The organism is Curtobacterium sp. Leaf183 (assembly GCF_001424385.1).
GTDB lineage: Bacteria > Actinomycetota > Actinomycetes > Actinomycetales > Microbacteriaceae > Curtobacterium.
The window spans coordinates 26,298-80,779 of record NZ_LMPO01000006.1 but is presented as its reverse complement, the minus strand read 5'-3'; the positions used below and the strand labels follow the sequence as shown (position 1 = coordinate 80,779).

Annotated in this window: 59 protein-coding genes, 2 tRNA genes and 2 pseudogenes (1 of these 63 only partly in view); 25 read left to right on the top strand and 38 right to left on the bottom strand. The window is 69.1% G+C overall.

Annotated elements, in window-relative coordinates:
- The 3 genes and pseudogenes from ASG04_RS03915 to ASG04_RS18060 form a co-directional block, all read right to left on the bottom strand.
- A protein-coding gene (locus ASG04_RS03915; protein ID WP_056120667.1) for a rhomboid family intramembrane serine protease crosses the window boundary here: on the bottom strand, positions 1–383 show its 5' portion. 364 nt of this gene lie to the left of the window's left edge; 383 of the gene's 747 nt are visible here — the first part of the coding sequence; its start codon is at positions 381–383; the stop codon falls past the left edge of the window.
- Complete coding sequence (locus ASG04_RS03910) at positions 383–823, bottom strand: hypothetical protein (protein WP_235515427.1); 441 nt, start codon at positions 821–823, stop codon at positions 383–385. Before ASG04_RS03910 ends, ASG04_RS03915 begins: the two co-directional genes overlap by 1 nt.
- Positions 824–1,006 (bottom strand): annotated as a pseudogene (locus tag ASG04_RS18060) (TetR family transcriptional regulator); the annotation flags it as partial.
- Positions 1,007–1,033: 27 nt separating this feature from the next.
- Here ASG04_RS18060 and ASG04_RS18055 point away from each other — a divergent pair.
- Positions 1,034–1,342 (top strand): DUF6069 family protein, encoded by a 309-nt coding sequence (locus ASG04_RS18055; RefSeq protein ID WP_414835818.1) that lies wholly within the window; start codon positions 1,034–1,036, stop codon positions 1,340–1,342.
- Positions 1,343–1,401: 59 nt separating this feature from the next.
- Here the strand turns inward: ASG04_RS18055 and ASG04_RS03905 are convergent, their stop codons facing one another.
- Positions 1,402–2,274, bottom strand: a complete 873-nt coding sequence (locus tag ASG04_RS03905) for a GNAT family N-acetyltransferase (RefSeq protein ID WP_056120849.1) — start codon at positions 2,272–2,274, stop codon at positions 1,402–1,404.
- Between the two features lie 227 nt (positions 2,275–2,501).
- Between ASG04_RS03905 and ASG04_RS03900 the strand changes: the two genes are divergently transcribed.
- Positions 2,502–3,137 carry a hypothetical protein gene (locus ASG04_RS03900; protein WP_156463520.1) on the top strand — a complete coding sequence of 212 codons (636 nt, stop codon included), beginning with the start codon at positions 2,502–2,504 and terminating at the stop codon, positions 3,135–3,137.
- A 138-nt stretch (positions 3,138–3,275) separates the two neighbouring features.
- On the top strand, positions 3,276–3,800 hold the full coding sequence (locus ASG04_RS17290; RefSeq protein ID WP_156463519.1) for a hypothetical protein: 525 nt from the start codon (positions 3,276–3,278) through the stop codon (positions 3,798–3,800).
- 642 nt (positions 3,801–4,442) lie between these two features.
- Here ASG04_RS17290 and ASG04_RS03890 read toward each other — a convergent pair.
- On the bottom strand, positions 4,443–5,096 hold the full coding sequence (locus ASG04_RS03890) for a hypothetical protein (protein WP_056120656.1): 654 nt from the start codon (positions 5,094–5,096) through the stop codon (positions 4,443–4,445).
- 323 nt (positions 5,097–5,419) lie between these two features.
- Between ASG04_RS03890 and ASG04_RS03885 the strand changes: the two genes are divergently transcribed.
- Both ASG04_RS03885 and ASG04_RS03880 read left to right on the top strand, forming a co-directional pair.
- Entirely contained in the window at positions 5,420–6,223 is an 804-nt protein-coding gene (locus ASG04_RS03885) for a hypothetical protein (RefSeq protein WP_156463518.1), read from the top strand.
- A gap of 62 nt (positions 6,224–6,285) precedes the next feature.
- Entirely contained in the window at positions 6,286–6,717 is a 432-nt protein-coding gene (locus tag ASG04_RS03880; protein WP_156463517.1) for a hypothetical protein, read from the top strand.
- A gap of 457 nt (positions 6,718–7,174) precedes the next feature.
- Here ASG04_RS03880 and ASG04_RS17285 read toward each other — a convergent pair whose 3' ends face one another.
- The 7 genes from ASG04_RS17285 to ASG04_RS03850 form a co-directional block, all read right to left on the bottom strand.
- Positions 7,175–7,678, bottom strand: a complete 504-nt coding sequence (locus ASG04_RS17285; protein ID WP_156463516.1) for a hypothetical protein — start codon at positions 7,676–7,678, stop codon at positions 7,175–7,177.
- Positions 7,679–7,811: 133 nt separating this feature from the next.
- On the bottom strand, positions 7,812–8,006 hold the full coding sequence (locus tag ASG04_RS03870) for a hypothetical protein (RefSeq protein WP_056120645.1): 195 nt from the start codon (positions 8,004–8,006) through the stop codon (positions 7,812–7,814).
- Between the two features lie 81 nt (positions 8,007–8,087).
- Positions 8,088–8,237, bottom strand: coding sequence for a hypothetical protein (locus tag ASG04_RS17280; protein ID WP_156463515.1), 150 nt, complete (start codon positions 8,235–8,237; stop codon positions 8,088–8,090).
- 33 nt (positions 8,238–8,270) lie between these two features.
- Positions 8,271–8,876: a DUF305 domain-containing protein gene (locus ASG04_RS03865; protein WP_056120642.1), complete on the bottom strand. Its 606-nt coding sequence runs from the start codon at positions 8,874–8,876 to the stop codon at positions 8,271–8,273.
- Between the two features lie 104 nt (positions 8,877–8,980).
- On the bottom strand, positions 8,981–9,442 hold the full coding sequence (locus ASG04_RS03860; protein WP_056120640.1) for a hypothetical protein: 462 nt from the start codon (positions 9,440–9,442) through the stop codon (positions 8,981–8,983).
- A gap of 95 nt (positions 9,443–9,537) precedes the next feature.
- Positions 9,538–9,852 (bottom strand): metal-sensitive transcriptional regulator, encoded by a 315-nt coding sequence (locus ASG04_RS03855; protein WP_056120637.1) that lies wholly within the window; start codon positions 9,850–9,852, stop codon positions 9,538–9,540.
- A gap of 38 nt (positions 9,853–9,890) precedes the next feature.
- Positions 9,891–10,610 (bottom strand): hypothetical protein, encoded by a 720-nt coding sequence (locus ASG04_RS03850; protein WP_148053887.1) that lies wholly within the window; start codon positions 10,608–10,610, stop codon positions 9,891–9,893.
- Positions 10,611–10,690: 80 nt separating this feature from the next.
- On the opposite strand from ASG04_RS03850, the gene ASG04_RS03845 reads away from it, so the two are divergent.
- Genes ASG04_RS03845 through ASG04_RS03835 form a run of 3 tightly spaced genes read left to right on the top strand, consistent with a single transcriptional unit; the run spans position 10,691 to position 13,627 of the window.
- A complete protein-coding gene (locus ASG04_RS03845; protein WP_056120846.1) occupies positions 10,691–10,918 on the top strand; it encodes a heavy-metal-associated domain-containing protein in 228 nt (75 codons plus the stop codon).
- Positions 10,915–13,116 (top strand): heavy metal translocating P-type ATPase, encoded by a 2,202-nt coding sequence (locus ASG04_RS03840; RefSeq protein WP_056120631.1) that lies wholly within the window; start codon positions 10,915–10,917, stop codon positions 13,114–13,116. The genes ASG04_RS03845 and ASG04_RS03840 overlap by 4 nt, the downstream gene beginning before the upstream one ends.
- Positions 13,117–13,147: 31 nt before the next feature.
- Positions 13,148–13,627: a DUF4396 domain-containing protein gene (locus tag ASG04_RS03835; protein WP_200938397.1), complete on the top strand. Its 480-nt coding sequence runs from the start codon at positions 13,148–13,150 to the stop codon at positions 13,625–13,627.
- Between the two features lie 94 nt (positions 13,628–13,721).
- Here ASG04_RS03835 and ASG04_RS03830 read toward each other — a convergent pair whose 3' ends face one another.
- The 3 genes from ASG04_RS03830 to ASG04_RS03820 form a co-directional block, all read right to left on the bottom strand.
- Positions 13,722–14,360 carry a cation diffusion facilitator family transporter gene (locus ASG04_RS03830; RefSeq protein ID WP_056120626.1) on the bottom strand — a complete coding sequence of 213 codons (639 nt, stop codon included), beginning with the start codon at positions 14,358–14,360 and terminating at the stop codon, positions 13,722–13,724.
- Entirely contained in the window at positions 14,357–14,704 is a 348-nt protein-coding gene (locus tag ASG04_RS03825) for an ArsR/SmtB family transcription factor (protein ID WP_056120623.1), read from the bottom strand. Before ASG04_RS03825 ends, ASG04_RS03830 begins: the two co-directional genes overlap by 4 nt.
- A 131-nt stretch (positions 14,705–14,835) precedes the next feature.
- Positions 14,836–15,591: a cytochrome c biogenesis CcdA family protein gene (locus ASG04_RS03820; protein WP_056120619.1), complete on the bottom strand. Its 756-nt coding sequence runs from the start codon at positions 15,589–15,591 to the stop codon at positions 14,836–14,838.
- On the opposite strand from ASG04_RS03820, the pseudogene ASG04_RS16995 reads away from it, so the two are divergent.
- Positions 15,557–15,727, top strand: a pseudogene (locus ASG04_RS16995) (phosphopyruvate hydratase); the annotation flags it as partial. The gene ASG04_RS03820 and the pseudogene ASG04_RS16995 overlap by 35 nt on opposite strands.
- On the opposite strand, the gene ASG04_RS03815 reads toward ASG04_RS16995, so the two are convergent.
- Positions 15,712–16,638, bottom strand: coding sequence for a LysR substrate-binding domain-containing protein (locus ASG04_RS03815; RefSeq protein WP_056120616.1), 927 nt, complete (start codon positions 16,636–16,638; stop codon positions 15,712–15,714). The pseudogene ASG04_RS16995 and the gene ASG04_RS03815 sit on opposite strands and share 16 nt — an antisense overlap.
- 69 nt (positions 16,639–16,707) lie before the next feature.
- Between ASG04_RS03815 and ASG04_RS03810 the strand changes: the two genes are divergently transcribed.
- Both ASG04_RS03810 and ASG04_RS03805 read left to right on the top strand, forming a co-directional pair.
- Positions 16,708–17,874, top strand: a complete 1,167-nt coding sequence (locus ASG04_RS03810) for a TDT family transporter (protein WP_056120612.1) — start codon at positions 16,708–16,710, stop codon at positions 17,872–17,874.
- Complete coding sequence (locus tag ASG04_RS03805) at positions 17,871–18,443, top strand: uracil-DNA glycosylase family protein (protein ID WP_056120608.1); 573 nt, start codon at positions 17,871–17,873, stop codon at positions 18,441–18,443. The genes ASG04_RS03810 and ASG04_RS03805 overlap by 4 nt, the downstream gene beginning before the upstream one ends.
- An 86-nt stretch (positions 18,444–18,529) precedes the next feature.
- On the opposite strand, the gene ASG04_RS03800 is transcribed toward ASG04_RS03805, so the two are convergent.
- The 5 genes from ASG04_RS03800 to ASG04_RS03780 all read right to left on the bottom strand — a co-directional run bounded on the left by ASG04_RS03800 (position 18,530) and on the right by ASG04_RS03780 (position 24,220).
- Positions 18,530–18,934 carry a GNAT family N-acetyltransferase gene (locus ASG04_RS03800; RefSeq protein WP_056120605.1) on the bottom strand — a complete coding sequence of 135 codons (405 nt, stop codon included), beginning with the start codon at positions 18,932–18,934 and terminating at the stop codon, positions 18,530–18,532.
- A 54-nt stretch (positions 18,935–18,988) separates the two neighbouring features.
- A complete protein-coding gene (locus ASG04_RS03795) occupies positions 18,989–19,828 on the bottom strand; it encodes a class I SAM-dependent methyltransferase (protein WP_056120601.1) in 840 nt (279 codons plus the stop codon).
- Between the two features lie 212 nt (positions 19,829–20,040).
- Complete coding sequence (locus ASG04_RS03790; RefSeq protein ID WP_056120598.1) at positions 20,041–22,083, bottom strand: hypothetical protein; 2,043 nt, start codon at positions 22,081–22,083, stop codon at positions 20,041–20,043.
- 922 nt (positions 22,084–23,005) lie between these two features.
- Positions 23,006–23,080, bottom strand: a tRNA-Arg gene (locus ASG04_RS03785).
- 33 nt (positions 23,081–23,113) lie between these two features.
- Positions 23,114–24,220: an epoxide hydrolase gene (locus ASG04_RS03780; protein ID WP_056120596.1), complete on the bottom strand. Its 1,107-nt coding sequence runs from the start codon at positions 24,218–24,220 to the stop codon at positions 23,114–23,116.
- Positions 24,221–24,301: 81 nt separating this feature from the next.
- Here ASG04_RS03780 and ASG04_RS03775 point away from each other — a divergent pair, with 81 nt between their 5' ends.
- A complete protein-coding gene (locus ASG04_RS03775; RefSeq protein ID WP_056120593.1) occupies positions 24,302–24,703 on the top strand; it encodes an arsenate reductase ArsC in 402 nt (133 codons plus the stop codon).
- A gap of 70 nt (positions 24,704–24,773) precedes the next feature.
- On the opposite strand, the gene ASG04_RS03770 is transcribed toward ASG04_RS03775, so the two are convergent.
- Entirely contained in the window at positions 24,774–25,535 is a 762-nt protein-coding gene (locus ASG04_RS03770; protein WP_056120590.1) for an SDR family NAD(P)-dependent oxidoreductase, read from the bottom strand.
- 129 nt (positions 25,536–25,664) lie between these two features.
- Here ASG04_RS03770 and ASG04_RS03765 point away from each other — a divergent pair, with 129 nt between their 5' ends.
- Positions 25,665–26,996 (top strand): PQQ-dependent sugar dehydrogenase, encoded by a 1,332-nt coding sequence (locus ASG04_RS03765; RefSeq protein WP_200938396.1) that lies wholly within the window; start codon positions 25,665–25,667, stop codon positions 26,994–26,996.
- A gap of 54 nt (positions 26,997–27,050) precedes the next feature.
- Here the strand turns inward: ASG04_RS03765 and ASG04_RS03760 are convergent, their stop codons facing one another.
- The 3 genes from ASG04_RS03760 to ASG04_RS03745 all read right to left on the bottom strand — a co-directional run bounded on the left by ASG04_RS03760 (position 27,051) and on the right by ASG04_RS03745 (position 29,864).
- Positions 27,051–27,545: an HNH endonuclease gene (locus ASG04_RS03760; RefSeq protein ID WP_056120587.1), complete on the bottom strand. Its 495-nt coding sequence runs from the start codon at positions 27,543–27,545 to the stop codon at positions 27,051–27,053.
- A 336-nt stretch (positions 27,546–27,881) separates the two neighbouring features.
- Positions 27,882–28,823 carry a C40 family peptidase gene (locus ASG04_RS03755; protein WP_162241687.1) on the bottom strand — a complete coding sequence of 314 codons (942 nt, stop codon included), beginning with the start codon at positions 28,821–28,823 and terminating at the stop codon, positions 27,882–27,884.
- A gap of 345 nt (positions 28,824–29,168) precedes the next feature.
- Positions 29,169–29,864 carry a metal-dependent transcriptional regulator gene (locus ASG04_RS03745; RefSeq protein ID WP_056120578.1) on the bottom strand — a complete coding sequence of 232 codons (696 nt, stop codon included), beginning with the start codon at positions 29,862–29,864 and terminating at the stop codon, positions 29,169–29,171.
- Between the two features lie 121 nt (positions 29,865–29,985).
- On the opposite strand from ASG04_RS03745, the gene serC reads away from it, so the two are divergent.
- Positions 29,986–31,104, top strand: a complete 1,119-nt coding sequence (gene serC / locus ASG04_RS03740; RefSeq protein ID WP_056120576.1) for a phosphoserine transaminase — start codon at positions 29,986–29,988, stop codon at positions 31,102–31,104.
- Positions 31,105–31,216: 112 nt separating this feature from the next.
- Here serC and ASG04_RS03735 read toward each other — a convergent pair whose 3' ends face one another.
- Positions 31,217–31,831 (bottom strand): DUF3027 domain-containing protein, encoded by a 615-nt coding sequence (locus tag ASG04_RS03735; RefSeq protein WP_156463513.1) that lies wholly within the window; start codon positions 31,829–31,831, stop codon positions 31,217–31,219.
- A complete protein-coding gene (locus ASG04_RS03730; RefSeq protein ID WP_056120570.1) occupies positions 31,828–32,205 on the bottom strand; it encodes a cold-shock protein in 378 nt (125 codons plus the stop codon). The genes ASG04_RS03735 and ASG04_RS03730 overlap by 4 nt, the downstream gene beginning before the upstream one ends.
- A 50-nt stretch (positions 32,206–32,255) precedes the next feature.
- On the opposite strand from ASG04_RS03730, the gene ASG04_RS03725 reads away from it, so the two are divergent.
- The 5 genes from ASG04_RS03725 (at position 32,256) to ASG04_RS03705 (ending at position 38,767) form a co-directional block, all read left to right on the top strand.
- Complete coding sequence (locus tag ASG04_RS03725) at positions 32,256–32,558, top strand: hypothetical protein (protein WP_056120567.1); 303 nt, start codon at positions 32,256–32,258, stop codon at positions 32,556–32,558.
- 28 nt (positions 32,559–32,586) lie between these two features.
- Positions 32,587–34,416: a helicase-associated domain-containing protein gene (locus tag ASG04_RS03720; RefSeq protein ID WP_056120561.1), complete on the top strand. Its 1,830-nt coding sequence runs from the start codon at positions 32,587–32,589 to the stop codon at positions 34,414–34,416.
- Positions 34,417–34,446: 30 nt separating this feature from the next.
- Complete coding sequence (locus ASG04_RS03715) at positions 34,447–36,162, top strand: DNA repair helicase XPB (RefSeq protein WP_056120557.1); 1,716 nt, start codon at positions 34,447–34,449, stop codon at positions 36,160–36,162.
- 22 nt (positions 36,163–36,184) lie between these two features.
- Entirely contained in the window at positions 36,185–36,880 is a 696-nt protein-coding gene (locus tag ASG04_RS03710; protein ID WP_056120555.1) for a response regulator transcription factor, read from the top strand.
- A gap of 165 nt (positions 36,881–37,045) precedes the next feature.
- The gene (locus tag ASG04_RS03705) at positions 37,046–38,767 is read left to right on the top strand and encodes a sensor histidine kinase (protein WP_056120550.1); all 1,722 of its coding nucleotides are present in this window, start codon (positions 37,046–37,048) and stop codon (positions 38,765–38,767) included.
- Between the two features lie 188 nt (positions 38,768–38,955).
- Here the strand turns inward: ASG04_RS03705 and ASG04_RS03700 are convergent, their stop codons facing one another.
- The 7 genes from ASG04_RS03700 to ASG04_RS03670 all read right to left on the bottom strand — a co-directional run bounded on the left by ASG04_RS03700 (position 38,956) and on the right by ASG04_RS03670 (position 45,269).
- Complete coding sequence (locus ASG04_RS03700) at positions 38,956–39,855, bottom strand: hypothetical protein (protein ID WP_056120547.1); 900 nt, start codon at positions 39,853–39,855, stop codon at positions 38,956–38,958.
- Between the two features lie 311 nt (positions 39,856–40,166).
- Entirely contained in the window at positions 40,167–41,789 is a 1,623-nt protein-coding gene (gene groL / locus ASG04_RS03695; protein WP_056120544.1) for a chaperonin GroEL, read from the bottom strand.
- 329 nt (positions 41,790–42,118) lie between these two features.
- Positions 42,119–42,322 (bottom strand): cold-shock protein, encoded by a 204-nt coding sequence (locus ASG04_RS03690; protein ID WP_056120541.1) that lies wholly within the window; start codon positions 42,320–42,322, stop codon positions 42,119–42,121.
- Positions 42,323–42,581: 259 nt separating this feature from the next.
- The gene (locus tag ASG04_RS03685) at positions 42,582–43,148 is read right to left on the bottom strand and encodes a LytR C-terminal domain-containing protein (RefSeq protein WP_082517796.1); all 567 of its coding nucleotides are present in this window, start codon (positions 43,146–43,148) and stop codon (positions 42,582–42,584) included.
- A complete protein-coding gene (locus ASG04_RS16990; RefSeq protein WP_235515425.1) occupies positions 43,145–43,603 on the bottom strand; it encodes a DUF3263 domain-containing protein in 459 nt (152 codons plus the stop codon). Before ASG04_RS16990 ends, ASG04_RS03685 begins: the two co-directional genes overlap by 4 nt.
- Before the next feature lie 107 nt (positions 43,604–43,710).
- Positions 43,711–44,796: a DUF2332 family protein gene (locus tag ASG04_RS03675; protein WP_056120535.1), complete on the bottom strand. Its 1,086-nt coding sequence runs from the start codon at positions 44,794–44,796 to the stop codon at positions 43,711–43,713.
- Positions 44,793–45,269, bottom strand: coding sequence for a GNAT family N-acetyltransferase (locus ASG04_RS03670; protein ID WP_056120532.1), 477 nt, complete (start codon positions 45,267–45,269; stop codon positions 44,793–44,795). The genes ASG04_RS03675 and ASG04_RS03670 overlap by 4 nt, the downstream gene beginning before the upstream one ends.
- Before the next feature lie 55 nt (positions 45,270–45,324).
- Here ASG04_RS03670 and msrB point away from each other — a divergent pair, with 55 nt between their 5' ends.
- Positions 45,325–45,735: a peptide-methionine (R)-S-oxide reductase MsrB gene (gene msrB, locus ASG04_RS03665; protein WP_056120529.1), complete on the top strand. Its 411-nt coding sequence runs from the start codon at positions 45,325–45,327 to the stop codon at positions 45,733–45,735.
- Between the two features lie 42 nt (positions 45,736–45,777).
- Positions 45,778–45,853 (top strand) — tRNA-Thr (locus ASG04_RS03660).
- Positions 45,854–46,032: 179 nt separating this feature from the next.
- Here ASG04_RS03660 and ASG04_RS03655 read toward each other — a convergent pair.
- Together ASG04_RS03655 and ASG04_RS03650 are read right to left on the bottom strand one after the other, a co-directional pair.
- The gene (locus ASG04_RS03655) at positions 46,033–47,064 is read right to left on the bottom strand and encodes an aldo/keto reductase (protein WP_056120527.1); all 1,032 of its coding nucleotides are present in this window, start codon (positions 47,062–47,064) and stop codon (positions 46,033–46,035) included.
- A 54-nt stretch (positions 47,065–47,118) separates the two neighbouring features.
- Complete coding sequence (locus ASG04_RS03650) at positions 47,119–47,904, bottom strand: alpha/beta fold hydrolase (RefSeq protein ID WP_056120524.1); 786 nt, start codon at positions 47,902–47,904, stop codon at positions 47,119–47,121.
- A gap of 33 nt (positions 47,905–47,937) precedes the next feature.
- On the opposite strand from ASG04_RS03650, the gene ASG04_RS03645 reads away from it, so the two are divergent.
- Positions 47,938–48,630 (top strand): NAD(P)H-hydrate epimerase, encoded by a 693-nt coding sequence (locus ASG04_RS03645; protein WP_056120522.1) that lies wholly within the window; start codon positions 47,938–47,940, stop codon positions 48,628–48,630.
- Between the two features lie 23 nt (positions 48,631–48,653).
- Here ASG04_RS03645 and ASG04_RS03640 read toward each other — a convergent pair whose 3' ends face one another.
- Positions 48,654–49,595, bottom strand: a complete 942-nt coding sequence (locus ASG04_RS03640; protein WP_082517793.1) for a 2-deoxy-5-keto-D-gluconate 6-phosphate aldolase domain-containing protein — start codon at positions 49,593–49,595, stop codon at positions 48,654–48,656.
- Between the two features lie 58 nt (positions 49,596–49,653).
- On the opposite strand from ASG04_RS03640, the gene ASG04_RS03635 reads away from it, so the two are divergent.
- Complete coding sequence (locus tag ASG04_RS03635) at positions 49,654–50,547, top strand: neutral zinc metallopeptidase (RefSeq protein ID WP_056120516.1); 894 nt, start codon at positions 49,654–49,656, stop codon at positions 50,545–50,547.
- 41 nt (positions 50,548–50,588) lie between these two features.
- Here the strand turns inward: ASG04_RS03635 and ASG04_RS03630 are convergent, their stop codons facing one another.
- Positions 50,589–51,533, bottom strand: a complete 945-nt coding sequence (locus ASG04_RS03630; RefSeq protein ID WP_056120513.1) for a DsbA family protein — start codon at positions 51,531–51,533, stop codon at positions 50,589–50,591.
- 278 nt (positions 51,534–51,811) lie between these two features.
- On the opposite strand from ASG04_RS03630, the gene ASG04_RS03625 reads away from it, so the two are divergent.
- Together ASG04_RS03625 and ASG04_RS03620 are read left to right on the top strand one after the other, a co-directional pair.
- On the top strand, positions 51,812–52,912 hold the full coding sequence (locus ASG04_RS03625) for an ABC transporter ATP-binding protein (protein ID WP_056120510.1): 1,101 nt from the start codon (positions 51,812–51,814) through the stop codon (positions 52,910–52,912).
- Between the two features lie 139 nt (positions 52,913–53,051).
- Entirely contained in the window at positions 53,052–54,365 is a 1,314-nt protein-coding gene (locus ASG04_RS03620) for a DUF4032 domain-containing protein (protein WP_056120507.1), read from the top strand.
- Positions 54,366–54,482 lie beyond the last annotated feature (117 nt).

Below are 54,482 nucleotides of genomic sequence, written 5' to 3'. Positions count from 1 at the left end.
ATCAGGCCCGCGACACAGTCCGAGGCACCACCATCGCGTTGCTCGGGGAGGAGCAGCGCGAGGACGAGCCCACTCCCGACGCCTGCGACCAGGTACGTCACGAGCCACACCCGTTCCGACCGCCGCTGCTCGAGTGCTGATCCCACCACAGCGATCCCCAGCAGGTTGAACGCGAACTGCCCCCAGCCGTCGGGCTGGACGAGGATCGAGGTGACGAGCCGCCACCACTGTCCGGCGCGCACGAGCTCCCCGTCGCGGATCATGACCGCGGTGAGGGGTGGGTGGACGACCGCGGCGACGCTCACGGCTGCTGTCACGATGGTGACGACGAGGGTGGTGCGTGGCGACTGCGCCGCGAGCCGCTGCCGAACGGACGGCGCCATCAGGACGATTCCCGCGCAACACGGTCGTGATCCGTGGTGCCGAGTCCGGAGTCGAAGAACGCGACCAGGCCGTCACCGAGATCCGACAGGTCCGCGTCGGGCGCCCGGTGCAGTCGGAGGAAGACTCCCTCGACCGTGCGCTGCAGGACATCTGCCGCGATGACCGGGTCGACGCCGCTGAACTCGCCCTCCTCGACGCCGGCTGCGATCAACGAAGCGATGGTCTGCTGCGTCGCATCGACATCGCTGCCGTCGGCCGGGAGGCTCCCGGCGAACAGCAGTGCCGCGAGCGAGATCACCTCCGGCCGGTGGGTGTCGGCGAAGGCGACGTTCGCGCGCAGGTAAGCATGCACAGCGTCGCGTGGCGACGTTGCTCGCCGCATCGCAGCTGTGACCGCAACCGCGAGGTCATCGACGATCGTCGCGGCGACTGCGCGCATCAACGCGTCGCGGTCGTCGAAGTGGTACGAGATGAGGCGGGTGCTGCTGAGACCTCCGCGATCGGCGATCTCCGCGAACGAGCAGCGTGCGTACCCGACGTCGGCGATCACCGCGATGGTGGCGCGGATGATCTGCGATCGGCGTCTGAGCGCGGCGGCGCTGGGCGATGAGGCTGGTGTCATCCGAGGTCCTCCTACCGGCCAAGCAACGTGACGTGCCACTGCTCCACGAGCATCTTATTACTCAGGCAAGTAAATACAAGTGCGGCGGGCGCGTGCCGGGCAAGCCGCGCGGTGGTGGCCCGGTGGGCCTCCGGGTGGGAACGGGCCCGCCTGATGGTTGCGGCCGGGATCGGGGCTGTGTCGCTGATCGGGCCTCTCACACTCGCTCGAAACGGCTCCGCGCCGACACTCCTGCTGCTGCACGTCGCTGTGGCCGCGATCCTCTGCGCTGGACTCGCGGGCAGGTCACTCGGGCGAACGGGCCAACGCGGCGGGTCCGTCGAGAGACCGGAATGAGGACCCGCCGAGGGACCTGTCGGCCGGGGTGGTCAGGGGTCGGCGTGGGTCTGTCCGGATCAGTGCGTCCGGACGAGGTCGAGCCGTTCGGGCAGCGGGGCGAACCCGGCCGAACGGTACGTCGCCACCGCACTGCGAAGCGAACTCGGGGTGCACACCCAAGCGATCGACGCTCCACGCCGCTGCAACTCGGCGGCCGCAGCGATGCAGATCGCTCTGCCGTTTCCGCGACCACGATGATCGGCGTCCACTCCCATCGGTTCGATGAGCCCGGGACGCCCGACACCTGCCGGCCAGATCGTCACCCCCGCGACCGCCGCGCCGGAGCCATCCCGTCCGAGGATGCACGCACCGTTCTGGAACGCAGGCCCTCCACTCATCGTCTTCCACAGGTCGTCCGTGAAGCTCTGATTACTCCAAGCCGATCGGTGCACGGCAGTGAACTCAGCGACACGTTCACCGGCCACCACTTCGAACCGGAGACCCAGACCTGTCAGATCGACCGGCTCAGCGAGGTCCCGAGCCAGCGGTGCCCACGCCTCGCCTCCTTGCCATCCCGACGATGCCAGCAGCCGGTAGAGGGTGGTTCCCGTGGGGACCTCGACGGACAGGTGCCCGTTCGGGAACCTCATCCCGTCAGCGGACCCGAGATCGTCGAGCACACGACGAGCGATCTGTGCGTCGGACCATCGCTCGGGCGCGACGGTCATCCGGAACACCGTAGGGCCATCGAAGAACCCGATCGCGGCGATGGTGTCCTCGTCCAGCCACATCCGCACTGCCGTGGCGACTGCGGGTGCGCCGTGCCGCCATGCCCAACCCAGATCGCCGGGATGCAGCTGCACGACAGCGCTGTCGCGCTGCCACGAGGCCAGCGTCGCGATGATGCTCTCGAACGCGCCGACATCGGGAACAACGAGACTGATGCCCATGTCCGACAGTTCATCACCGGCGTACCGACTCCGCCACCGCAAGTCCGGCCCGATGGACTCGACACCACCCCGCCGAGTGACGGAGCACCGCTTGAGGTCGCCCACGTCTCAAGAGCCGGTCATCGAACCTGCCCGAAGGCTCCTCACGCTGGCGCGATCACCGTCTCATTCGCCGATCGGCCACCGGATGATTCGCCCTCCGCTGTCGCAGTGCTCACTGTGACGGTGTGAGCATTCCACTGCGCCGCGGGTTCTGGCATCGTCGAGCCGTGCGCCCGTCGACGATCCTCCTCGCCGCCATCACCGTCGTCTTCGGCGCCGCGACGATCGTCCTCGCGGTCTTGATCGGCACCGACGAGGGTCGGGCCCTGTCCACCGAGCTCCGTCTCGGCATGCTCATCACGTTCGGGTTCGGTGTCGCCTGCGTCACCACCGAGGTCAACCACCGCCGGCGGGCGCGCTTACGGCAGAAGGCAGAGACCCATCCCGGTACCGTGTTCGTCACCGCGCACGCGACAGAATCGACGGCCACCGACCTCACGGCCTGGAACCCCAGACTGCGCGTCTGGTTCCCGTGCGACCTCGGCTTCGACCGGACGGGCATCACGCACTGGTCGACGCGCAACGACGGGCACGGGACCCCGATCGCCCTCCGTTCAGAGGTGCTTGGCTTCGACGTGTTCAGGGAGCCCACGCCGCGCGGCGTCGCATATCGATGGGGGATCGTGGTCCGCCTCGCACCCAGGACGTCGGTTCCCGGAGCGGTCCGCATGTGGGTGGCCGACGACCAGCCGGCACAAGACGAGTACGCGATGCGCCGGACGATCAGCCGGATCGAGTCCGCGCTCGGCATGGACCACTGACCAAGCCCGTGCGGTACCGGCGACTCCGAGCCTCGGGGTCTACCGCCAGCGGCGATCGGCCCGTCCGAAAGCGGATCCTCTACCGGGCGGTGTACCCGATTGGAGCGACCGCCACGCTCGCCCTATAGCTTCCTTGGCGTGAGCATCTCCGACTTCGACGTCGAGCCCAGAACCGGGTCGCGGTTTGGAGTGGTCGTGCTCGGAATCGCGAGCGCAATCGCCGGAGTTCTCGCGATCATCGGGTGGCCGTTGCCTGTCATCTCGTCGACACATGGCCGAGGTCAGCATGCTTGGGCACGGAACATCCGTGGAGTCCAAGATTGGTTCGCGCACGATGGATGGCGGATGTCTGGCGCATCGTGGATCTACGGGGCTTTCGCGGTCGTCGCCGCGGCCGCCGTGGTTGTTCTGCTTCATCCTGCTTGGAGCGGCCGCCGCGCCTTGCTCATCGTCGTCGTGCCGGCCGGAGCGTTACTCGTGCTGGGCCCTGCATTGCAATGGGCTCTTGGGCTGCCTTGGTCAAACTACGGAAGCGGGTCGGCCGGCGGCACGGCGATTGGCATCGTTGCGACCGTTGTGTGCGGCGCCGTGCTCATGGCCTTCCGTCGGGCAGCGAGGCGAAGGGCCGGACGCGACAAAGATCAGGGGACGCTCGCTCACTGACTCGGTGAGCCAGCGGGCGGCCTCCCACGGAGAAGGGCGAACTGTCGCCCCGACACGTCTCGTAAGCCGATCGGCTAGCGGTCGCGTGTACGACGCTCGGCTCGGGCTCGACGTCGCTCGTCACGCAGTGCTCGCCATTCGGCATCCTGCTGATCCTGTAGCGGANGACGACAACGACCAGGACCACCGGCACGAGAAACTGCAACAACAACATCGCTACCCCCAACCAGTGATCTCCTCACTCTAAGCGCACGGGGAGTCCAGCAAGGCGAAAGATGATGCCGCCGTCCGGTGGGCGCTCGGCGACCGGACAGCGCTCAGGTCGATGGAGCGGCGTCGGGGCCGAGCGCGGTCACTGTCCCGATGAATCGAGCCGGTTCCTCGTCATCAGTGAAGGTCACGGGAGTGAACTCGGAAACCGGAATCAGCCCACTCGCTCCTTCATCTGTCCTGAACCACACCGCGGGAACGGGTTCGCGGCCCTCCTCTGCTGCCAGCATCGCAGCGGCTGCGAGCTGCGGCCAGTGCGCCTCCTGCTCCGCGGAGACTCCCATCGCTACCGTCTGAATCGTCAACACACGCACTCGTTCATAGTGCGCCGGAACATGCTCGAGCGCGTCCCGCTTGCCGATCCGTCAGCGGTCAAGCTCGGCCAAGAGCTCCAGTGAGCAGGTCTGCTGATGCAACCAACGCCACAACGACAATCACCGTGGTCAGCAACCATGCGAACCCAGCGAAGTACTCGAGAACAGAGCGCCCGACAGAAGATGCACTGTGGGTATCGGTCAGGTGATCGAGTGTGCCGGCGAAACCCGTGCGGATGGGGTCCACCAACACCAGTGGGCGGAACCGGCGATCGAGCAGGATCGCGCCGTGAACCGTGCCCAGACCCGACCAGAGCCTGAAGCGAAGGACCCGCGCACCCTGCACGCGAAGCCGGCGTCGCCCGAGCACAGTGAGCGCCACTATCTGGTCTCCCTCTCTCCAGCTCGCTGCCGGTGACGCAGCCATTCCGAACAGCCACTGCCAGAGGATCCCGACCACGAGGACGAGGACGAGAGCGACATTCGGGAGCCAGTTGATTGGGAACCCGTCGACGTCAAAGCCATCTTTGACCCACTGGTCCCGCGTCAGCCCGGTGCCGACGAGCCCGGTCGCGGTGAGTACCAGGAGCCCTCTGCCTGTCCAGATAGCTGAACGGAGCCACGGGGTGGTGACGAACTGATGAGAGGACCCCGGTACGTCGACCGGCGACTCTGCGCGGTGGCGGGGCTCCGCGTTGTCCAGCTGATCCATCGTGGACGATTGTTCCCGATTACCCGCTCCGGGACCACTCTGACGGCTCATCGGACTTCCGATAGCCGATCAACCATCGACGCTTGCTCCCAATCCCGAAGCCAGGCTGAGGTGCCGCTCTCGCCGGGAACGCATCGAAGAGCGGAGAGCTCTTAGGCGTTCCGCAAGCCGGTCGTTCAACGGGCGCCGCAGCTCGTCGCCTGGGTGTTCGTGTTTCGAACGCTCGACCGCCGCGGCTACTGACCCATCCCCGTCGGCGGCACATGGCTGTCCCGCTGGCCGATCGTCTTTCGGACGGCGCACCGGCCCTCCAAGATGAACTGGTGAGCGCAGCGGAAACACATGACAGCGGCCAGCGCGACCGGCAGGAGGCACCCGAGCACGAGGAGCTGGGCCGACGCTCTCTACCCCTGAGCTTTGCCCGCTACGAGTCTCTGGTGGCGCGATCCGAGGCCCTGTCTGTTCGGCAGGGATCGTCCCTTGCCGGCGACCGTGCCGCCACCCCCTACAGCTCGGTACCCGACCAGGTGCGCGCAAGCACCGGGGTGGCCCTCGATCATCTTCACGCCTTCAAGCTCATCGTTGTGGACGGCGAGGCAGTCCTGCCGTTCGCGATGTACACGCTCGTGCGGAGCGCCTACGAGGCCTCAGGAACCGCCCTGTGGCTCCTGCACCCCGCCTCGCGTAACGAGCGCGTGCTGCGGTCACTGAAACTCGCTCGCGAGAACCGCCGACTCGTGCACGTCGTCATGGAAAAGTCGGACCGTGAGGATCCCGGCTGGGACAGGGCGATTGCCGCGCTCGAGCGCGATCGGGACGGCCGTGCGGCCCTGGTCGGAGCTGACCTTCGCTATGTCGCGAAGGTCAGCTCCCGGCTTGAAGAGATCGCGCCGCTCGTTCCGGATCTGTTCCTCACGCCGCTAGCTCTCTGGCAAACATCGAGCGGCATGGCGCATGCCAATAACTCGATGATGGTGCTGATGCTCGACCGACAGCAGATTGGCGAAGCCGAACACGGGGGAGCTGACTACAAAATCACCACGAGTTTGCTCGCCGTCGCCGGCTACTTCGACGCCGCGCTGGACATGATCGAAACGCTGATGGATCTGTGGGCCCAGCGGAACTGAACCAGTGATCTCAATAGGCGACCGGCGTCCGGGCGATGCCGATCGGCGGCAGAGTGGTCCTCGTGAACGCTCGCGCCTTCGGGATCTGTGGCCTGGTCATCGCGGCTGTGCTCGCACTGACGAGCTGTAGCCAACGGGGTGCGGATGACGGGTACCTGACTCTCACGGCAGGTGAGGCGACCCTGCCTGCTTGTACGACCGCAGCGCCGGTCCTGGTTGAGACGCTGAACACGGAGCAGCTGCCGAGCTGTGACCCGATCGGGCAGACCCTCGTCTTCCCGGACGGCGAGCAGATTCAACTGCCTGAGCAACAGGGCGGCGGCGGCTCGTCGAACTCCGAATCCGACTACCGGTACGCCTACCAGAGTGTCGGCAACTGGGGACTCGTCGCTGCCCGCGCGAAGACAGATTGCTCGGCCGTGCAGGAGTGGGGCAATCCGGAAGCTCTTCGGCGCGTGCACGAGGCGTTCGGCAAGAAATGGGTCTGTCACTAACCCCGTCCGAATGACGATCGGCTATCGGGATAGAGCCTCATGTGACTGCTGGCCCGAACCAGAGCAGCACCGGACCCAGGGCGAGCAGGACCGAGCTGAGGGCAGCGACTGTCTCGCTATGTATGGCGCCGGCTCCCTTCCGGGACCGCGTCGCCAGCGCCAAGGCGGTCCATGCGCCGCCCCACGGTCCCACGGCCAGTAAGAAGACGATCGGGTAGAGGAAGAGACTGCCTTCGCCGCCGGTCAGGAGCACGGGAACCCACATCACTACCCAGAGGATCACGAAGCCCGTCGCGGAGCAGATCAGCAGCACCAGCGCTGCGATGGACCGCCCAGTGTTAGGCGGCTCGGGCTGAACAGGCGACCACACAGCGTGATGCTATCCAGACCGTCGCAGCCGTATCCACTGCCGGACACCGGCCATGTCCGCAGAAGGATCCGCTAGCGGACGCTGCTTTCAGCTTGATCCCGAAGCAGGGTCGGCATAGGCCGCGGCGTACCAGCTCACGCTCGAGTCCCCTGAGGTCGGCCCGATGGTGATCCAAGCGCTCGACGTCACGACGTACAGGTCTTCGTCGTGACCACATTGGATCGAGCGTGATGCAAGTCGCTTCCCGTTCTCCGCACCGCTGACCATGCGATTGCTCCACACGGCCATCGGCACCGTTCCCTGCCCTTGACACGCAAAGGACACACGAACGTGCGCGGGTGTTCCGCCGTCTGCGACGCCGAGAGAGAGCCGACTCGATGAATCGTTCGTGCCTGCACCACTGCCGAGTTCGCCGGGCTGTTCGGCCCATCGGTCCTGGACGCTCCCCATCCAAGCAGAGGAGGTCTTCTCGTCGCGGACCGCGTTCACGTGGCTGGAACAGGCTGCAAGCGACATCGCGGTCACGAGCGTCAGCCCGGCGAGCCCGATTAGCCGACGGTGGCCGTGGTGGTCGGCAGGCGAAGTGATCATGCTGGACAGAGTCTCGTGCACATGGCTCCGTCCTGCACCCTCCCGTTCTGGCGTCATCGGTGCCAGGGGTAGACGGGAGCCGCTGGAAATGAGGCAACAATGGCCAACTTCGAAGCGTCCGCCAATCGATCCTCTACCGGCCGCGCTTCGCCTTCCGAAGCGCGAAGCGCCACAACCAGGCGCCAGCGCCGAGCCAGAAGAGGCCGAGCACGGTGTTCAAGATCACCAAGAGCACGTCGAGGTCGGGCCGAGTGAGGCGAATGATCGACGTCGCTACGAACGCCAGGCCGAAGGCGAGCGCGATCGAACCCAGAACCTTTGCGCTCAAGACGTCTATTCCGCCAACCTAACTCGCGCCGGCGTCCGTAGAGCGATCCCCCGGTGGGACGGGGTTCAACACAGACGAGGATCAACCTCGTGGACGCCGCACGATCCCCAGGACGACGCAGGCAAGGCCAGCGACGAGCGCGACGACCAGCACCACGAAACTCACCCCATGAATCGTCGGATTGATGATCCACACAAGCAGCGCGAACGCGATCACGACGACACCGGTCACGGTGAGACTCCGAGCAGACATGTGGCGAGTCAATCAGGACATCGACGCGAGCATGTCCTTCATCTGGTTGATCTGCTCGGTCTGGCTCGACACGATCGACTTCGCCATCGCGACCGCGTCGGTGTTCTTGCCCTTGTCGACTTCGGTCCCCGCCATGTCGACGGCGCTGGTGTGGTGTTCGACCATCTGCTGCAGGAACAGCTTCCCGGCGTCCGCCGGGGAGGCGCTGTCGAGGGCGTCCATGTCGGAGTCGGACATCATTCCCGACATCGAGGAGTGGTCCATCCCCGACATGCTGGAGGCTTCGGTGGGCTCACCCCACTGCTTCAGCCAGCTGGTCAGGGACGTGATCTCCGGCCCCTGTTCCGCCTTGATCTGCTTGGCGAGGGTGACAACGTCAGCGTCCACGTCGGAGCCCTTGGCGAGGAGCATGTCGCTCATCTCAACGGCCTGCTTGTGGTGCGGCAGCATCTGCTGCGCGAACATGACGTCCTGGTCGTTGTGTGCCGACGCCGCCGACGAGGACGACGAGGAGGAGCTGTCCGAGGAGCCGGCGTTGTTGGTGGAGCAGCCGGCGAGGGTGAGGCCGATGGTGAGGGCGGCGGCGGCCGCGAGGGTGCGCGTGATGGTGGTGTTCATGGATCCGTTCCCGTGAATGCGTCAGGTGTTCCGGGCAGGCGAATACCTGCCCGTGTTCTGGGCATGCGGGAGCTTCCGAAGGGAGCGCTCCCGCCGGGGATGGATCAGATACGGATGATCTGCAGCGCCGTCAGTGATGGCGGCTTGGGTGCCGCGACGCGGCGTGCGACACGGTCCCCGAGGGCGAGGAGGCGTGCGAGGACGTAGAGGACCCCGCCGTTCCGGGTGCGCAGCAGCGCCCACGCGAACAGGGCGATCGTCAGCGCGCAGGCCATCCCCATCAGTGAACACATCAGCGCGCACAGGCCGCCGTCGCAGCCGGCGTCACTGAGTACGCTCACCACCGCGCCAGCTGGGGTGGCAGCGTGCGCATCGTGCCCGGCCGTCTCGCTGTGAGCGTGTTCGGCCGTCATGCTCGACGTGGCGGTCATGGCGTGATCGCCGGTGGTGGCGTGGCCGAGCATGCTGTGCATCAGGACCGTGAATCCGACCAGCAGCAGCAACGCCAGCACCGCCGTGGCCTGCAGCAGCAGGCGGCGGCGCGTGGTGTTCGCGGTGGTGAGCATGCGGATCCGTACTGATGGCTGGTCGGGGTGCGGGTTCTATGGTGCAGGACGAGCGCTGAGAGGACAACCGCCCCGTCTGGTGGGCGGGAAGCTGGTTAGGCGCGCACGAGGCGGGCGATCGCGTCGGAGGCTTCCTTGAGCTTCACGGCGGCCGCGTCGCCGCCTTCGGCGACGGCGTCGGTGACGCAGTGCGCGAGGTGGTCATCCAGCAGGCCGAGCGCGACGGATTGCAGCGCCTTCGTCATCGCGGACACCTGGGTGAGGATGTCGATGCAGTACTGCTCCTCATCGACCATCCGCTGCAGGCCGCGGGCTTGCCCCTCGATGCGGCGCAACCGTTTGAGGTAGTCGTCCTTCGCGGTGATGTACCCGTGGTGGTGCTCTGCAGCAGGTGCGGTGGTGTCGGTCATGGACGCTCCTCGGGGGTCACCGTTTACGGTAGCGGCGCTCATGCCGCCGTCGACCAATCGAACGGGGCCGGCGCGATCGGGGTGCCGACGCCGCGGGTGATGACGATGGCGATGTCCTGCTGGTCCTGCAGTTCCAGATCCGGCAGTGGCGTGGTGGTGCGGGTGCCGTTGACGAACACGGCGACGTGCCGGTCGTTCTTCCCGTCGACGTACCCGCCGACCTGCCCGTCGCGCAAGGTCACGTTCCACTCGGTGAAGAGCTGTCCGAGGGTGAACGGCTGCACCTTCGCGGATTCGACATGCACGATGCCGGAGGTGTCGTGGGTGTGCAGTGCGGACATGCCGCCCCGCTGCACGTCGACGCCGATGTTCGCCGGCACCGCCACCGGCTCCCCGTCCACCGATACGGACAGATGCTGATGGGTGTGCAGCGCCGCACCTTCCATCCCCGCCACCTCAAGTCCCGCAGCCTTCGCCCGCGCCGGCGCATCCGCGGGGGCCGGCCACGGCGGTGCCGCCGTCACCCCGGACGCCGTCGGCGCCGAGTCGTCGCCACGGGTGAGGGCGGTGACCGTGATCGTGGTGACCGCGGCGAGGACGACGACCACGGCGGCGCCCAGTAGCCACCACCGGCGTGTACGGCTGCGCTGCTGCTCCGCTCTGCGGTCAGCGGCTTTCTGCCGCGCCTGCTCGCGCCGATCAGTCTTTGTCGCCATCACGTCCTCTTTCCGGGTGCCGGTCGAGCGGATCGGGAACACATCCGCTCATCCGGCGTTACACTCCCTACGGTACCCCCCTAGGGTACATGATGAACGTGAACGACGAAGGGATCACCACGATGAGCGAGCAGCTGACGAACACGTACGGCATCACGGGCATGACGTGCGGGCACTGCGTGATGAGCGTCAACGAGGAACTCGCCGCCGTGCCGGGCGTCACGGACGTGACAATCGACCTCAACGTTGGCGGTGTCTCCACCGCTCGAGTGACCAGCACCCGCGACCTGCCGCAGGAGGAAGTCTCCGCCGCTGTGGAGGAGGCCGGCTACACGTTGGTCGCATCATGACCACCACCAGCACCCCGCCGGTTGAGCTGACGATCGAGGGGATGACCTGCGCGTCGTGCGCGAACCGGATCGAGCGGAAGCTGAACAAGCTGCCCGGCGTGACCGCGAGCGTGAACTACGCCACCGAAAGCGCCTCCGTCACGCTCCCCGCGGACCTCGCTGTCGACGACGCGATCCGGACCGTTGAAGCTGCCGGGTACGGCGCGCACCTGCCCGAACCGGCCGGTGCGGACACCGACGAACTCGCGCCGCTGCGGCGACGCCTGATCGTGTCCACGGTGCTCGCCGTCCCGGTGGTGGCGCTGTCGATGATCCCGGTCCTGCAGTTCTCAGGATGGCAGTGGGCCGTCCTAGTGCTGGCACTGCCGGTCGCCGTGTGGGGTGCGTGGCCGTTCCACCGTGCCGCCGCGATCAACGCCCGGCACGGGGCCGCGACGATGGACACCCTCGTCAGCGTCGGCGTCGCCGCCGCGACCGTGTGGTCCGTCTGGGCGCTGGCGTTCGGCGGCGCCGGGCACATCGGGATGCGGATGGCGTTCTCCTGGTTCCCGCACCCCGGCGCGGCTCCGGAACCGTACTTCGAAGTCGCCGCCGCGGTGACGGTGTTCCTCCTCGCCGGCCGGTACTTCGAGGCCCGCGCGAAGGACCGCTCCGGCGCCGCCCTGCAGGCGCTCCTCGCCCTGGGTGCACCCACTGCCCGGGTGCTCCGAGACGGTGCCGAAACCGAGGTGCCGACCGCAGCACTGCAGGTCTGGGACCGGTTCGTGGTCCGTCCCGGTGAACGCATCGCCACCGACGGAACCATCACCGATGGCACGAGCGCAATCGACACCAGCGTGATGACCGGCGAAGCAGTCCCCGTCGAGGTCGGCCCCGGCGACACCGTCACCGGCGCGACCGTGAACGTCGGCGGCCGACTCATCGTCGAAGCCACCCGCGTCGGCCAGGACACGGAGCTTGCCCGCATCGGCCGGCTCGTCGTGTCCGCGCAGACCGGCAAGGCCGAGGTGCAGCGCCTCGCCGACCGGGTCTCCGCCGTGTTCGTCCCGATCGTCATGGGCCTGGCGGTGCTGACCCTCATCGGGTGGCTGCTGCTCACCGGCGACGTGCAAGCCGCGTTCACCGCCGCCGTCGCGACCCTGGTGATCGCCTGCCCCTGCGCCCTCGGGCTGGCAACACCCACCGCGCTGCTCGTCGGCACCGGACGTGGCTCCCAGCTCGGGATTCTCATCCGCGGACCCCAAGTCCTCGAGGCCACCCGCCGGATCGACACCGTCGTACTCGACAAGACCGGCACCGTCACCACCGGCAAGATGAGCGTCCACCAGGTGACCGCCGTCGCCGAGGAAACCGACACCCGAGTGCTCGCCCTCGCCGCCGCCGCGGAAGCAGGATCAGAACACCCGATCGCCCGCGCCATCACCGCAGCCGCCACCGACCACCCCACCGCGGACACGTTCCAGTCCACCGCCGGGCTCGGCGTCCAAGCCGTCGTCAACGGCACCCTCGTGCTCGTCGGCCGCCCCGCGTGGTTGACCGACCAGTGGGCCATCACCATCCCGGAAGCGGTCACGGACGCGGTCCGGACCGCGGAACAGGGCGGCGCGACCGCGGTCGTTGTCGCATGGGACGGCGCAGCCCGCGGCGTCATCAGCGTCGCGGACACCATCGCGCCGACCAGCCCAGACGCGATCCGACGCCTCCACGACATGGGGCTGCGCACGATCATGCTCACCGGCGACGCTGAAGACGTCGCCCGAACGGTCGCCGCCGAGGTCGGCATCGACAACGTCGAAGCCGAGGTGCGCCCCGAAGACAAGTACCGGACCGTCACCCGGCTGCAGCAGCAAGGCCGGTCCGTGGCGATGATCGGCGACGGCGTCAACGACGCCGCCGCTCTCGCCGCCGCGGACCTCGGGATCGCGATGGGTAGCGGCACCGACGCGGCCATGGAAGCCGCCGACATCACCCTCATCCGAGCGGACCTGAGCGCCGCCGCGGACGCGATCGCGCTCGCCCGCCGCACCCTCGGCACGATCAAGGTGAACCTGTTCTGGGCCTTCGCCTACAACGTCGCCGCCATCCCGCTCGCGATGGCCGGCCTGCTGAACCCGATGATCGCCGGCGCCGCCATGGCCCTGTCCTCGGTCTTCGTCGTCAGCAACAGCCTCCGCCTCCGCACCTTCCATACCCGATAGGAGCGACATGGACACCCATGAACACCACAGCATGACCAACCATGACAACCACCAGAACCATGGCGGCGGTCACGGGACGACGACGTGGACGATGGCCGCGCAAGCGACCCTGCACTGCCTCACCGGCTGCGCGATCGGTGAAGTTCTTGGCATGGTCATCGGCACCGCGACCGGCCTGCACAACACCGGCACGATCATCCTGTCGATCGTGCTGGCGTTCATCTTCGGCTACGCCCTCACCATGCGCGGCGTCGTCCGGTCCGGGCTGAGCTTCTCCGCCGCGTTCAAGGTCGCCCTTGCCGCCGACACGGTGTCGATCGCCGTGATGGAGATCATCGACAACACGGTCATCGTCGCGGTTCCCGGCGCCATGGACGCGCAGCTGAACGACTGGCTGTTCTGGGGCTCCCTCGCGGTCTCCCTGGTGATCGCGTTCATCGTGACCACCCCGGTGAACCGGTGGATGATCAGCCGCGGCCTCGGCCACGCCGTCGTCCACGGCCACCACTGATCGAAGCGACTGGACGTCGCGCCCGCCAAATTAGAGCAGCTTCGCTTGGTGTCGGCTTTTGAGCGGCGTTCTGTGTCGCTATGAGGCGGTCGTTTCAGTCGTCATCATCGTCTTCCACGAGTTCGCCTTCCCACGCTTCGCGTCCTTCGTGGATGGCGAAGAGAGCGATGACGAATCCTGCGACGGGGTCGAGCCAGGCTGCGCCGGTGAGGGTGTAGAGGAGGAGTCCGATGAGGGTCGCGACGCTGAGGAGGACACAGATTCGAGTTTCTGCAGCGTCGGCGAGGATGAGCGGGTCGCCGAGCTTCTTACCGACTCGGGTCTTGAGCGCGGCGAGGACTGGCATGACGATGATCGAGAGGACCAGCAGCACGATGCTGACCGGGGAGGTCTCCGGTGCTTCGTGGGTGATCAGACTGCGGATGCCATCGATCACGACGTAGGCGGCGAGGAGGAAGAACGTCACAGCGACGAACTTCAACGTGCGGCGCTCCTTACCCTCGTCCGCTTCGCCGTGACGGAGCCTGGCGGCGAGGCGGATGCCCACCAGCACGGCGACGATCGATTCGATTCCGGAGTCGATACCGAACCCGATGACGGACACGAGCCCTGCGGCGATCCCAGCCGTGATGGCAACGATTCCTTCGAGGACGTTGTACGCGACGGTGAACTGCGCGAGGCGGAGCCCTCGTCGGGTGAGCTGCTCCGTTTCGGTTTCGGTGAGCGTGCTCATTCGCCAGCCCTCGCGTCCGAGCCATAGGTGCCGCAGAGATCGACTTGGTAGCCGGTGGCCTGCAGCAGTGTCTCCGCGGACTCGAGGAGGTCCATCAACTCCGGACGGGAGAGGCTGTAGAACACTTGCCGGCCCTGCGCCCGCCCCTCCACGAGAGCGCAGTCGCGGAGGCATGCGACGTGCTCGGAGAGGGTCGATTGAGCAAGACCGAGCTCCGTGACGAGGTCGCTCACTCGAGCTTCCCCTTGGCGGAGTCGGCGCAGGATGCGCAGACGGGTCGGGTCTGCGAGAGAGTGGAACAGCGATACCGCGGCAAGATCGCCCCGCGCTTCTACGATCGGCATATGCCGATGATATCGGCGTAGCGCGGTTCGTGCGTTCAAGGTGGGCTACCGGTTCTGGGGCGGTGCTTGCTCGATCGTGCTCATAGGGATGCCACCGACGACCATGCGTTGTAGCGGGCTGCACGTGGGCGTTAGAGGAGCGTGACGTACTGGCCGATGTGTGCGCCGACCGTGTACATCAGCGATGACCACAGTCCGGTGACCATGAGGACACCGATGAGGATCAGCGTGCCACCACCGATCAGGTTCACGGTCCGTAGGTGCCGTTTGACGCGGCTGATCGCGGTGGTGGCCCAGGTCGTTCCAAGGGCGAGGAGGAGGAAGGGGATGCCGAGTCCGAGGCAGTAGGCGATGCCGAGCAGGACGCCGTTCCAGGTGCTCGCGGCTTGCAGGCTCAGCAGGTTGATCGCGGTGAGGGTCGGGCCAAGGCAGGGGGTCCATCCGAGCCCGAACACGATCCCGAGCAGGGGTGCGCCGGCGATGCCGGTGGCCGGTTTCCATCGTGGTTTGAGGGTGCGCTGCAGGATCCCGAAGCGGCCGATGAACACGAGTCCCATGATGATGACGAAGCCGCCGAGGATCTGCGTGAGCAGGTCGCGCCAGCGGATCAGCCAGAAGCCGGCGGCGCCGAATGCGGCGGCGTAGGCGACGAAGATGACGGTGAAGCCGAGGATGAACAGGAGCACGCCCAGGGTGAGCGTGCTGCGGCGGCGTTGCTCTGCGACACCGCCGATGAAGCCGAGGTACCCGGGGACGAGTGGGAGGACGCATGGTGAGAGGAAAGACACCAGCCCGGCCAGGAGTGCGACCGGCACGGCGATCAGGAGCTGTCCGCTGAGGATCGCTTCCGCGACGCACCGGTCCGGCGAGACCACCGACACGTTCATCGCGGACCTCGTCGTCGGCACCGGAACCGGACAGATCAAGTCCGGCGCACCCGCCCGCGGAGAACGCGTCGCGAAGTACAACCGGCTCACCGAGATCGCGGAGAACAATCCGGAGCTGCCCTACGGGCTGCGCTGACCCCGACCGGCCACCTCGTGGGCGACGCGCAGGAAAGCAGAACCAGCTGGCTGGGGCTCTCCCGACCAGATCGCCCGCAACGGCCGGGCAAGTGGCGGCCCAGCGAGCGGGACCCGCACCAGCGACCCGTCGTTGATGTCGGCGGCGACCGTGCGAAGGCTCATCACCGCCGGTGCAATTCCAGCCTGCGCGTTCGCCCGGATGATGCTCGTGGTCTCCAGCACCGCGGCCGGAACCGACATGCTCAAACCGGCCTCCCTGAGCCATGCGGCGAGGGTCGCGCGAGTCCCGGAACCCTCTTCCCGCAGGAGCAGAGCCGTCGCCGCCAGGACCTCCGCAGTGATCCCGGTCGACCGAGCCCAGGGATGGCCCGGCGCAACGACGACCGCGAGCTCATCGTCCGCGATCACCTGCGCGGACACACCTGCCGCCGTCACCGGGGTCTCCGTGAACCCGAGGTTCGCGCCACCCGACTGCACGAGGTCCGTCACCGCGGCGGAGTTGCCCGCGATCAGACGCACCCGCACGTCGGGTTCGCGGCGGCGAAATTCGAGCAGCCAGCCCGGCAGCAGCAGCTCCGCGATCGTCTGTGACGCTGCGACGACGAGCAAACCCGTGGGAGCCCGCAGCGCAGCCACTCCTGCCTCGAGGTGGCGAGACGCGTCGAGGACCGGTCCGGCCAGCCCGACGACGAGCCGGCCGGTCTCGGTCAGCACCGACCCCGTGGTCGAGCGGTGCACCAACAAGTGACCGACCATGCGCTCGGCGACCCGGATCCGAGCAGACACTGCCTGTTGCGTGACGCCGAGCGCTCCAGCGGCAGCAGAGAGGGAGCCGGCCTCGGCGACGCGTGCGAGCACGTCGAGTGTGTCGAGGTCGAGCGTTCGGTCCGTGAGTCGCCGTATTGCCACAACTCACGATTGTGCCCCGCCAAGAAGTTCCCGGTACCGCCAGGGGCAGGATTCGCGCAGGCTTGGCCCATGACAACGCTCCGCACCGACCCTGCACCCGCGAACGGCAACCAGCTGCCCCAACGGCCGCAGACGGCGTTGTTCCGTGACCTGGAGCGGCCAGGCCTGATCGTGTCGAATCTCACACCGAACTGGTTCGCGTCGATCATGGGCACGGGGATCGTCGCTGTCGCAGCTGCGTCACTGCCGCTGCAGTTCCCCGGGCTGCGCCTCGCGGCGACGGTCGTGTGGGCGATCGCCGCGGTGCTCCTCGTCGCCCTCACGATCGCGACGGTGCTGCACTGGATGCGCTACCGGAGCACTGCAGCCGGGCACCAGCTCAACCCGGTGATCTCCCACTTCTACGGGGCACCGCCGATGGCGTTCCTCACCGTTGGTGCCGGAACGATCCTGCTCGGCAAGGACTGGATCGGCCTGCCCGCTGCCGTCACCGTCGACTGGGTCCTGTGGACCATCGGCACCATCGGAGGACTGCTCACGGCAGTGCTCGTGCCGTACCTGGCGTTCACCCGCCACGAGAACAAGCCCGACTCCGCGTTCGGCGGTTGGTTGATGCCGATCGTCCCGCCGATGGTGTCTGCCTCCACCGGTGCGCTCCTCCTGCCCTACGCCCCCGCCGGGCAGGCGCGGGAGACGCTGCTGTGGTCCTGCTACGGCTTCTTCGGCCTCAGCCTCATCACGTCGCTGGTCGTGATCACGCTGATCTGGAACCGTCTCGCGCAGCACAAGGTCGGTGCCGCGGGCATGGTCCCGACTCTGTGGATCGTCCTCGGGCCGGTCGGACAGTCGATCACCGCGGTGAACCTCCTCGCATCGAACGCCCCCACCGTTGTCGATGCGAGTACCGCGCATGCCCTGCTGGTCGTGGCGCTGGTGTACGGGTTCGCGATGCTCGGCTTCGCGCTGCTGTGGACCGTCATCGCCCTCGCGATCACCATCCGCACCGCCCGCGAACACTTGCCGTTCAGCCTGACCTGGTGGTCCTTCACGTTCCCCGTCGGGACCTGCGTCACCGGCCTGAACGGGCTCGCCCTGCACTCAGGACTGACCGTCGTCGCCGTCCTCGCAGTTGTCTACTACGTCGGCCTCGTCGTCGCGTGGATCACCGTTGCCGTCCGCACCTTCCACGGATCCGTCATCCGTGGCACCCTCCTGGCACCGCCACAGCCGGCGTGAGCACCGCCGAGGAGCTCGCGGACGTTCGATCGCTGAACGCTCTCGCCGAGACATGGCGCACCGCACCGGACGGCTCGCGACGGTTCGTCCCGAGCTTCGACCCACGATCCGGCGGTACATCCAGCCGCGTCCTGGTCCTGATGCAGTCGCCCGGCCCCCAGACCATCGCCGCAGCGCACGCAGCGATCTGCAGCGAGGACAACCCGGGCCCGACCGCGGCCGCGTTCCGCGCAGCCCGCATCGAGTCCGGACTCGCACGCAACGAGTACCTCCGCTGGAATCTCATCCCATGGGAAGTCCCCGGCCGCGTGCGGCTCGCGGACATCGACGAGGGGCGGCATGCCCTCGCCGCACTGCTCGCGGCCCTCCCCGCGCTCACTGCGATCGTCACGTACGGGGCCGTCGCCCTCGACGGCATCATGCGACACCTCACCCTGGACGAGCACCCCCGACTCCTTCCGGTCATCGCAACACCACATCCGTCTCCCGCCAACGGCCGCCACCGCTCGGAACAACACCTCCGTTCCGTGCAAGCACTCCAGCTCGCCGCGCTGGCACGACCGCTGTGACGGATACGAACGATCAGCTGTTGCCCGGCCGGTTGTTGGACGAAGGATCTGAGCCTCGAAAGTCCAAGGGCTATCGAGACGCGGGATCAGCGCAGACGCACGAGGCCGGCGTGGGTGGGTCGGAAGCCGCAGGCCCCCTCGTAGAAGGGCACCATGTCCTCGCCGTAGTCGACGAACAACCACTCGCAGCCGGCGGATCGGACCGCGTCGACGGCGTAGCGGACCACCGCTGTTCCAAGGCCCCGATGTTGGTAGGTCGGATGCGTCTTCGCGTCGATGAGAAACGCATGGTCTGCACCATCCCAGGCGACGTTGACGAAGCCGACCAGCTCACCACCGGGGGCTCTGCCCGCGACCCAGCCCAGGGAGTGCGGACTTATCCGGTCCCACCAGCCGGGTTCGGGTGACCCTCCATGAGCCGCGGTGAGGCCTGCTAGCTCGTCGTCACTGATTATCGAACGCCAGGTGAGCGTCACGTCGTTGTGCTGCATCGTCCCAAGCTCCCACGAGGAGGCTGAGTTCGCCAGGCACCGCTGGACGATCGGCTAACGAGACGGGTGGTGATGCTTCCGCGCAGCGATAGAGAACATCATTGGCACGCGTTCGTTGCCGTCAGCAAGCGCGTAACCAGCCGGCGTCTTGACGAGATTCGGAATGGGCTCCCATGGCATGGCGGTGTATTCGTGGAAGGCTTCGATTTGAAGCCCCGCAGCCAAAATCGAGGTGAAGATTTCGTCCAGGGAGTGGGGCCACTCGTACGTGGTTCGGTTCGTAAGAAGGGTGTCGCTCGCGTACGTGGTCCCGGAGTCGAATCGTTGGGCTTCGCCCGCTCCGAAGTACGGCTCGGTGACGACGAGGGCGGTGTCTTGTCGGTCGTATTGGAGGGTCATGACCATGGGGTGTGCTTCGTAGAGGAAGAACAGCCCGCCCGGTTTCAGGAGCCGTTCGACGGCGCGCGCCCACGTGGTGAGGTCCGGGAGCCACGCGAGGACGCCGACGGTTGTGTAGACAACATCGAATTGCCGGCCGAGCTGATCGGGGGCGTCTTCGTTGGATGTCTGGACGAAGGACGCATCGACGCCGGCCCGAGCAGCAAGCGAGGTGGCTGCTGCGATCGCGTCACCGGAGAAGTCGGTGCCGACGACTCGTGCCCCAAGCCTGGCGAGGCTGATCGAGTCAACCCCGATGTGGCATTGAAGGTGCACGACGTCGAGCCCGGTGAGAGACCCATCGGGGAGGTGGGGAGCCATGACCGTGGCTTCGAACATGACCCGGTTGGCGGAGGGGTCGTCGGCGAACTCAGCCGCCTTGTAGGCGACGAGGTGATCTGAAACTCGTTCGTCCCAGTTCGCCCGGTTGGTCTCGATCTGGTCATGAGTGGACACGGCAACCCCCTAGTGAATGAGCAAAGCCGACCAGCTTCCCAGAACGCTCCGCAGGCCGCAACACGTGCAAGGGGAAGGAACGGGAGGCCCATCCCAGTAGGCGATCCGCTATCGGGCAGCAGTACGTCGGTCGCGCGTACGTCCTGCTAGGTCGAACCACACTGGGCTCGCACTCGCGTCGAAGCGGCGCGCCGAATGTGAGCTCGAGGTGCTCAGGTCTGGGTGTTCGTCAGGTGCCGGCCGATGTAGCCGATATAGACCTTCCCGGTCCCTGCAACGTCGTCGTAGTAGTACAAGCGCGGTGCGAAGGTGTCGCGCCAAGTCGGCTTGAAATGCGCTTCCATGAGGACCGTGCCGCCCTCACGAACGGTTGTGGGGACGGAGAACACGCGCTCTGCCGACCACCTCGTGTTATTGAGCACGGTCTGGCTTTCCTTTGCGGCGTGCTGTCCGGGCGGGCACTTGGTGCCAGCGACGGCATCTGCACCGAGATACATGTGCAGACCCCCGTTGAAGCCGTTGAGCCGGGCTTCGGCGTAGTCATGGAGGACGCGGACGTGCAACCAGAACGCGGTGGCGTAAACCCCGGATGGGTAGCGGCGGTCGATCTCGATCGCCCCGTCGTCGTCGCCGGTAAAGACAACCCGAGCCGTCACGTGGTGTTCATCGTCGCCCGCAGTGAGCCGACGAACCAGTTCCTCGACGGTGCTTGGCGCAGCCCAGTCTTCGGTGTCCGGCTCGACGTAGGCATCGCCAGGTTGCCGGCTTGCAGCGAGACGGCGGCGCAACACCGTGTTATCTCGATCGGCGTTTTGGCGCGCCTCGAGCGCGACGGCCCACTCGAGTTCCATGTCCTCGCGTTCGCGGCGTAGCCGCACCACTTCCGCTTGCAAGTTCTCAACGGAGCCCGCTGCTTCCGCTAGCTGGTCGGTTGCGACCTGCACTTCAGCGACTTTGGCCTCAATGAACGTATCAAGGTCGTCCAGCTCCTTCGGCAGCGCGGGATCGCGTCCTAGCCAACGGCGAAGCATCGCCGTGATGCGTTCACGCCATGGCGACGAGGCTGCGGGTGCCTCGGGAGCACTCTGAGCTACATCACTCGCCGATTCGGTCGCAACTGGCTGCTGCGCCGGGAGCGGGGTGACTGCTCGAGCCTTGGCAACGATTGCCTGCACCCGAGCCGCGCGCTCGATGCCGGTCTCGCTGCGTCGCAACAGCTCGATCATGCGCTGCACGTCCGCAGGCAGCTGGGCCTCGACGAAGCGGCGGCGAGCGTCTTCTCCATGGCGACGTTGCAGCGGCTCTGCAACCCGGCCTCGCTGCAACGAACGGGTCAGAGTGGGCAGTGCCAACCATCGGTGGCGAATGGCGTCACTGGGACTGTCGAATTCAACGTCAGGAAGGAACGTGCGAATCTGGCCGGGGTGGAAGCGGTGGCTTACCGGCAGCGCTTCGGCGAATGCTTCGGCGGCATCGTGATACACGACGTACGCCGCTGTAACGCCCACGCTTTGCCGGGTGAGGCTCCCGACGACTTTCCGCCATGCGTCATCAAGATCACGTGCGGGCGAGAGCGCGACGACAACTGATGCCGTGCGATTCGGGTCGGCAATCGCAGCAAGCAGATCCTCGATCTGAGCGGAGCGAACAACATTTGGTGTTCCGGTAAGTTGCACGGACCCGTCGCTGGCGTCGTACGTGTCCAGCAGCGTGCGCACGATCTTCGGTGGCGCCACCTTCGCTAGTGCTGCCTCCCGGTCGGCCCCGGAGAGGTCGACCTCGACGACGATGGTCTGCTCGCCGCCGCGCTTCGACACGAGGGTGCCCGCGTACACGGACACGATCCACCGGCCAGACGGGTTCGCTTCGATGATCCTGTACAACCTGCGGGGCGTCTGCTCGTCGTGATCGGCGTGCACGACAAGCAGCTCGAGACCTCGGCCGATGGCGTAGTGCCCGGGGCCGTCCCAGTCGACACGGGCCTGCTGGGCAGGTCGCTTGCCGACCTTGCCCTTCAGCCAGGTGCGTACCTGCTCCTCCGCCGCCGCGACCGCGCTCTGACCCCTCGTTAGGCGCAGTACGGCCCTGTACCCAATCGCCATCCGCCACCCTCCCTCTTGGCACAGCGCGTAGAAGAAGCTGCACGTCTGCTCAAGTTTAGAAGTTGGCCCCGACATAGCCGCGCACCAGACCTGAGTGTCGCGCTCCGCGGCCGAGCAGGCCTTGCGACTCAGCTCTTCGCCGACATCCGTCATCTCACGCCCGAGCAGGCGAGCGACGTCTACTAGACCGCCAGAGCCAAGTCACCGCTAGGCGTGAATGGACGCTGAACGCAGCGTCCCTTCGGCGGTTCGCCATTGAGCCACGAGATGCCGGCGGGGGCTTCGGACTCCTACGGCCCTGCTCCGCAGTTAACCCTGTCTCACATAGGTGGTACGCGGGCTATCTCAGTTCACGCGCGCTATACGGACGCCTCCCGGCGCACGAGGGCTGAGCCTGGCACTAGTCGACGTGGCTGTCCGCGCTGCCAAACAACCTGTCCAACTCCGTATTTCAGGACACGTTGTGTGGCAGTTGGACAGGTTGGTTGGCGGACGACAACGGCGGGAGGGGACAACCCTCCGCGGTCCACGAGAACATGCCCCAAGATGCCACCGTGATGGTCTCAGCTAGTTCGGTAACGACCACCTGTCGCGAGATTCTCGCACTACCGACAACGCCCTTGCGGCGGCCAGGGGTCAAGATCGCGGCTGTTGGCACCGGACATCGTCAGTGAGGACCGGGACGACCTGTTGCTCTAGGACGTGGTGCTGATCAGTGGACACAAAAGTCTGGAATCGGACACTTTCGCTTGGAACCCACAACAACAACGGGGCTTGTCGAGAAGCCCGACAGACCTCGAGAACATGCCGTGGAACGCCACCGTGATGGTGTCCGTCCACATCGACGCACTACAGCAGCGCCACGCCAGCGAATCCTCCGCACCGTCGCTCGAGAAGCCGCCGCCGACCGAACGCCAACGGAGCGCGAGGCGACGAGCACCGGACGCTCTACAGGACGCGGCCAGGGCTGTCCGCCCGCCAGCTGTCTTGCAACAGCGCAGGTCATCTCCCTGACGGAACGCGTGAACTACTGACAAAAACCCTTGTCGCTCGACACGACGTGGCGACCGGGTACTGGTGCCCCTGGAGGGACTCGAACCCCCAACCCTTTCCTTAGGACGGAACTGCTCTTCCATTGAGCTACAGAGGCCGGCCCGCCCACTCTAGCGAACGTGCCGCACGGTCACTCCCGGAACGGCTCGAGGAACGCGACCAGCTCGGCAACGTACGACTCCGGCTGCTCGACGGGAGCGAAGTGCCCTCCCCGCGCGGGCTCGGACAGGTACACCAGGTTCGTGGTCCGCTCGAGCCACTCCCGCGGCGCCGTCACCAGGTCGCCCGGGTACAGCGAGAACCCCGACGGCGCCTCGACCCGACGTGCAGATTGCTCGGGCGGGATCGCCGCGTTCGCGTGGTACATCCGCATCGCGGAGCCGATCGAGCCCGTCGCCCAGTACTCGGTCACGAGCGCGAGCACGTCGTCTCGCGTGTACACCGACCAGAGGTCCCCGTCGCAGTCGCTCCACGACCGCAGCTTCTCGACGATCCACGCGGCCAGCCCGGCCGGTGAGTCGGTCAACCCGACCGCGGCGGTCTGCGGCTTCGTTCGGTGCATCATCGCGTACGCGCCTTCGGTGTCGCGCCACGCGGTGGTCGCGGCCACGAAGTCCCGCTCCGGCGGGGAGAGCGTCGACACGTCGATGCCGGGCCACGGCAGCCCGCCGTCGATGCGGTGCACGGCGACCACGCGGTCGGGGTGGTCGAGCGCCAGGTACCGGGCGACGTGCGTGCCGATGTCCCCGCCGGCGACGGCGAACCGCTCATGGCCGAGCGAGGTCATCAGCGTCGCCCACAGGCCCGCGACCTGACGGGCGTCGAGCACCTGCGGCGGCACGTCGGAGAACCCGTACCCGGGCATGTCCGGCACGACGACGTCGAACCCGGCGGCGGTCAACAGCGGAAGCACCTTGCGGTAGCGCCACGTCGAGTCGGGCCAGCCGTGCGCGAGCAGCAGCGGCAGCGCCGCACGGTCGGACGCCGTCGAGGGGGCGACGAGCACGTTCACACCGATGCCATCGACCTCCACCCGGCGACTCGGCAGCGCGGCCAGGGCGTCGCGGTGGGCGTCGAAGTCGAACCCGTCGGCCCAGTACGCCACCAGGTCACGCAGTTCGTCCACGTCGACGCCGAGTGACCACCCGGTGCCCTGGGGAGCGTCTGGCCACCGGGTCGCCCGCAGCCGCGCCCGGAGGTCGGTGATGGTGTCGTCGTCGATCCACATCGCGGTCATGGCCCGACGCTACGGGCCGCAGCCGACATCCGCGATCGGTACCCTCGACGCTGCACCCACCCCCACTGGAGGAACCCGCCGATGCCCGACAAGCCCGCCGTCCTGTTCGTCTGCGTCCACAACGCCGGCCGCTCCCAGATGGCCGCCGCGTACCTGCGGCACCTGGCCGGGGACCGCGTCGACGTGTTCTCCGCCGGCTCCGAGCCCGCGGAGCACGTGAACCCCGTCGCCGTGCAGGCGATGGCCGAGGAGGGCATCGACATCACGGGCGAGCAGCCGAAGGTCCTGACGACCGACTCCGTGCGCCACGCCGACGTCGTCGTCACGATGGGCTGCGGCGACGCCTGTCCCGTCTTCCCCGGCAAGCGCTACGAGGACTGGGACCTCGCCGACCCCGCGGGGCAGCCGCTCGACGCGGTCCGCCCGATCCGCGACGACGTCCGCCGCCGGGTCGCGGCGCTGGTCGCCGAGCTCACCGCCTGACCCAGCCCGGCCCGGCACCGGACGGGAGGCCCGTGGCGGCCCCGCCACGAGCCTCCCGTCCGACGCGTCGTCAGACGGCGGTGTACCCACCGTCCGCCACCAGCACGGACCCGGTGATGAACGACGCCGCGTCGCTGGCCAGGAACACCACGCTGGGCGCGATCTCCTCGGGCAGGGCGAAGCGCTGCTGCGGGGTGTCCTCGACCCAGTAGCGCTGGAACTCAGGACGGTCGACCGGTGCCATCTCGGTCTTCACGTACCCCGGCGCGAGCGCGTTCACCCGGATGCCGTACGGCGCCCACTCCACCGCGAGCGACTTCGTCAGGTGGTGCACCGCCGCCTTCGACGCGTTGTAGGCGGGCTGCCACTGCGGACGGTTCACGATGATCCCGGACATGCTGCCGATGTTGACGATCGACCCGGACCCGGCGTCGCGCATGTGGGCACCGACCGCGATCGTCGCCTTCCACAGCGCCCGGACGTTCAGCGCGAACACGTCGTCCCACGCCTGGTCCGTGACGGCGAAGGCCTCGTCGTGCACGCAGGTGCCGGCGTTGTTGACCAGGACGTCGATCCGCCCGAACGCTGCCAAGGCCTCGTCGGTCATGCGGGTGACCTGGTCGTCGTCGGTGATGTCCGCGGTGATGGTGACGAACTCGTGGCCGGCCTCGGCCGCCTCCATGGCGACCCGTGCGTTCCGTTCTGCGGAACGACCGACGATCGCGACGCGGGCGCCGGCCTCGGCGAGCCCGAAGGCGAACGCCTTGCCGAGCCCCTGGTTGCCGCCGGTGACGACGGCGCTCCGGCCGTCGAGGCTGAACGGGGATGTCATGCGGTGCCCTCCGTCGGGTGCGGATGACGTCAGCGTCATCCTGTTCCCGACCCTACGCAGCGTCCGCCGTGCTGCGGGGGTGGACACTCGGAGACGGACACGCTCGGGAGTCCACCGGAAGGACACGCCATGTCGACCACCCACCGCCTGACCGGGGTCGCGGCCGCAGTGCTGCTGGTCGCCACCGTCAGCGCCTGCACCGCCACCGACGCGCGCACCGAGGACACCCCGACGGGCGCCGCCAGCAACGCGGCGGTCACCGGCAGCCCGTCGGACGGTCTGCGCGCGTTCCGCCTCACCGTCGCGGACGGGGCCGATGCCGGTGCCGCATCAGGACGCTCGCTGCGCGTCCCCGCGGGCTGGCGGGCCCAGGTGTGGGCCGATGCCGACGGTGCGCGCATGGCGGCGTGGCTGCCCGACGGCAGCATGCTCCTGACCACCGGAGACCGCGGGGAGCTCCTCCGACTCACGCCCCGCAGCGGCGACCGCGCTCCGTCGGTGCAGCGCCTGGCGTCGGGCCTCGACGATCCCCAGGGCGTGGCCGTCACGCAGCAGGACGGTGCGACCGTCGTCGTGCTCGGCGAGGACTCGCGCATCGTGACGTGGCACTGGCGGAACCGCGAACTCACCGATCGCCGGGTGCTGGTCGACGACCTGCCGACCGGTGGCCACGGCGGCAAGTTCGTCGCGGTGCGGAACGGCATCGTCACCTACGACATCGGCTCGGGCACGAACGACAGCGGCGCCGACCGGCAGGCGAACCCCGACCGCGCCGTGATCCGGCAGGTCGGGCTGGACGGCAGCGACGACATGCTCCTGGCCACCGGGGTCCGCAACGGCGAAGGCCTCGCCCACGCCCCGGACGGCACGCTCTTCACCGCGGTGAACCAGGCCGACCAGCAGCCGTACCCGTTCCACGACGGCACGGGCAGGTACGGCCAGCGGGTCCAGGCGTACGTCAACGAGCACCCGAACGACCAGGTCACCCGGATCACCCGCGGCGCCGAGCTCGGGTGGCCGTACTGCGTCCCCGACTCCCGCGGCAAGACCGACCTGCTCGACCTGGGGTACGTGCGGCAACCGGCGAACAACCCCGACGGCGGCGCGCTCGACTGCGGCACGGTGACCACGACCATGGTCGGGCTGCCGGCACACAGTGCGCCGATCGGCTTCGTCTTCACGCGGGGCAGTGCGCTGCCGGAGGCGTACGCCGACGGCGCGCTCATCACGACGCACGGGTCGTGGAACCGGCAGCCGCCGCGGCCACCGTCGGTGTCCTACAGCGCCTGGGACGACGACAGCGGGACGCTCGGCCAGCCGCACACGATCGTGGAGGGCTTCCAGACGGCATCCGGCTCGCGCTGGGGACGGTCCGTCGATGCCGTTCCCGGACCGGACGGCGCCCTGTACGTGACGGACGACACGGCCGGTCTGGTCTACCGGCTCACGCCCAGCAGGTGAGACGGGACGGACGGGAGGCCCGTGGCGGCGCCGCCACGGGCCTCCCGTTCGTCACTACGCGGCGACCAGGTACTCGTCCCACTCCGCCTGGGGGCGCTCCACGCCCCGGACCACCCAGCTCGAGCCGTGCGGTGCCTTCGGGCGGAACCGGAGCTGCCACCCCATCTCGCGCGGTGTGCGGTCGCCCTTCTCGTTGTTGCAGGCGAGGCAGCAGGCGACGAGGTTCTCCCACGAGTCGGCTCCGCCGCGCGACTTGGGCTGCACGTGGTCGATGGTCGTGGCATGCCGGTCGCAGTACGCACACCGGTTCGCGTCACGACGCAGGACCCCACGTCGCGACACGGGCACCAGGCGGGAGTGCGGGATGCGCACGTACCTGGTGAGGATGATGACCGACGGGCGGTCGTAGGTGGACGTCGATCCCGTGACGGGGTGGTCGAGGTCAGCGGCGACGATGGCGGCCTTCTGGTTCATGACCAGCACGAGGGCCCGCCGGAACGAGATGACCGCGAGGGGCTCGTAACCGGCGTTGAGGACGAGAGTGCGCATGGGTTCCCTTCCGACGAGCCTGGACGGCTTCCAGGCGGTGCGGGCACCGGACCGGTCGGGACGAACGGGTGAGGACGGACTGCCCCCGGAACGAAGAAGAGCACCACCCTGGCGGGTAGTGCTCTCGGTCACACCGGGACGTGCGGGTGCACGCAGGTCGTCGTCGACCGTATGTCCACGTACGCGCGCCGACCCATGGTGCGGGTCGTGTGTGACGTGGACATCAGGTCTCCTGTTCGGGCCGTGACGGGCCGATGGGGCCAGATTAACCCAGGAACCGGCCCAGCACGAGGGGTGCTGAGCCGGTTCGGAGAGTGTTCAGGTTCTGGTCGGACGTCAGATGCCCATCCGGACGATGTGGTAGTCGCTCGTCCAGATCTTGCGGATCGACACGGCGCCGCCGGGCTTCGGGGCGTCCATGATCATGCCGTTGCCCATGTAGAAGCCGTCGTGCGCCTCGTTGTTGAAGATGACGACGTCGCCGGGCTGGGCCTGGGACTCGGGGATGGTCGTGCCGGCCTGGTCCTGCAGCGGGACCGAGTGCGCGAGGTTGATGCCGTACTGGGCGTACACGAACATCACGTAGCCCGAGCAGTCGAAGCCGGCCGGGGTGGCGCCACCGAAGACGTACGGGGTACCGATGTACTGCTTGGCGGTCGCGACGACGGCGGGCAGCGAGAACGGCGTGCCCGCTGCGGGAGCGGCCGCGGTGGACGCTGCGGTCGTGGTGTTCGTCGTCGACGAGGCCAGGTAGTCGCTCTTGGTCGGGCCCGTGTAGGCCGCGTACTGCTTGGCAGCAGCCGCACGGGCCGCCGCGACGTCAGCCGCGTGCTTCTCGGCGTCGAGCGTGGACTGCGCGGTCGCGGAGTACCCGTCGCGGCCCGTGTCGGCGAGGGCCGCGGCGTCGGAGACGGACAGCTGCTGGCTCTCGGTGGTGCGCGCGGCCTGCTGGGCGGTCGCGGTGTCGGAGGCACCGGACGGCTGCGTGGCGGCGAACGCTGCGGGGACGGCCATCGTGCCGAACATGCCCGCGGCGACGGTCAGGACGATCGGTGCCATGAAGCGACGCTTGCGCGAGACCGACGAGGGCTTCGTCATCGCGGTGCGCGGAGCGGGTTCGGCCCTGCGGACGGCGTGGGTGCCGGTCGCGCGCATCGCCGCGGTGGCGGAGGACCGGCGGGGCGTCCGGCCTTCTGCCTCGCGGCTCGCCCGCCGGGTGAGCGGGGCGTCGGTCGGGGTGGCGGCGTTCTCGGTGTTCGTCGGGTTCACGGGCGTCACGTCCGCGGGCGTACCGGTCTGCGTCAAGAGGGAGGTCTCCGGCGTCTCGTCGTCACGCGCCACCGGCCACCGACTGCGTGACCTCTGACGTGCGCGACCCCATCCGTTCGTCATCGTCTCCGATCGAGGCAGGAGACGGGTGCGAGACGTCCTGCCACGGGTTCCCGGGTCGTTGTCAGCCCGGGGACTCGTCGAGTGTACGGGCGGACCGTTACCTTGTCGAGACGAAAACGCCGTTTGGTAACGGAACGGTAAAGAAGCCCTGGTCAGGGGGGTCCTTCGGATTTGCAGCGGGGCCTGCGTCAACCGCTCGACGTCGTCCCCCGGCGGCGTACCCCGGTCGGGCTACGCGGCGTCGATGTAGACGTGCTGCGCGACCTCGGAGGGGAGCTCGATGCCCGCGTCCTCGCCGTCGACGCGCACCGCGACGTACGCCCCGGCACGCTGCACACTGGCGAGCCGGCCGGGCATGACGCCCGCTGACCGCAGCTGGTGCAGGAGCTCCGGCTCGAACTGGACGGGCTCACCCAGGCGACGGATGACACCCGTCGCGACGGCGTCGGTGCCCTCGGTCGCGGCGACGATGTTGCGGACGCCGTCGAGGAAACCGCCGGCGTCGGGCCCGCCGATCTCGGCCAGGCCGGGGATCGGGTTGCCGTACGGGGACTCGGTCGGGTTGCCGAGCATCTCGAGCAGGCGGATCTCGACCTGCTCGCTCATCACGTGCTCCCAGCGACAGGCCTCGTCGTGGACGAACGCCCAGTCCAGGCCGATCACGTCGGAGAGCAGTCGCTCGGCGAGACGGTGCTTGCGCATCACGTGCGTGGCGCGCGAGCGCCCCTCGACGGTGAGCTCGAGGTGCCGGTCACCCGACACGACGACCAGGCCGTCGCGTTCCATGCGGGCGATCGTCTGCGAGACGGTCGGACCGGAGTGCCCCAGGCGCTCGGAGATGCGCGCGCGCAGCGGGACGATCCCCTCTTCCTCGAGGTCGAGGATCGTCCGCAGGTACATCTCGGTTGTGTCGACGAGATCGGTCACGGTCCGCCCTCTCCTGTCCGGCTCCAGCGCGACCCACCCTACTTGTTCGCGGCGACAAGGCGGCATCGTGACGCGTCCGTCCGGGGTCGGGTGGGATACCAGCGATCGGTAGGATCGGTCCATGGCAGACATCGTCATCCCCGCTGAATTCCTCCCGACCGACGGACGCTTCGGGTGCGGCCCGTCCAAGATCCGTGGTGCGCAGCTCGAGTCCCTCGTGACCCGTGGGGCGACGATCCTCGGCACCTCCCACCGCCAGGCGCCCGTGAAGGACCTGGTCGGCTCCGTGCGCTCCGGTCTCGCCGAGCTCTTCCAGCTGCCCGACGGCTACGAAGTGGTCCTCGGCAACGGCGGCTCGACCGCGTTCTGGGACGCCGCGGCCTTCGGGCTGATCGAGCGCCGCGCCGAGAACCTGTCCTTCGGCGAGTTCGGGTCGAAGTTCGCCAAGGCCGCCGCCGCCCCGTGGCTCGAGGCACCGCACGTCGTGCAGGCACCGGGCGGGTCGCGCTCCGAGCTCGAGATCGTCGAGGGCGTCGACGTCTACGCCTACCCGCACAACGAGACCTCGACCGGCGTGATGGCACCGGTCGTCCGTGCCGAGGGCGACCCCGGTGCGCTCACGGTCGTCGACGCCACCAGCGCCGCCGGCGGTGCGGCGTTCGACGTCAGCGCCACGGACGTCTACTACTTCGCACCGCAGAAGAACTTCGCCTCGGACGGTGGGCTCTGGCTGGCGCTGTTCTCCCCCGCGGCGATCGAGCGCGTCGAGCGCATCGCCGCCTCGGGCCGCTACATCCCCGAGTTCCTGTCGCTCAAGAACGCCGTCGACAACTCCCGTCTGAACCAGACGCTGAACACACCGGCACTCTCGACCCTCCTGCTGCTCGACGACCAGGTGTCCTGGATCAACGGCTCGGGCGGACTCGCGTGGGCGGACGTCCGCACCAAGACCTCGTCCTCGACGCTCTACGACTGGGCCGAGTCGGTCGACTGGGCGACGCCGTTCGTCACCGACCCGCAGCACCGGTCGCAGGTCGTGGCGACGATCGACCTCGACGACGCGATCGATGCCGCCGCCGTGGCCGCGACGCTCCGTCAGAACGGCATCGTCGACACGGAGCCGTACCGGAAGCTCGGGCGGAACCAGCTGCGGGTGGCGACCTTCACGGCGATCGACCCCGACGACGTGCAGCAGCTCGTGCGGGCGATCACCTACGTCGTCGGCCAGCTCGGCGCCTGACGCCGGCGCGGGTCAGCGCACGCCACAGCACCACGGAACGGACACGGCACCGCGGAGATCCGCGGTGCCGTGTCCGTTCGTCGGTGCAGTGCGACGGTGTCAGTGCTGCTCGTCAGTGCTGCTCGTCGTCGGCGGGCTCGCGGACGTCGGCGAGCTGGTCGACGTCGACGCCCTCGATCTCATCGTCGTCCGACTCGGCGAGGTCCCCCTCGTCGGCGTCCGTGAAGTCGTCGTCCTCGTCGAACTCGTCGTCCGACTCGTCGTCGTCGTCGTCCGACTCGTCGTCATCGTCGTCGTCGTCCGACTCGTCGTCATCGTCGTCGTCGTCCGACTCGTCGTCGTCGGACTCGTCGTAGTCAGCGTCGTCGTCGTCCTCGTCGTCCTCGGACCCGTCCTCGGACTCGTCGTGCGCCTCGTCGTCCTGCGCCGCGCGGTACTCGGCCAGCCGCTCCGACCACGGCACCCACTCCGGGGCGAGCAGCGCACCGTCGCCGGGCATGAGCTCGACCTCGAGCACCGTGGGCTCGTCGCCCTCGACACGGGCGATGCTGACGGTCCAGCGCCAGCCGGGGTAGCCGGGCATGCGGTTCGCGAAGAGGACCGAGACCACCCCGTCGCCCTCGTCCGTGGTGCCCGCGGGTGCGCCGACGGTGGACTCCGGGGTCACCTCGAGCAGCGCGGTGCGGGCCAGTTCGGTCAGGTCGGTGTGCTCGGTCGTCATGGTCATGCGTCCAATTGGTCTGCGACGTGCCGCAGGATCGCGGCGATGCGTGTGCCGTTCTTCGGGTAGCGGCCGTGGCGGAGGTCCCCGCTGATCCGGTCGAGCTCCTTCACGAGGTCCTCGACGATCACGGCCATGTCGTCCGCCGAACGCCGCGACATCTTCGCCAGCGACGGCTTCGGGTCGAGCAGCCGGACCGACAGCGCCTGGGAGCCCTTGTTGCCCTGCACGACGCCGTACTCGAGTCGCGCACCGGCCTTGACGGTGGTCGTGCCCTCTGGCAGCGAGGACGCGTGCAGGAACACCTGGTCACCATCGTCGCCGGTGATGAACCCGAACCCCTTCTGGTCGTCGTAGAACTTGACCTTGCCGGTGGGCATGCGTGGACTCCTCGATGTGTGTGCGGCCGTGGTGCGGATATCCTGGGCAGATGGCCAAGCCGACCCGATCCCCCGGGGACACGCGGAACTCCGCGCAACCCCCGGCGACGTCCAATCGTACCGAACGCGTCATCGCGTTCATGGTCGGTGGGATCGTCCTCTTCACGATCATCTGCTTCATCGTGATGATCGTCGGGTGGCTGACCATCGGCACGATCCCCGGCACCGGCATCTGGCCGGTCGCCCTCAGCGTGATCTACGTCGGACCGCCCATCGCGATGGTGCTGATCCTGGCACTGCTCGCGACCGTCTGGACGCGCAAGGCCCGCGAACACAAGAACGAGGCACGCTGACGTCCGCTCCGGACGCGGGCGAAGGACGATGACGACCACCGCCGACCTGGCCGCCCGACTGCGGGCGATGCCGGACGACGACCTCGAGCGGCTGATCGTCGCGCGCGGTCTGCCCACCGCCGTGCTCGGTGAGACCGGGCCCCAGAGCATCACCGACTTCTTCGACCTCGCCGAGGCATTCCGCGCCGAGGCCGCGGTCGACGCAGCGGTCGAGCGACTCCCCCGCCGCACCCTGCTGGCGCTCCGGGACGGCTCGACGGGTGACGACCTGGCTCCCGCCGTCGCCCTCGGCCTGGCAGACGACGACGGCCGGGTCGACGACGCGGTCGCCGCACGCGTGGCCGCCCACCCCGACCTCGCAGCCCTGCATGGGGCCACGCCGCCGGTTCCGGATCGACCCGCCAGCGGCGAGTCGGCCGTGCCGGTGGGGGGAGGCTCGCAGCACGACCGCCCCGACCGTCCCGTCACCGACACGGTCGGCCCGGACGCCGCACGCGCCACGGGCGCCGAGCACGCGTTCACGACGATGACCGTGCTCGCCGAGCTCCTGCGGGCGGTCGAGGACGGCGGCGTGCGCGAACTGGTCAAGGGCGGCATCGGGTCCCCGCTCGCCCGACAGCTCGCCGAGCGGTCCGGCGCCGACGCCGAGGTCGTCCCCGGACGCCTCGCGCTGCTCGCGCACATCCGCTTCACGGTCCCGGACGACCACACCTGGGCACTCACCGACACCGGCCGAGCGTGGCTGACGACCTCGTGGCCGGAGCGGTGGACCGACCTCGTCACGCGCTGGCACGACATGCTCGACCCCGCGGTGCACGACGTCCTCGCACTCGCGGGCACGGACTGGCGCGACCTGGTCGCCCTCGGCCGCTGGGCCTACCCCGCCGGCGCGCGCTGGCTGGACGCGACCCTGCTCGACGTCGCCGGCACCGCGAACGCGCTCGGACTGACCGTCGAGGGCATCGTCACCGACTCCGGCTCGACCCTGCTCGGCGACGACGCGTCCGCCGCTGCCCGGGTCGCCGCCGACGACCTGCCGCAGACGGTCGAGGGCGTGTACCTGCAGCACGACCTGACGGTCATCGCACCCGGACCGCTCGCCCCCGCGGCCGACGCCGAGCTCCGCAGCGTCGCCGACCTCGAGGCCCCGGGGCTCGCCGCACGGTACCGCGTGTCGGACGACTCCCTGCGGCGGGCCCTGCGCGCCGGCAGGTCCCGCGACGACGTGCTCGGCCTGTTCGAACGCATCGGACTGACCGGCGTCCCGCAGCCCCTGGCCTACCTGGTCGACGAGGTCGCCGCCCGTGACGGCAGCATCGTGGTCGACCGAGCGGGGGACGGGCTCGGTGCCGTCGTGCGCGGCACCCCCGACCAGCTCGACCTGATCGGGGTGGACGCCGAGCTCCGCCAGATGGCGTGGGAGCGGCCCGACCTGACGACACTGGTGACCCGCTACCCGGCGCACGTCGTCCACGCGGCGCTGGAGGACCAGCGCTACCCGGCCGTGCTGCAACCCGGCGCCCGCCCCGAGACGCACCACGGGCCTCCCGGTCGTCGCCGTGCCGCGACCCGGTCGCCGGAAGCCGCCGCGCGCGCCGTCGTCGGACGGCTCCGTCTCACGACGGAACGGGGCGACGCCGAGCCGGAGCAGGAGTGGCTCGGACGGCAGATCGACCTGGCCGTCCGGGGTCGCACACCCATCCGCGTCGTCGTCCGGATGCCGGACGGCACCGAGCGGCCGTTCTCGATCGTGCCCACGTCCGTCGCCGCCGGACGCATCCGCGGCAAGGACACGGCGGCCGACGTGGAGCGCACCCTGCCCCTGTCGCTCGTCGTGTCCGTCGACAGCGAAGCCTGACCCAGGCGCACCCGGCTAGGCTGGCAGGTCATGAACGGACCGCTGATCGTCCAGAGCGACCGCACGGTGTTGCTCGAGGTCGCACACCCCGACGCCGAGGACGCACGCCACGAGCTCGCGGTGTTCGCCGAGCTCGAACGCGCCCCCGAACACGTGCACACCTACCGGGTCACGCGCCTGGGGTTGTGGAACGCGCGCGCCGCGGGCCACGACGCCGAGAGCATGATCGCCACCCTCGAGCGCTTCGCGAAGTTCCCGGTGCCGCAGAGCGTCACCGTCGACATCCGCGACACCGTCAGCCGGTACGGCCGGCTCGTCATCCGCCGCGAGGAGCGCGAGGACGCGCCGGTCATCGCGAACTCGCCGGGCGAGGAACTCGAGCGCCAGCCGAGGCTGCTGCTGACGGCGACCGACCCGACCGTCCTCGCCGAGGTCACCCGGTCCAAGCGCATCAAGCCACTGCTCGGCGACAAGCGGTCCGACACCGCGATCGAGCTGCAGCAGTGGGCACGCGGGCAGGTCAAGCAAGAGCTGGTGAAGCTCGGCTGGCCCGCCGAGGACCTGGCCGGGTACACCCCCGGACAGCCGCACGCGATCGACCTCGACACCACCGAGTGGGACCTGCGCCAGTACCAGCAGGACGCGGTCCAGAGCTTCTTCGCGCAGGGGTCCGGCGTCGTCGTGCTGCCGTGTGGCGCGGGCAAGACGCTCGTCGGCGCGGGGGCGATGGCCACCGTCAAGGCGACCACGCTCATCCTCGTCACGAACACCGTCTCCGCGCGACAGTGGCGATCCGAGCTACTCAAGCGGACGTCGCTCACCGAGGACGAGATCGGCGAGTACTCCGGCAGCGTGAAGGAGATCCGGCCCGTCACGATCGCGACCTACCAGATCCTCACCGCGCGCCGGAAGGGCGAGTACACCCACCTGTCGCTCCTCGACGCGCTCGACTGGGGCCTCGTGGTCTACGACGAGGTCCACCTGCTGCCGGCACCTGTCTTCAAGCTGACCGCCGATCTGCAGGCTCGTCGTCGCCTGGGACTCACCGCGACCCTCGTTCGCGAGGACGGCCGCGAGGGCGACGTGTTCTCGCTCATCGGTCCGAAGCGGTACGACGCCCCGTGGAAGGAGATCGAGGCCCAGGGCTACATCTCCCCCGCCGAGTGCTACGAGGTCCGCATCGACCTGCCGCACGAGGACCGGCTGGAGTACGCGGCGTCGAGCGACGACGAGCGCTACCGGCTCGCGGCGACGACGCCGGCCAAGACCCCGGTCGTCCGGGCCCTGATCGAGAAGCACCGCGGCGAGCAGATCCTGGTGATCGGGCAGTACATCGACCAGCTCGACGCACTCGCTGCCTCCCTCGACGCGGCCGAGATCACCGGGTCGACGCCCGTCGACGAGCGCGAGCGGCTGTACCAGGCGTTCCGCGACGGCGAGATCGACGTCCTTGTCGTCTCCAAGGTCGCGAACTTCTCCGTCGACCTGCCCGACGCCACGGTCGCCGTCCAGGTGTCCGGGTCGTTCGGGTCGCGGCAGGAAGAGGCGCAGCGGCTCGGTCGGCTGCTGCGGCCGAACAAGGACGGCCTCCCCGCGTCGTTCTACACGCTCGTGACCCGCGACACCGTGGACCAGGACTTCGCCCAGAACCGGCAGCGGTTCCTGGCTGAGCAGGGCTACTCGTACACGATCCTCGATGCCGACCAGATCCAGGGCGTACCCCAGACGCTCTCAGGGAACGCTTAGGGAACAGTCAGAGGATAGGGCCATGACCGATGGACCCAAGATCCTCATCGTCGATGACGAGCCGAACATCCGCGACCTCCTGACGACCTCGCTGCGGTTCGCCGGGTTCGCCGTCCGCGCAGTGGGGAACGGCGCCCAGGCCATCTCCGCCGTGCTCGAGGAAGAACCCGACCTCATCATCCTCGACGTCATGCTCCCCGACATGAACGGGTTCGGTGTCACCAAGCGCCTGCGCTCGTCCGGGTACACCTCGCCGATCCTCTTCCTCACCGCGAAGGACGACACCGAGGACAAGATCACCGGCCTCACGGTGGGTGGCGACGACTACGTGACCAAGCCGTTCTCGCTCGACGAGATCGTCGCCCGCATCAAGGCGATCCTCCGTCGCACGATGAACGACGAAGAAGACGCGATCATCCGCGCCGGCGAGCTCACCATGGACCAGGACACGCACGAGGTCACGATCGGCGACGCGCAGATCGAGCTCTCGCCCACCGAGTTCAAGCTGCTGCGCTACCTCATGCTGAACCCCAACCGCGTGCTGTCGAAGGCGCAGATCCTCGACCACGTGTGGGAGTACGACTTCAACGGCGACGCCGGCATCGTCGAGTCCTACATCTCGTACCTGCGTCGCAAGCTCGACCAGTACTCCACCGAGCCGATCATCCAGACCAAGCGGGGTTTCGGGTACATGCTCAAGGCGTCCAAGGCCTCCTAGCCCAGGTTCGGGCGGGCTCGTCGCCCGGTCGTCCTCACGGCGCTCGTCCGGTTCTGCCGGGCGGGCGCCGTTCTCACGGCGCTCGTCCGGTTCCATCAGGCGGGCGCCGTTCTCACGGCGCTCGTCCGGTTTCACCGGTCGGGCGCCGTCTACCGTTGGGGCAGCATGCACGCGAGAATGAACCGCTGGTGGGACGGGATCTCCCTGCGCACCAAGATCACCGGGATCACGGTGCTCCTGGTGGCGCTCGGGCTGCTCGTCGCCGGCCTGGGCACGATGACCGTCCTGTCCACCTACCTGGTCTCCCGGCTCGACAACCAGGTCACGACGACGACCTCGCAGCTCGAGGGGCAGAACATCAGCGACGGTGAGCAGTACTGCAAGCTCACGATGGTGCTCGAGAAGAGCTCGTACGTCGCCGCCTACGACAGCGACGGCAAGCAGATCTGCGACACCCAGTCGACCTCGCAGCCGGACATCGCGACCGTCGACTTCCCGGCCGCGACCAAGGCGAACACCCCGTTCACGCTCTACGACAAGCAGCACAACCACGAGTGGCGAGCGCAGGTCATCCCCGCCAACTTGCAGAACCTGTCGACGGGCGCGACCGAGACCGGCTACGTGCTCGTCGCCGTGTCGAGCGCGGACACCGACCAGACGATCGCTCGGTTCACGGTGATCTTCCTGGGGTTCGGCGTCTCGGTGATCCTGCTCGGCGCGATGCTGACCCGGCTGCTCGTGACCGCGACGTTCGACCCCCTGCGCGACGTCGAGGACACCGCCGCCCGGTTCGCTGCCGGCGACTTCAACCAGCGCCTCGACGCCGACACCCCGAACACCGAGGTCGGCCGCCTGAACCGGTCGCTCAACGCCATGCTGGAGCGCATCGACAGCGCCTTCGAGGACCGCGAACGCACAATCGCCCAGATGCGCCGCTTCGTCGGCGATGCCTCGCACGAACTCCGGACGCCGCTGGTGTCGCTCCGCGGGTACGCCGAGCTCTACCGGATGGGTGCGCTCCGCAAGGACGAGGACGTCGCCCAGGCGATGGAGCGCATCGAGAAAGAGGCGCAGCGCATGGGTCTGCTCGTGCAGGACCTGCTGCAGCTCGCCCGCATCGACGAGTCCAAGCCGCTCGAGCTCGGGCCGGTCGACCTCGTCGCCATCGCCCGCGACTCAGCGCTCGACACCATGGCGTCGAACCCCGACCGCGAGATCCAGGTCCTGGTCGAGGACTCGGTCACGGGCGAGAACGTGCCCCAGGCCGTGCGGGCGCCGTCGTCGTTCGGACCGGGTGCCGTCACCCCGACCTCGGCCGACTCCGCCCCCACGTCCCCGTCGGCGAACACAACGGGGCCGATCGCGTTCTCGCGCCAGACGCTGGCGCGGCTGCGTGCCCGGCGCAACCGAGCGATGGAGATCGAGGGGCCGGTCGGCACCGAGACCACTCCCCTGCCCACGGTCGTGCTGCCGAAGCGTCCGCCGATCGTCCTGGCCGAGGAGAACAAGATCCGCCAGGTCGTGACCAACCTGATGGGCAACGCCATGCGCTTCACCGCGTACGACGACCCCATCGAGATCGGCATCGGCGTCGACGACGACCGTGGGATGGCGCACATCGACGTCATCGACCACGGCGAGGGGATCCCGCCGCAGCTGCGCGAGAAGATCTTCCAGCGCTTCTGGCGGGCCGACACCTCGCGCGCTCGGGACACCGGCGGCTCGGGCCTGGGGCTCGCGATCGTGTCCGGGATCGTCGCGGCGCACGGCGGGTCCGTCGAGGTCATCGACACCCCGGGCGGTGGCGCCACCTTCCGCATCTGGCTCCCCCTGCTCCCCCGCGACTGGGCGCCGACCCCCACTCCCGAGGCGCCCCCCGCGTCTTGACGCCGCGGCGCGCGTGCAAGGTCCCCGAGGTGCCTGCTGCCCTCAAGGTTCCGTAATTCCGGCATCTCGAGCCCGCGGACAGGATCTTCGCGGAACCTCGTGACGGGCCCAGCGGCGAGTCGTGGAACCTTCCGGCACGTTCACTGCGCGGAGGGAAGTACGCGGTCACGCGCGGCGCTGCCCGCACCTCAACGACGATGCCGGTACCCATCGACGCGACGCTGCTCGAACGCCTGCCGCAGGCGCTCGAACAGCACTGCGGGGCGCACGGCATCCGGGGCCGTCGCATGGATCAGGATCCAGTCGTTGACACTGAACCCGTTCGAGCGTCGCTGATCACGACGGAATGTCTCGCGGCCGAGGTGGTACTCGCCGTCGTACTCGAGCGCGATCCGCAGGTCCGGCCAGGCCAGGTCGACGCGCCCCAAGAACTGTCCTGCGGCATCGTGGACATCGACGTTGGTCTCCGGCTCGGGGAACCCTGCATCGACCACCGCCAGTCGCATCCGTGTCTCCATCGGCGACTCGGCGCCGGTGCGGACGAGGTCGAGCGCTCGTCGCGCATGCGTCGCCTGTCGACCTCGCGCTGGGATCGCCGCCGCGAGGTCGTCGATCGTCGCGAGCCCGCTTGCTCCGACCATGTGGTCACCGAGGACGACGAGTTCCACCAGGTCGAGGACCGCGGCGCACTCGTACCAGCACCGCGCAGGACCGCTGACCGTGAAGCCGCGATGCTGCCGCACGTCGATCGTGACGGAGCGGACTCGGTGCGGCGTGACCTGTGGTCGACGCATCACCGGGGCTTCCCCGATCGAGGTCACGTGGACGAGGTCGTCGTCGAATCGAGCCGGCAGTGGCGCGCCCCAGAGTCGAGCCGCCGTCGTGTGGCTGAGGAATTGGTCCGATCGCATCACGACGGCCACTGCCTCGACCAGGTCGATGCGCTGGCCAGCCGGGACTCGCACCCCGTGCAGCGGCGCCACGAGGTCCTTCCGCGTCAGACGCGCACGTGACGCACCGAGCGCCAAGGCGTCATCGACGCGGAACGCGCCGGTGGCGATCTTCCCGAGAGGTGCCCGTCCCGTCATTCACCGACGGTCCCGCCTGGAGGCCCTGGTGTCGGCCACTCGGGGACGTTCTGTGGAGAACGACGGAGGTCGGGCCTCCTGTGTGGGAGTCGGCAAGCCGTTCTCGACGCCTCCAGCGAACCCGCGTGGTGGCGGAACTTGCCGCTCACGTTGCACGCGGTGCCGACATCCACCGGTCGCGGCACTCGAGATGCCGTAATTGTGGAACCTGGGGGGGCAGGCGGGGTGGGGGGTGGCGGCGGGACGGCCCCCGCGCGCGGAAGGGCCCCCGCACGCGCAGCGTGCGAGGGCCCTTCCGTGTCAGGACTGGATCAGAAGTCCATGCCACCCGTCGGGTCGCCAGCGGGAGCGGCACCAGCGCGCTCGGGCTTGTCGGCGACGACGACCTCGGTCGTGAGGAACAGACCCGCGATCGACGCAGCGTTCTGCAGCGCCGAGCGCGTGACCTTGGCGGGGTCGATGATGCCCGCGGCGATCAGGTCGACGTACTCACCGGTCGCGGCGTTGAGGCCCCAGCCCGCTTCGAGCTCGCGGACCTTGGCGGCGACGACACCGGGCTCGAGACCGGCGTTGAGCGCGATCTGCTTGAGCGGCGCGTCGATCGCGACGCGGACGATGTTCGCGCCCGTCGCCTCGTCACCCTCGAGCGTGAGCCCGTCGAGCGCGACCTTGCCGGCCTGGATGAGGGCGACGCCACCGCCGGCGACGATGCCCTCTTCCACAGCGGCCTTGGCGTTGCGGACGGCGTCCTCGATGCGGTGCTTGCGCTCCTTGAGCTCGACCTCGGTCGCGGCACCCGCCTTGATGACGGCGACGCCACCGGCGAGCTTGGCGAGGCGCTCCTGGAGCTTCTCGCGGTCGTAGTCGGAGTCGGTCGCCTCGATCTCGGAACGGATCTGACGGACGCGGCCCGCGATCTGCTCGCTGTCGCCGGCACCCTCGACGATGGTGGTCTCGTCCTTGGTGATGACGACCTTGCGCGCCTTGCCCAGCAGGTCGAGCGTGGCGTTCTCGAGCTTGAGACCGACCTCTTCGGAGATGACCTGGCCACCGGTCAGGATCGCGATGTCCTGCAGCATGGCCTTGCGACGGTCGCCGAAGCCCGGGGCCTTGACGGCGACGGACTTGAAGATGCCGCGGATCTTGTTCACGACGAGCGTGGCCAGGGCCTCGCCGTCGACGTCCTCAGCGATGATGAGGAGCTGCTTGCCCGCCTGGATCACCTTGTCGACGACCGGCAGCAGGTCCTTGATGTTCGAGATCTTCGAGTTGACGATCAGGATGTAGGCGTCCTCGAAGACGGCTTCCTGACGCTCGGGGTCCGTCACGAAGTACTGCGACAGGTAGCCCTTGTCGAAGCGCATGCCCTCGGTGAGCTCGAGCTCGGTGCCGAAGGTGTTGGACTCCTCGACGGTGACGACGCCTTCCTTGCCGACCTTGTCGATCGCCTCGGCGATGAGCGCACCGATGGTCGGGTCCGCGGCCGAGATCGACGCGGTGGCGGCGATCTGGTCCTTGGTCTCGATCTCCTTGGCGTTCGCGAGCAGCTGGTCCGAGACGGCCGCGACGGCCTTCTCGATGCCGCGCTTCAGCGAGACGGGGTCCGAACCGGCGGCGACGTTGCGGAGGCCTTCGCGGACGAGGGCCTGGGCGAGCACGGTCGCGGTGGTCGTGCCGTCACCGGCGACGTCGTCGGTCTTCTTGGCGACCTCCTTGACGAGCTCGGCACCGATCTTCTCGTACGGGTCGTCGAGCTCGATCTCCTTGGCGATGGAGACACCGTCGTTCGTGATCGTGGGGGCGCCCCACTTCTTCTCGAGGACGACGTTGCGGCCGCGCGGGCCGAGCGTCACCTTCACGGCGTCGGCCAGCTGGTTCAGGCCGCGCTCGAGGCCACGACGGGCCTCTTCGTCGAAAGCAATGATCTTTGCCATGTGAGTTTCTCGTCCCTCCCGGACAACGTGGGGGTCTTCCGGCACTCAGCGTGACCGAGCGCCTGCGCACACGGCGTCAGCCGGTGCACCTGGCACTCAGTACGACCGAGTGCCAAGCCCGATTCTGGCACTCGACCCCTGAGAGTGCAACACGCGGAACGAGCCCGACCGCCAGGACACATGGACCGAGCCCGACCGCGACGACACCCGCGACGCCGCGGCCCGGCACACGCGACGCCCCGCCCGCCAGGACACACGCGCCGCCCCTGCCCGACACGGACGAACGCGCCGCCCCCGAGGGGACGACGCGTTCGCGAGTGGTTCGGCGACTACGCCGGACGCACCGACTCGGCCTGCGGGCCCTTGGACCCGGTTCCGACGTCGAACGTCACCGCCTGGCCCTCTTCGAGGACCTTGTAGCCGTTCATGTCGATGGCCGAGTAGTGGACGAAGACGTCCTGGCCACCTCCATCGACGGTGATGAAGCCGAAACCCTTCTCGGCGTTGAACCACTTCACGGTTCCGTTGGCCATGATCTGTTGCTCCCTGCGGTACTGCTGTAGCGAACGACGGAGCCGTCGGGTGACGCCGTCGGGTCCCGGCCCGGGTGTTCCTGGCGTGCGCACCGAGGTCCGACGACATTCCGATCACGGGTTGACCACTTGTGACTCTAATCAGGAACGACGATCCGGCAAGGGGTGTGACGGACATTTCCCACAGTGACCCCCGGAACTCAACGTGCCGGAAACACAGTTGTTACAAACAGATGCGCGGAATGTCCGAGAACGCCGATCAACCGCTGTAGTCGGCGCCCAGGACGACGCTCACGTCAGCGTTCGGGAATGCAGTCGACTGTTCCACGGCGGTGGTGCCGATCGACTTCGCGATGCCTTCCGCCAGGGCCTTCTGGGACTCCTGCTGGTAGTACACGACGGTCGACGCGGTGCCGGTCGTCCCGGCGTTGCCGCTCGAGGTCACGGTCCACCCGGCGGTCGTCAGCGTCGCCGTGCCCTTCGCGGCGAGCCCGGCGGTCGTCGTGCCGTTGAGGACGACGAGCGTCGTGCTGCCCTGGTCGGACGGCCCGGCAGCTGCGGGCTCGGACGGGGAGGCCGACTCGGAGGGCGCCGCCGATGCCGACGACGACGCCGACGGGGACGACGACGCGTCGGGCCCGGAGAACGAGTAGCTGCCGTTGAGCAAGGCGAGCACGAGCACGCCGATCCCGACCAGGACCCCTGTGGCCAGCGCCGCCCAGGCGAACGCAATCCATCCGCGACCGCGGCGGTGCATGCCGCGGTGCGCCCCGACGCGCGGACCGTCGGTCACGTCGTCGAAACGGTCATGGGGGAATCTCGTCATCGTTCCTCTTCGGTTCGGTGGGGTCCCGGCGAGGTCGCCCCCGCACCCGGCGCGACGAAGCGGCCGGCGCCCGGCGCGACTGAGCGCTCGGCGCCCGGCACGACAGAGCGCTCGGCGTCCGGCGCGACGAAACGGCCAGCACCCGGCGCGACAGAGCGCTCGGCGCCCGGCGCGACAGAGCGCTCAGCGTCCGGCGCGACGAAGCTCCGGGCGGCCCGCGCACCCATGCGGGACCGGCGCAGCCGCTGCAGGCGGCCGACCAGCTGTGGGTCGTACGCGAGCGCCGCGGGCGAGTCGATCACCCGGTTGAGCACCTGGTAGTACCGCGCCGGCGACATGTCGAACTCGACACGGATCTCCGCCTCTTTCGTCCGGTCGTGCCGTGCCCGCTCGTGCTCGAACGCGAGCACGTGCTTGGCGAGCTCGCTGAGCTCGTCCGCGGGGATGGTGGTCACGACGGGTCCGATCGCGTTCGGGGAACAGGTCTCGCACATCGTAGGGGTCCGGTGGATGCCGACCCTGGCATGGCCCTGGACTGTCGCGGAATCGCCCTCGCGGGCTCTCAGACCCGGCGGAGCCACCGGACGACGGTGCCGAACGCGTCCGACACGGCGACGGCCCGCCCGTCGAGCGAGAGCGTCGCGAAGTCGTCGGGGTCGGCGGGGTCGACGTCGTCGGGCAGCGTGCTCGCGACACCGGTCAGGATGCCGGTGCGCTCGAGCGCGATCCACCGGAGTCCACGCTCGCGGATCCGGTCGACGACCTGCTGCCGGGCGGCACCCGGCACGTAGACGAGCGTGCCGGTGGTCAGGACGACGGGCTCGCAGCCGGCCGGCAGCGCGTCGACTGCGCGGTCCAGGTCGTCCGGCACACGGCCGGTGATCCGGACGGGAGGCACGGTGCGCGTCGCCGAGATCGCCGCGCGCATCAGGGCGATCCGGTCCAGGGCCTCCGGCGGGACCGCCTGCGACAGCCGGTCGAGTGCGTCGGGCGCCGCCGGGTCGATGGGGTGCGGGTCGAGGGCGACCCGCGCCGCGACGCGGATCGACCTCGATGCCGGCGCGGGCAGCACTCCCGAGGCGTCGGCGACCAGGTGGACGGACGGATCCTCCGCGGGCGCGGTGTGCATCCGTACCGTGCGGTGTCGCACCCCTTGACGGACGTCGCGCCCCCGCGCACCGGGGCGCGACGTCGCGACGGGGGTGCGATCCGGATCGGTGTCCGGAGCGTCACCCGCTGCGACGCGGTAGTCGAGCGTCACCCGGTCCGGGATCGAGCACAGCCCCGCGGACGCCCCGACGTCCACGAGTCCGAGCGGCCGGTCGACCGACTCGGCGAGCGCCGCGACCAGCGGGACGACGGGACCGAGCCGCCGCGGGTCGTTGGCCTGCACCGTCGCGGTGGTGAGGGCCGTGACCAGGGCGGGGCGGGCCTCCTGTCCGAGTGCGCGGAGCGCGCCCGGGTCCGACGGGTCCGCGCCCAGGCTGCGCGCGACCGCGAAGAGCAGTTCGGGCTGACGCTGGGTCGCCGGGACCCGGTCGAGCAGCGCGACGAGGTCGTCGTCGAGCGACCGAGCCCAGGCAGCGTAGGACGGGGACACGGTGGCGATGCGGTCGGCGTAGGCCGCGTAGCGCTCCCGCGTGCTCACGCGCTCGCCGCGCGGTACATCCCGACGTGCCGGATGCCGGCCTCGACGTAGGGCTCGTCGAACCGGACGAAGCCGTGTCGCTCGTACAGTGCGGCGACGTACTCCTGGGCGTGCAGGACGATCGGTTCGTGCCCGTGCTCCCCGAGCACCGCGTCGACCAGGCGACTGGCGATGCCGATGCCGCGGTGCTCCGGGTGTGTGGCCACCCGCCCGACCACCCAGGCCGGTGGGGCGCTGTCGGCGGGGTGCCGCTCGTCGGTCGACGGCCGGATCAGTCGCAGGTACCCGACCGCTTCGGTGTCGGTTCCGAACCACCAGTGCTCGGTGTCCTCCGCGCGGTCGCGGCCGTCGAAGTCCTCGTCCGTGACGCGTTGTTCGAGCGCGAACACCCGATTCCGCAGCCGGACGATGCCGTACAGTTCGTCCGTCGTCAGGCGGGGCCATCGAGTGCGGTGCACGGAATGCTCGGACATCCGGGCGAGTTTACTGAAGTGGTCGAAGAACCCCGACCGGAAGCAGGAGGAACCCATGGCATACAACGTCGAAAAGAGCGACGCCGAGTGGCGCGAGGAACTCTCCCCCGAGCAGTACGCCGTCCTCCGGCAGGCCGGCACCGAGCGGCCCTGGACCGGTGAGCTGCTGGACGAGGAACGTGCCGGCATCTACACCTGTGCGGCGTGCGGCGCAGAGCTGTTCAAGAGCGGCACGAAGTTCGACTCCGGCTGCGGCTGGCCGTCGTTCTACGAGTCGGTCGACCCCCAGGCCGTCACGCTCATCGAGGACAAGTCGATGGGCATGGTCCGCACCGAGGTCCGCTGCGCGAACTGCGGGTCGCACCTGGGGCACGTGTTCCCCGATGGCTTCGGCACCCCCACCGGCGACCGCTACTGCATGAACTCGCTGTCGCTGAACTTCTCCGAGAAGTCCGCGGCCGAATAGCACGCGAGCCAGGGCCCGCGCATCGGTAGGATGAGCGGGTCAGCCAGCATGGCGCAATTGGTAGCGCACCGTACTTGTAATACGGGGGTTGCGGGTTCAAGTCCCGCTGCTGGCCCCAGCAGAGCGAGAGCCCCGAGCGACAGTGTCGTTCGGGGCTCTCGGCGCAGGTGGAACACGGATCAGGAGTGTTCCTGGCGCTCAGCACGGTAACCAGCCGGCCGTACCGGAAGGATGACACCGTGCGGAGGGGCTCGTCCAGGCCTCCTGAGCGACCTCGCGGCTTCCCGCAACGAATGTTCAGCGACCGCCCTGGATCCTGCGCTCCCGCTGCGCGACACCGGCGGTGCCGTAGGGGTAGTCGTCGATCCGCGGAGCGCTGGCGTCGGTGAGCGACCGCAGCTCGTCGTCGGTCAGGACGAGGTCGGCGGCACCGAGGTTGTCCTGCAGCTGCGACACCGTCCGGGCGCCGAGGATGACGCTCGTGACGGCCGGGCGTGCGAGCAGCCAGGCGAGGGCGACCTGCGACTTCGAGGCGCCGTGCGCGTCGGCGGCGGCGGACACCGCGTCGAGGACCTGCCACGTGCGCTCGTCGCCGTTGCGGGCCTCCCACGCCTCCATGCCGCGCTCCGGGTTCTCACCGAGCCGCGTCGAGCCGGTGGGGGCCTCGTCGCGCTGGTACTTGCCGGACAGCCAACCGCCGGCCAGGGGCGACCAGGGGAGCATGCCGATGCCCGCGTCGAGGCACGCGGGGACGACCTCGTGCTCGATGTCGCGGACGAGCAGGTTGTACTGGGGCTGCAGGGTCACGGGCGGGGCCCAGCCGTGCGCCTTCGCCTCGTAGACCGCCTTGGTGATCTGGTACCCGAGGTAGTTCGAGAACCCGTAGGTGCCGATCTTTCCCGCGGCGACGGCGTCGTCGAGGAAGCGCAGGGTCTCCTCGATCGGGGTGAGGGCGTCCCACGCGTGCATCTGGTACAGGTCGATGTGGTCGACGCCGAGCCGCTCGAGCGAGGCGTCGAGCGCAACTCGCAGGTGCCGCCGCGACAACCCGAGGTCGTTCGGGCCGTCGCCCTGGGGGAAACGCCCCTTCGTCGCGATGACGACCTGCTGGGCTTCGGTGGGGTGGGATGCGAGCCACCGCCCGATGATGCGCTCCGACTCGTTGCCGGAGTACACGTCCGCCGTGTCGACGAGCGTGCCGCCGGCCGCGACGAACGTGTCGAGCATCTCGTGCGAGGTGGCTTCGTCGGCTTCGCTGCCGAAGGTCATGGTGCCGAGGGTGAGGGAGGACACCGATGTCCCGCTGTTCCCGAGGAGTCTGTATTCCATGCGGCGGACGCTACGCCTGCGCTCCCCCGAGCCGAGAGGCCCTGGCGGTACCGGTCAGCCGGCTTGTCCGAGGAACGCGATCGCCGCTTCGCGGAACGCGCGGCTCGTGGGGGCGTTGAAGTGGTTGCGACCCGGGATCTCGAAGAACTCCGCGTTCGGCGCCGCCTGGGAGAGCCGCAGGGCACTGTCTCGGATGCCGTCCTCGCTGCCCGCCGCCATCAGGACCGGCTGCCCGGGGGCGTTCAACGGCGTCGGCTCGACGCTGTCCCGCATCCCCTCGACCATCGCCACGAGTGCCCGCAGGTCGTTGCCCTCGACGTTCGCCGCCATCGTCAGGTAGCCCTTCGTCACGCGGTCCTCCACCGGGGTGCCGTCGGTGATGTACGCCTGCGCCTGGTCGACCCGGACGCGGCGCATCGGGTCGGCGTCCGGGATCCCGCCGAGGACGGCGCGCGTGATGCGGTCCGGGATGCGCTCGGCCGTGTGCCACCCGACGCGGGCACCGAGCGAGTACCCGAGGAAGGCGACGTCGTCGAGCAGGTAGGTGTCGATGACGGTCGTGACGTCGGCCACCAGCAGGTCCATCGAGTACGCGTCGGGTTCGTGCGGCTTCGACGACGCCCCGTGCCCACGCTGGTCGAGCGCCACCACGCGGTACCCGGCCCGGACCAGGTCGCGGGTCCACCCGGACGCGTGCCAGTTCAGCAGGGCAGCCGAGGCGAACCCGTGCACGGCCACCACCGCGGGTGCGTCGGGGTCGCCGAAGTCGTAGGTGGCGATGCGTCGGCCGTCGGGCGACATGACGGCGCGGGGCTGGGGCGCGGCGGGGACGAGTGACATGACCTCTCAGGGTATCGGGGCACTGTGGCGTCCATGGACGGCTACGGCGGCGATCAGGTCCGAGCGGCGGAGCGACCCCACCTCGACGCGGGCGAACCCCTCATGCAACGGGCAGCGGACGGGCTCGCGCGCATCGTGCGTCGACTCCTCGACGACCCGGCCGAGCGGCCGGACGACGGGCCGGGGTCGGTCCTGCTGCTGGTGGGCAGCGGCGACAACGGCGGTGACGCACTGTTCGCGGGTGCCGCCCTGGCATCGGACGGGAGGCACGTGGAGGTGCTGCGCGTCGGCTCACGCGTGCACGAGGCGGGCCTGGCAGCGGCGCTGGGAGCCGGTGTGGTCCTCCTGGAGGGTGCCCCCGAGCAGCTGGCGACGGACGCGGCGCTCCGCGCCGACCTGGTGCTCGACGCGGTCCTCGGCATCGGCGTGCACGGCGCGTCCGCGCTCCGTTCCCCGGCCCGCGAGGTCGTCCAGGCGATCCGCGAACTCGCCCGCGACCAGCGCGGACCGTTCGTCGTCGCGGTCGACGTGCCGAGCGGCATCGACGTCGACACCGGTGCCGCGGCGGACGACCACGTGCTGCAGGCCGACGTCACCGTGACGTTCGGCGGGGTGAAGGCCGGGCTGCTGCGCGGCCCCGGTGCCACGCTGGCCGGTCGGATCGAACTGGTCGACGTCGGGATCGCGGACGACCTGGCCGCGACGGAGCCGCTCATCCGGACCTGAACCGGACGGCGCGCGCCCGCGGGTCAGATCCCGCCGGCGTCCACGCCGTGCTCGACCCCGCCGCGGGCCTCGAGCCAGGTGTCGACGAAGTGCCGGTAGTTCGCGGCGATGAGGTCCTGGGCAGCCGTGGTGTCGAGGTGCTCGCGCACGACGTCCTCGAGCGGTTCCTCCCAGTTGCTGCGGCCGATCGCGAACCCGACGAAGCCGTCGACCGACGCCGCGGTGCGCAGCCACGCGTCGAGCTGGTCCTGCGGGGCGTCGCGACCGAGGACGATGCACTGCACGGCGTCCCGGCCGTCGCGACGCGCGGTGGCGACGACACGCTCGGCGTCCTCGCGTCGGTCGAGCCCCTCGAGCTTCCAGACGTCGGCCTCGACCCCGTGGTCCTGCAGGTACTCGAGCACCTGCACGACCAGGTCCGGGCGCAGGTCGCGGTCGTAGTCGTCGACGGAGGCCGTCTGCTCGTCGGTGCCGGGGACCAGGAGCTCCACCAGGAACGGCCGGCCGGCGTCGTGCAGGGCCGCGGACACGGCGGCCAGGTCGTCGGCCTGCTGCGCACGACGGTCGGCGTCGAACGCGGGGTTGTCGCGGACGAGCACCTTCACCCAGTCCGGGTCGAAGGCGTCGACGTGGGCCATCCAGTCGTCGCCGTACTCGAGCTCGAACCACTCGCGACCGGAGCGCTCGACGGGCATGGCGAGCTGCAGCCCGGCCTCCTTCGTGAGGCGGGCGACGTCCGCGCCGTAGCGCTCGTCGACCAGCACCCCGGTGTGCTCGCGGGACGCACCGGCGCCCAGTGCCGACAGCACGCCGCGGTAGACGAGCTGTTTGCCCGCGCGGACGCGTTCGGCCTCGGCCTCGTCCGCGGGTTCGCCGCCGGACTCGTCGTAGGTGTGCTCCAACAGCGACGACCGCTGGTCCATCGCGAACAGGAAGAGAGGGTGGGATTCGTCGAGAACGGGCATGCCCCGTGTCTACTCGCGCCCCCGTGCACGCGGGCTCGGCGATCCGTACCCTCGGGGCATGACGTTCAACGACGACTCGCAGCTGCAGGGCGGCAAGGTCAAGCGGCGCGGACGGACCACCGGCATCGCTGCGGGTGGTGTGGGCGGCGTGGCGATCCTGGTGTTCCTGATCGCGCAGTTCACCGGGGTCGACCTGACCGGCGTCCTCGGCGACGGAAGCGGCGTCACCACGATCCAGCAGGACGGCTCCGACGCGTCGCCCGTCGCCGAGTGCCGCACGGGTCGTGACGCGAACGCCAGCATCGACTGCCGCATGGAGGGTGCCGCCGAGTCGCTCGACACCTACTGGACGTCCGAGAGCCGGCAGCTCGGCATCACCTACTCGACGCCCGACTTCTTCCTGTTCGACGGGTCGACGAACACCGCGTGCGGGACGGCCTCGGCGTCGACGGGGCCGTTCTACTGCCCGCCCGACCGCGCGATCTACCTCGACACCGCGTTCTACGACGACCTGCAGTCCAAGTACGGGTCATCCGGCGGGCCGCTGGCGCAGATGTACGTCGTCGCGCACGAGTGGGGGCACCACGTGCAGCAGCTCCAGGGCACGTTCGCCGACACCGACCGCAGCGGCTCCGGCGCCGCGTCCGGGAGCGTCCGCGTCGAGCTACAGGCGGACTGCTACGCCGGCGCCTGGGCGGGGGACGCCGCCACCACGCAGTCGGCGAACGGGACGACGTTCTTCGAGCCGTTCACCCGGGCGCAGATCGCGGACGCGCTGTCGGCCGCGAGCGCGGTCGGTGACGACAGCATCCAGCAGCGCTCGCGAGGACAGGTCGACCCCGACTCGTTCACGCACGGCACGAGCGCGCAGCGGGTGCGCTGGTTCACGCAGGGCTACGAACAGGGTGCCGGCACCTGCGACACGCTCAGCGTGCCCGCGTCCTCGCTGTAGCGCGGCCGCTGGCCGTCAGGCCGGCGGGGTGTCGCGACCGGTCAGGACGCCGACGCGGACGGTGACGCAGTCGGGGTCGGGCTCGGGGTCCGGGTGGGGGTCGGCGTGGGTGTCGGTGTCTCGTCGTCGGCACCCGCGGCGGTGATCACGAACGTGCGGAACTCCTCGTTGGTGAACGGCTGCGAGTACTCGTACCGCTGCCCGTTGACCAGCACCAGGGGCACTCCCGGGAACTCCGTCAGCGTCGTGCCGGGAACGTCGCCGCCCGTGACGGCCGAGGTGCGCTCGTCGACCCACTTGCCGTAGCGCTGGTCCTGGATGCACGCGTTGATGGTGCCGGTGTCGCGCACGCCGTCGACCCGGTCGATCGTCCGCTGCAGCTGCGTGTCCGTGAGCCCGGCGGTCCCCTGCTCCGGCTGCGCCGCGAAGAGCGCGCGGTTGACGGCCCAGAACGCGTCCGGCGACGACTGCGCGACGCACGCGGCGGCGTTGGCGGCACGCAGGGAGTACTTCGTGCCCTGCGAGCGGTTCGACAGCGTCGCGACGGGGTGGATGTCGACCGTGGCGACACCCGAGTCGACGAGGCCCTCGATGTAGGTGCGGTTCGTCTTCTCGAACGCGGCGCACTCCGGGCAGAGGTAGTCGACGTACATCGTGATCCGGACGGGCTCCGCCGAGTCGGTCGAACTCGCCGAGGGCGACGACGACGCGGCGCCGGACACGGCCTTCAGGTCCTGCCCGATGGTGATGCCGCCGCGGGACATCGAGGACGGCCCCGGCCCGGCGGGCTTGGTCGAGTCGACGAGCACCAGCGTCACGACGGTCACCGCGGCGAGCAGCACGACTCCGAGTCCCACCTGGAGACCGATGCGGACACCCCGCTGGCGACGCTTCTGCTGGACACGGGCTCGCTGGGCACGCTCGCGGGCGGCTGCTCGGCGCTGGTTCCGCTCGGCGCGGGCATCACCCTCGGGGCGGTTCGTCATTCGTGGGTCGTCCTCCTGATCGGGGTCCGACCGCGCTCACCCCCGGCACGGCGGACAGACCCGGTCGATCGTAGTGGCGGGCTCTGGGAACCACACAATCAGCACTGGGAGTGCGCCGACCATGCGGCATCCTTGCGGTCCGGACACTGGCGCTCATCGGGGAAGTCGTGTTGTATGAACCTCGTTGGTCGACGACGACCAACCGGGGCCCCTTGGGCGCACCGCTTCACTCGGATCGTCCGGCACGTACCTGCCGGTGGAGAAAGGACCGAACGCTCATGGCGTCCGTCACCTATGACAAGGCAACCCGTCTGTACCCCGGAGGCAACCGCCCCGCGGTCGACTCCCTCGACCTGGACGTCGCCGACGGCGAGTTCCTCGTCCTCGTCGGCCCGTCGGGCTGTGGCAAGTCCACCTCGCTCCGCATGCTCGCAGGGCTCGAGGAAGTGAACTCGGGCGCGATCCGCATCGGCGACCGCGACGTCACCGACGTCCCGCCGAAGGACCGCGACATCGCGATGGTGTTCCAGAACTACGCGCTGTACCCGCACATGACCGTCGCCGAGAACATGGGCTTCGCGCTCAAGATCGCCGGCGTCGGCAAGGACGAGCGCGCCACCCGCGTGCAGGAAGCCGCCAAGCTCCTCGACCTCGAGCAGTACCTCGGCCGCAAGCCGAAGGCGCTCTCCGGTGGTCAGCGTCAGCGCGTCGCGATGGGCCGTGCGATCGTCCGTCAGCCGCAGGTGTTCCTCATGGACGAGCCGCTGTCGAACCTCGACGCCAAGCTCCGCGTCCAGACCCGTACGCAGATCGCGTCGCTGCAGCGTCGTCTCGGCGTCACCACGGTCTACGTCACGCACGACCAGACCGAGGCACTGACCATGGGCGACCGCATCGCGGTGCTCAAGGACGGCATCCTGCAGCAGGTCGGCACCCCGCGCGACCTGTACGAGAAGCCGAACAACGTGTTCGTCGCCGGCTTCATCGGTTCGCCCGCCATGAACCTGCTGCCCGCCAACGTGCTCGAAGGCGGCATCTCGTTCGGCACGCTCAACCACCCGGTCGACCGCGACACGCTCGGCAACGCGCGCTCGAAGCAGATCACCGTGGGTGTCCGTCCCGAAGACGTCATCGTCTCGCAGGGCGGCGAGGGCCTCCCGGTCACGGTCGACGTCATCGAAGAGCTCGGCGCCGACGGCTACCTCTACGGTCACGCCGACGTCAACGGCACGCGCACCGACATCGTCACCCGCGTCGACGGCCGCAACCACCCCTCGATCGGCGACACGATCGTGATCAGCCCGAAGCAGGGCCACGTGCACATGTTCGACTCGGAGTCGGGCGAGCGCCTCGACGACAAGGCCGTCATCAGCGCCTGATCCACTGCACCACCCGGGAGCCCGCGCCCGCCTCACAAGGGCGGGTGGCGGGCTCCCGTCGTACCACCCACCGGACGGGAGGTCCGTGGCGACGCCGCCACGCGCCTCCCGTCTTGCACACCGCACCACAGGAGCTACCGTGCCCGACTCCCTCGCCATCACCGCCGCCACCGTCGACCCCGGGTTGCTCGACCTGCCGTGGGACCTGCCGCTCGACGCCTGGCCGGACGAGACCATCGTGGCCCTGCCGAAGGGCATCTCGCGGCACCTGGTGCGGTTCGTGCACCTGAGCGGGTACGTCGCCGCCGTGAAGGAGACCGGCGAAGAGGTGGCCCGCAGCGAGTACGACATGCTCCGCACGCTGCAACGCATGGACGTGCCCTGCGTCGACCCGGTCGCGGTCATCACGAACCGGCAGTCCGCCGACGGCGAGCCCCTGCACCCGGTGCTCGTCACCCGGCACCTGCGCTTCTCGCTCCCCTACCGCGCGCTCTACTCGCAGACGCTGCGGCCGGACACCGCCACCCGCCTGGTCGATGCCTTGGCGCTGCTGCTCGTGCGCCTGCACGTCATCGGCTTCTACTGGGGTGACGTGTCGCTGTCGAACACCCTGTTCCGCCGTGATGCCGGCTCGTTCGCCGCCTACCTCGTCGACGCCGAGACGGGCAAGCTCTACCCCGGCGGCCTGTCGAACGGGCAGCGCGAGAACGACCTCGAGGTCGCGCGCGTCAACATCGCGGGCGAGCTCCTCGACCTCGAAGCGGGCGGACGCCTGGACGAGAACGCCGACCCCGTCGACGTGTCGAACCGCATCGTCGCGCAGTACCGCACGCTGTGGAAGGAGCTCACCGGCACCGAACAGTTCGACGTCAAGGAGCGCTGGCGCATCAACGACCGCGTCGAGCGGCTCAACGCGCTGGGCTTCGACATCGAGGAGCTCTCGATCCACACCACGGAGGGCGGCTCGCAGGTCCGCATCCAACCCAAGGTGGTCGACGCCGGACACCACCAGCGCCGACTGCTGCGCCTGACCGGCCTGGACGCCGGCGAGAACCAGGCCCGCCGCCTGCTCAACGACCTGGACTCGTACCGCGCGCGGAACGGCCGCGACCAGCTCGACGAGGAGATGGTCGCGCACGAGTGGGTCTCCCGCGTCTTCGAGCCCGTCATCCGGTCGATCCCGCGCGACCTGCGCGGGCGGCTCGAGCCCGCCGAGGTCTTCCACGAGCTCCTCGAGCACCGCTGGTTCATGTCGCAGGAAGAGGAGCGCTCGGTCTCGCTGCCCGAGGCGACCACCGCCTACATCAACGACGTGCTGCGGCACCGTCGCGACGAGCGGCTGCTGATCAACCCGCCGACGTCGTCCATCACCGTGCCGATCCCGGTCGTCGACGCCGACGCTGACGCCGATGTGGACGTCGACGAGGACGAGGACTGGCGCGCGAACGTCTGAGGCGCGCTGCGGTACGGCCCCGAACCCGCGAGGTTCCACAATTCCGGAACCTCGAGGCCGTGCACGGAGCATTCCGGGCACCCGACCGGACGTGAGCGGCGAGTCTCGTCACCTCCT

Excerpts from the sequence above, each read along its gene's own strand:
- ASG04_RS03910 (WP_235515427.1), bottom strand. The coding sequence starts at position 823 with ATGCGCGCAGTCGCCGCGACGATCGTCGATGACCTCGCGGTTGCGGTC.
- ASG04_RS03905 (WP_056120849.1), bottom strand. The coding sequence starts at position 2,274 with ATGGGCATCAGTCTCGTTGTTCCCGATGTCGGCGCGTTCGAGAGCATC.
- ASG04_RS03890 (WP_056120656.1), bottom strand. The coding sequence starts at position 5,096 with ATGGATCAGCTGGACAACGCGGAGCCCCGCCACCGCGCAGAGTCGCCG.
- ASG04_RS17285 (WP_156463516.1), bottom strand. The coding sequence starts at position 7,678 with ATGATCACTTCGCCTGCCGACCACCACGGCCACCGTCGGCTAATCGGG.
- ASG04_RS03865 (WP_056120642.1), bottom strand. The coding sequence starts at position 8,876 with ATGAACACCACCATCACGCGCACCCTCGCGGCCGCCGCCGCCCTCACC.
- ASG04_RS03860 (WP_056120640.1), bottom strand. The coding sequence starts at position 9,442 with ATGCTCACCACCGCGAACACCACGCGCCGCCGCCTGCTGCTGCAGGCC.
- ASG04_RS03855 (WP_056120637.1), bottom strand. The coding sequence starts at position 9,852 with ATGACCGACACCACCGCACCTGCTGCAGAGCACCACCACGGGTACATC.
- ASG04_RS03845 (WP_056120846.1), top strand. The coding sequence starts at position 10,691 with ATGAGCGAGCAGCTGACGAACACGTACGGCATCACGGGCATGACGTGC.
- ASG04_RS03840 (WP_056120631.1), top strand. The coding sequence starts at position 10,915 with ATGACCACCACCAGCACCCCGCCGGTTGAGCTGACGATCGAGGGGATG.
- ASG04_RS03835 (WP_200938397.1), top strand. The coding sequence starts at position 13,148 with ATGACCAACCATGACAACCACCAGAACCATGGCGGCGGTCACGGGACG.
- ASG04_RS03830 (WP_056120626.1), bottom strand. The coding sequence starts at position 14,360 with ATGAGCACGCTCACCGAAACCGAAACGGAGCAGCTCACCCGACGAGGG.
- ASG04_RS03825 (WP_056120623.1), bottom strand. The coding sequence starts at position 14,704 with ATGCCGATCGTAGAAGCGCGGGGCGATCTTGCCGCGGTATCGCTGTTC.
- ASG04_RS03820 (WP_056120619.1), bottom strand. The coding sequence starts at position 15,591 with ATGAACGTGTCGGTGGTCTCGCCGGACCGGTGCGTCGCGGAAGCGATC.
- ASG04_RS03810 (WP_056120612.1), top strand. The coding sequence starts at position 16,708 with ATGACAACGCTCCGCACCGACCCTGCACCCGCGAACGGCAACCAGCTG.
- ASG04_RS03800 (WP_056120605.1), bottom strand. The coding sequence starts at position 18,934 with ATGCAGCACAACGACGTGACGCTCACCTGGCGTTCGATAATCAGTGAC.
- ASG04_RS03790 (WP_056120598.1), bottom strand. The coding sequence starts at position 22,083 with ATGACGGATGTCGGCGAAGAGCTGAGTCGCAAGGCCTGCTCGGCCGCG.
- ASG04_RS03780 (WP_056120596.1), bottom strand. The coding sequence starts at position 24,220 with ATGACCGCGATGTGGATCGACGACGACACCATCACCGACCTCCGGGCG.
- ASG04_RS03775 (WP_056120593.1), top strand. The coding sequence starts at position 24,302 with ATGCCCGACAAGCCCGCCGTCCTGTTCGTCTGCGTCCACAACGCCGGC.
- ASG04_RS03770 (WP_056120590.1), bottom strand. The coding sequence starts at position 25,535 with ATGACATCCCCGTTCAGCCTCGACGGCCGGAGCGCCGTCGTCACCGGC.
- ASG04_RS03765 (WP_200938396.1), top strand. The coding sequence starts at position 25,665 with ATGTCGACCACCCACCGCCTGACCGGGGTCGCGGCCGCAGTGCTGCTG.
- ASG04_RS03760 (WP_056120587.1), bottom strand. The coding sequence starts at position 27,545 with ATGCGCACTCTCGTCCTCAACGCCGGTTACGAGCCCCTCGCGGTCATC.
- serC (WP_056120576.1), top strand. The coding sequence starts at position 29,986 with ATGGCAGACATCGTCATCCCCGCTGAATTCCTCCCGACCGACGGACGC.
- ASG04_RS03735 (WP_156463513.1), bottom strand. The coding sequence starts at position 31,831 with ATGACCATGACGACCGAGCACACCGACCTGACCGAACTGGCCCGCACC.
- ASG04_RS03730 (WP_056120570.1), bottom strand. The coding sequence starts at position 32,205 with ATGCCCACCGGCAAGGTCAAGTTCTACGACGACCAGAAGGGGTTCGGG.
- ASG04_RS03725 (WP_056120567.1), top strand. The coding sequence starts at position 32,256 with ATGGCCAAGCCGACCCGATCCCCCGGGGACACGCGGAACTCCGCGCAA.
- ASG04_RS03720 (WP_056120561.1), top strand. The coding sequence starts at position 32,587 with ATGACGACCACCGCCGACCTGGCCGCCCGACTGCGGGCGATGCCGGAC.
- ASG04_RS03715 (WP_056120557.1), top strand. The coding sequence starts at position 34,447 with ATGAACGGACCGCTGATCGTCCAGAGCGACCGCACGGTGTTGCTCGAG.
- ASG04_RS03710 (WP_056120555.1), top strand. The coding sequence starts at position 36,185 with ATGACCGATGGACCCAAGATCCTCATCGTCGATGACGAGCCGAACATC.
- ASG04_RS03705 (WP_056120550.1), top strand. The coding sequence starts at position 37,046 with ATGCACGCGAGAATGAACCGCTGGTGGGACGGGATCTCCCTGCGCACC.
- ASG04_RS03700 (WP_056120547.1), bottom strand. The coding sequence starts at position 39,855 with ATGACGGGACGGGCACCTCTCGGGAAGATCGCCACCGGCGCGTTCCGC.
- groL (WP_056120544.1), bottom strand. The coding sequence starts at position 41,789 with ATGGCAAAGATCATTGCTTTCGACGAAGAGGCCCGTCGTGGCCTCGAG.
- ASG04_RS03690 (WP_056120541.1), bottom strand. The coding sequence starts at position 42,322 with ATGGCCAACGGAACCGTGAAGTGGTTCAACGCCGAGAAGGGTTTCGGC.
- ASG04_RS03685 (WP_082517796.1), bottom strand. The coding sequence starts at position 43,148 with ATGACGAGATTCCCCCATGACCGTTTCGACGACGTGACCGACGGTCCG.
- ASG04_RS03670 (WP_056120532.1), bottom strand. The coding sequence starts at position 45,269 with ATGTCCGAGCATTCCGTGCACCGCACTCGATGGCCCCGCCTGACGACG.
- msrB (WP_056120529.1), top strand. The coding sequence starts at position 45,325 with ATGGCATACAACGTCGAAAAGAGCGACGCCGAGTGGCGCGAGGAACTC.
- ASG04_RS03655 (WP_056120527.1), bottom strand. The coding sequence starts at position 47,064 with ATGGAATACAGACTCCTCGGGAACAGCGGGACATCGGTGTCCTCCCTC.
- ASG04_RS03650 (WP_056120524.1), bottom strand. The coding sequence starts at position 47,904 with ATGTCACTCGTCCCCGCCGCGCCCCAGCCCCGCGCCGTCATGTCGCCC.
- ASG04_RS03645 (WP_056120522.1), top strand. The coding sequence starts at position 47,938 with ATGGACGGCTACGGCGGCGATCAGGTCCGAGCGGCGGAGCGACCCCAC.
- ASG04_RS03640 (WP_082517793.1), bottom strand. The coding sequence starts at position 49,595 with ATGCCCGTTCTCGACGAATCCCACCCTCTCTTCCTGTTCGCGATGGAC.
- ASG04_RS03635 (WP_056120516.1), top strand. The coding sequence starts at position 49,654 with ATGACGTTCAACGACGACTCGCAGCTGCAGGGCGGCAAGGTCAAGCGG.
- ASG04_RS03630 (WP_056120513.1), bottom strand. The coding sequence starts at position 51,533 with ATGACGAACCGCCCCGAGGGTGATGCCCGCGCCGAGCGGAACCAGCGC.
- ASG04_RS03625 (WP_056120510.1), top strand. The coding sequence starts at position 51,812 with ATGGCGTCCGTCACCTATGACAAGGCAACCCGTCTGTACCCCGGAGGC.